Annotated in this window: 52 protein-coding genes, 1 tRNA gene and 1 pseudogene (2 of these 54 only partly in view); 32 read left to right on the top strand and 22 right to left on the bottom strand. The window is 66.3% G+C overall.

The annotated features are described in order from the left end of the window. The 4 genes from PV773_RS18780 to PV773_RS18765 all read left to right on the top strand — a co-directional run. Positions 1-735 carry the 3' portion of a Crp/Fnr family transcriptional regulator gene (locus PV773_RS18780; protein WP_347967814.1) on the top strand. The gene continues 51 nt to the left of window position 1, outside the view, so only the last 735 of its 786 coding nucleotides appear in the window; its start codon lies off the left edge, out of view; it ends in the stop codon at positions 733-735. A 390-nt stretch (positions 736-1,125) separates the two neighbouring features. Continuing rightward, a complete protein-coding gene (locus PV773_RS18775) occupies positions 1,126-1,815 on the top strand; it encodes a response regulator transcription factor (protein WP_347967823.1) in 690 nt (229 codons plus the stop codon). 257 nt (positions 1,816-2,072) lie between these two features. Next, a complete protein-coding gene (locus PV773_RS18770) occupies positions 2,073-3,137 on the top strand; it encodes an NAD(P)-dependent oxidoreductase (protein WP_347967813.1) in 1,065 nt (354 codons plus the stop codon). 8 nt (positions 3,138-3,145) lie between these two features. Further along, on the top strand, positions 3,146-4,474 hold the full coding sequence (locus tag PV773_RS18765) for a DUF4910 domain-containing protein (RefSeq protein ID WP_347967812.1): 1,329 nt from the start codon (positions 3,146-3,148) through the stop codon (positions 4,472-4,474). On the opposite strand, the gene rfbC is transcribed toward PV773_RS18765, so the two are convergent. Then, positions 4,471-5,007: a dTDP-4-dehydrorhamnose 3,5-epimerase gene (gene rfbC, locus PV773_RS18760; protein ID WP_347967822.1), complete on the bottom strand. Its 537-nt coding sequence runs from the start codon at positions 5,005-5,007 to the stop codon at positions 4,471-4,473. The genes PV773_RS18765 and rfbC overlap by 4 nt on opposite strands. 345 nt (positions 5,008-5,352) lie before the next feature. Between rfbC and PV773_RS18755 the strand changes: the two genes are divergently transcribed. From PV773_RS18755 to PV773_RS18740, 4 genes are all read left to right on the top strand, one after another. Further along, a complete protein-coding gene (locus PV773_RS18755; protein WP_347967811.1) occupies positions 5,353-6,654 on the top strand; it encodes a class I SAM-dependent methyltransferase in 1,302 nt (433 codons plus the stop codon). Then, positions 6,651-7,466: a sugar phosphate nucleotidyltransferase gene (locus PV773_RS18750; protein ID WP_347967810.1), complete on the top strand. Its 816-nt coding sequence runs from the start codon at positions 6,651-6,653 to the stop codon at positions 7,464-7,466. The genes PV773_RS18755 and PV773_RS18750 overlap by 4 nt, the downstream gene beginning before the upstream one ends. Then, complete coding sequence (locus PV773_RS18745; protein ID WP_347967809.1) at positions 7,463-8,116, top strand: PIG-L deacetylase family protein; 654 nt, start codon at positions 7,463-7,465, stop codon at positions 8,114-8,116. The genes PV773_RS18750 and PV773_RS18745 overlap by 4 nt, the downstream gene beginning before the upstream one ends. 299 nt (positions 8,117-8,415) lie before the next feature. Then, the gene (locus PV773_RS18740; RefSeq protein ID WP_347967808.1) at positions 8,416-8,658 is read left to right on the top strand and encodes a hypothetical protein; all 243 of its coding nucleotides are present in this window, start codon (positions 8,416-8,418) and stop codon (positions 8,656-8,658) included. Between the two features lie 345 nt (positions 8,659-9,003). On the opposite strand, the gene PV773_RS18735 is transcribed toward PV773_RS18740, so the two are convergent. Both PV773_RS18735 and PV773_RS18730 read right to left on the bottom strand, forming a co-directional pair. After that, positions 9,004-10,473 (bottom strand): DUF4214 domain-containing protein, encoded by a 1,470-nt coding sequence (locus PV773_RS18735; RefSeq protein ID WP_347967807.1) that lies wholly within the window; start codon positions 10,471-10,473, stop codon positions 9,004-9,006. Next, complete coding sequence (locus PV773_RS18730) at positions 10,470-12,002, bottom strand: lipopolysaccharide biosynthesis protein (RefSeq protein ID WP_347967806.1); 1,533 nt, start codon at positions 12,000-12,002, stop codon at positions 10,470-10,472. The genes PV773_RS18735 and PV773_RS18730 overlap by 4 nt, the downstream gene beginning before the upstream one ends. 537 nt (positions 12,003-12,539) lie before the next feature. On the opposite strand from PV773_RS18730, the gene PV773_RS18725 reads away from it, so the two are divergent. Together PV773_RS18725 and PV773_RS18720 are read left to right on the top strand one after the other, a co-directional pair. Beyond that, positions 12,540-13,658: a hypothetical protein gene (locus PV773_RS18725; RefSeq protein ID WP_347967805.1), complete on the top strand. Its 1,119-nt coding sequence runs from the start codon at positions 12,540-12,542 to the stop codon at positions 13,656-13,658. A gap of 33 nt (positions 13,659-13,691) precedes the next feature. Continuing rightward, a complete protein-coding gene (locus tag PV773_RS18720) occupies positions 13,692-14,654 on the top strand; it encodes a glycosyltransferase (protein ID WP_347967804.1) in 963 nt (320 codons plus the stop codon). Here PV773_RS18720 and PV773_RS18715 read toward each other — a convergent pair. Then, a complete protein-coding gene (locus PV773_RS18715) occupies positions 14,623-15,627 on the bottom strand; it encodes a glycosyltransferase family A protein (protein ID WP_347967803.1) in 1,005 nt (334 codons plus the stop codon). The genes PV773_RS18720 and PV773_RS18715 overlap by 32 nt on opposite strands. Before the next feature lie 261 nt (positions 15,628-15,888). On the opposite strand from PV773_RS18715, the gene PV773_RS18710 reads away from it, so the two are divergent. Further along, positions 15,889-17,082: a glycosyltransferase gene (locus tag PV773_RS18710; RefSeq protein ID WP_347967802.1), complete on the top strand. Its 1,194-nt coding sequence runs from the start codon at positions 15,889-15,891 to the stop codon at positions 17,080-17,082. A gap of 4 nt (positions 17,083-17,086) precedes the next feature. Here the strand turns inward: PV773_RS18710 and PV773_RS18705 are convergent, their stop codons facing one another. After that, a complete protein-coding gene (locus PV773_RS18705; RefSeq protein ID WP_347967801.1) occupies positions 17,087-18,310 on the bottom strand; it encodes a glycosyltransferase family 1 protein in 1,224 nt (407 codons plus the stop codon). A 244-nt stretch (positions 18,311-18,554) separates the two neighbouring features. Between PV773_RS18705 and PV773_RS18700 the strand changes: the two genes are divergently transcribed. After that, complete coding sequence (locus PV773_RS18700) at positions 18,555-19,676, top strand: glycosyltransferase family 1 protein (protein WP_347967800.1); 1,122 nt, start codon at positions 18,555-18,557, stop codon at positions 19,674-19,676. On the opposite strand, the gene PV773_RS18695 is transcribed toward PV773_RS18700, so the two are convergent. Beyond that, a complete protein-coding gene (locus PV773_RS18695) occupies positions 19,666-20,829 on the bottom strand; it encodes a glycosyltransferase (RefSeq protein ID WP_347967821.1) in 1,164 nt (387 codons plus the stop codon). The genes PV773_RS18700 and PV773_RS18695 overlap by 11 nt on opposite strands. A gap of 329 nt (positions 20,830-21,158) precedes the next feature. On the opposite strand from PV773_RS18695, the gene PV773_RS18690 reads away from it, so the two are divergent. From PV773_RS18690 to PV773_RS18680, 3 genes are all read left to right on the top strand, one after another. Beyond that, positions 21,159-22,031, top strand: a complete 873-nt coding sequence (locus PV773_RS18690) for a glycosyltransferase family A protein (protein WP_347967820.1) — start codon at positions 21,159-21,161, stop codon at positions 22,029-22,031. Between the two features lie 9 nt (positions 22,032-22,040). Beyond that, positions 22,041-23,459, top strand: a complete 1,419-nt coding sequence (locus PV773_RS18685; RefSeq protein ID WP_347967799.1) for a polysaccharide biosynthesis/export family protein — start codon at positions 22,041-22,043, stop codon at positions 23,457-23,459. A 189-nt stretch (positions 23,460-23,648) separates the two neighbouring features. Beyond that, positions 23,649-23,879: a hypothetical protein gene (locus PV773_RS18680; protein ID WP_347967798.1), complete on the top strand. Its 231-nt coding sequence runs from the start codon at positions 23,649-23,651 to the stop codon at positions 23,877-23,879. A gap of 70 nt (positions 23,880-23,949) precedes the next feature. Here PV773_RS18680 and PV773_RS18675 read toward each other — a convergent pair whose 3' ends face one another. From PV773_RS18675 to PV773_RS18665, 3 genes are all read right to left on the bottom strand, one after another. Then, positions 23,950-24,780 (bottom strand): sugar transferase, encoded by an 831-nt coding sequence (locus PV773_RS18675; protein ID WP_347967797.1) that lies wholly within the window; start codon positions 24,778-24,780, stop codon positions 23,950-23,952. A 251-nt stretch (positions 24,781-25,031) separates the two neighbouring features. Beyond that, positions 25,032-26,858: a GNVR domain-containing protein gene (locus PV773_RS18670; RefSeq protein ID WP_347967796.1), complete on the bottom strand. Its 1,827-nt coding sequence runs from the start codon at positions 26,856-26,858 to the stop codon at positions 25,032-25,034. Between the two features lie 204 nt (positions 26,859-27,062). Further along, positions 27,063-28,502, bottom strand: coding sequence for a hypothetical protein (locus PV773_RS18665; protein ID WP_347967795.1), 1,440 nt, complete (start codon positions 28,500-28,502; stop codon positions 27,063-27,065). Between the two features lie 422 nt (positions 28,503-28,924). Between PV773_RS18665 and PV773_RS18660 the strand changes: the two genes are divergently transcribed. Beyond that, the gene (locus tag PV773_RS18660; protein ID WP_347967794.1) at positions 28,925-29,800 is read left to right on the top strand and encodes a hypothetical protein; all 876 of its coding nucleotides are present in this window, start codon (positions 28,925-28,927) and stop codon (positions 29,798-29,800) included. Positions 29,801-29,970: 170 nt separating this feature from the next. Here the strand turns inward: PV773_RS18660 and PV773_RS18655 are convergent, their stop codons facing one another. Both PV773_RS18655 and PV773_RS18650 read right to left on the bottom strand, forming a co-directional pair. Then, on the bottom strand, positions 29,971-30,327 hold the full coding sequence (locus PV773_RS18655) for a cupin domain-containing protein (protein WP_347967793.1): 357 nt from the start codon (positions 30,325-30,327) through the stop codon (positions 29,971-29,973). A gap of 123 nt (positions 30,328-30,450) precedes the next feature. After that, complete coding sequence (locus PV773_RS18650) at positions 30,451-30,999, bottom strand: DUF6428 family protein (protein ID WP_347967792.1); 549 nt, start codon at positions 30,997-30,999, stop codon at positions 30,451-30,453. A gap of 42 nt (positions 31,000-31,041) precedes the next feature. Between PV773_RS18650 and PV773_RS18645 the strand changes: the two genes are divergently transcribed. The 8 genes and pseudogenes from PV773_RS18645 (at position 31,042) to arsK (ending at position 36,055) form a co-directional block, all read left to right on the top strand. Beyond that, positions 31,042-31,389 carry a metalloregulator ArsR/SmtB family transcription factor gene (locus PV773_RS18645; protein ID WP_347967791.1) on the top strand — a complete coding sequence of 116 codons (348 nt, stop codon included), beginning with the start codon at positions 31,042-31,044 and terminating at the stop codon, positions 31,387-31,389. Further along, positions 31,386-31,868 (top strand): arsenic resistance N-acetyltransferase ArsN2, encoded by a 483-nt coding sequence (arsN2, locus tag PV773_RS18640; RefSeq protein WP_347967790.1) that lies wholly within the window; start codon positions 31,386-31,388, stop codon positions 31,866-31,868. The genes PV773_RS18645 and arsN2 overlap by 4 nt, the downstream gene beginning before the upstream one ends. After that, on the top strand, positions 31,865-32,392 hold the full coding sequence (locus tag PV773_RS18635; protein ID WP_347967789.1) for an arsenate reductase ArsC: 528 nt from the start codon (positions 31,865-31,867) through the stop codon (positions 32,390-32,392). Before arsN2 ends, PV773_RS18635 begins: the two co-directional genes overlap by 4 nt. 2 nt (positions 32,393-32,394) lie before the next feature. After that, the gene (gene arsB / locus PV773_RS18630; protein WP_347967788.1) at positions 32,395-33,456 is read left to right on the top strand and encodes an ACR3 family arsenite efflux transporter; all 1,062 of its coding nucleotides are present in this window, start codon (positions 32,395-32,397) and stop codon (positions 33,454-33,456) included. Further along, complete coding sequence (arsC, locus tag PV773_RS18625) at positions 33,456-33,878, top strand: arsenate reductase (glutaredoxin) (protein ID WP_347967787.1); 423 nt, start codon at positions 33,456-33,458, stop codon at positions 33,876-33,878. Before arsB ends, arsC begins: the two co-directional genes overlap by 1 nt. Before the next feature lie 10 nt (positions 33,879-33,888). Further along, positions 33,889-34,305: pseudogene (locus tag PV773_RS18620) on the top strand (hypothetical protein). 165 nt (positions 34,306-34,470) lie between these two features. Next, positions 34,471-34,785 carry a metalloregulator ArsR/SmtB family transcription factor gene (locus tag PV773_RS18615; protein WP_347967786.1) on the top strand — a complete coding sequence of 105 codons (315 nt, stop codon included), beginning with the start codon at positions 34,471-34,473 and terminating at the stop codon, positions 34,783-34,785. Between the two features lie 40 nt (positions 34,786-34,825). After that, a complete protein-coding gene (gene arsK / locus PV773_RS18610; protein WP_347967785.1) occupies positions 34,826-36,055 on the top strand; it encodes an arsenite efflux MFS transporter ArsK in 1,230 nt (409 codons plus the stop codon). Positions 36,056-36,132: 77 nt separating this feature from the next. Here arsK and PV773_RS18605 read toward each other — a convergent pair. After that, positions 36,133-36,208: transfer RNA gene (locus tag PV773_RS18605), tRNA-Ile, on the bottom strand. 132 nt (positions 36,209-36,340) lie between these two features. Here PV773_RS18605 and PV773_RS18600 point away from each other — a divergent pair. Next, positions 36,341-37,054: an SIMPL domain-containing protein gene (locus PV773_RS18600; protein ID WP_347967784.1), complete on the top strand. Its 714-nt coding sequence runs from the start codon at positions 36,341-36,343 to the stop codon at positions 37,052-37,054. Positions 37,055-37,209: 155 nt separating this feature from the next. On the opposite strand, the gene PV773_RS18595 is transcribed toward PV773_RS18600, so the two are convergent. Next, positions 37,210-37,623, bottom strand: a complete 414-nt coding sequence (locus PV773_RS18595) for a hypothetical protein (protein ID WP_347967783.1) — start codon at positions 37,621-37,623, stop codon at positions 37,210-37,212. Positions 37,624-37,840: 217 nt separating this feature from the next. Next, positions 37,841-38,287 (bottom strand): YcgN family cysteine cluster protein, encoded by a 447-nt coding sequence (locus PV773_RS18590; protein WP_347967782.1) that lies wholly within the window; start codon positions 38,285-38,287, stop codon positions 37,841-37,843. Positions 38,288-38,500: 213 nt separating this feature from the next. Between PV773_RS18590 and PV773_RS18585 the strand changes: the two genes are divergently transcribed. Beyond that, positions 38,501-40,537: an OmpA family protein gene (locus tag PV773_RS18585; protein ID WP_347967781.1), complete on the top strand. Its 2,037-nt coding sequence runs from the start codon at positions 38,501-38,503 to the stop codon at positions 40,535-40,537. Positions 40,538-40,877: 340 nt separating this feature from the next. Then, a complete protein-coding gene (locus PV773_RS18580; RefSeq protein ID WP_347967780.1) occupies positions 40,878-41,108 on the top strand; it encodes a hypothetical protein in 231 nt (76 codons plus the stop codon). Positions 41,109-41,136: 28 nt separating this feature from the next. Here PV773_RS18580 and PV773_RS18575 read toward each other — a convergent pair whose 3' ends face one another. Next, complete coding sequence (locus PV773_RS18575; RefSeq protein WP_347967779.1) at positions 41,137-41,562, bottom strand: VOC family protein; 426 nt, start codon at positions 41,560-41,562, stop codon at positions 41,137-41,139. Between the two features lie 68 nt (positions 41,563-41,630). Between PV773_RS18575 and PV773_RS18570 the strand changes: the two genes are divergently transcribed. Next, complete coding sequence (locus tag PV773_RS18570) at positions 41,631-42,233, top strand: helix-turn-helix domain-containing protein (RefSeq protein WP_347967778.1); 603 nt, start codon at positions 41,631-41,633, stop codon at positions 42,231-42,233. A gap of 55 nt (positions 42,234-42,288) precedes the next feature. On the opposite strand, the gene PV773_RS18565 is transcribed toward PV773_RS18570, so the two are convergent. From PV773_RS18565 to PV773_RS18555, 3 genes are all read right to left on the bottom strand, one after another. After that, positions 42,289-42,576: an HlyU family transcriptional regulator gene (locus tag PV773_RS18565; protein ID WP_347967777.1), complete on the bottom strand. Its 288-nt coding sequence runs from the start codon at positions 42,574-42,576 to the stop codon at positions 42,289-42,291. A gap of 259 nt (positions 42,577-42,835) precedes the next feature. After that, positions 42,836-43,129: a GYD domain-containing protein gene (locus PV773_RS18560; protein WP_340038195.1), complete on the bottom strand. Its 294-nt coding sequence runs from the start codon at positions 43,127-43,129 to the stop codon at positions 42,836-42,838. A gap of 129 nt (positions 43,130-43,258) precedes the next feature. Further along, positions 43,259-43,870 carry a LysE family translocator gene (locus PV773_RS18555; protein WP_347967776.1) on the bottom strand — a complete coding sequence of 204 codons (612 nt, stop codon included), beginning with the start codon at positions 43,868-43,870 and terminating at the stop codon, positions 43,259-43,261. A 171-nt stretch (positions 43,871-44,041) separates the two neighbouring features. Here PV773_RS18555 and PV773_RS18550 point away from each other — a divergent pair, with 171 nt between their 5' ends. Then, on the top strand, positions 44,042-44,701 hold the full coding sequence (locus PV773_RS18550) for an isoprenylcysteine carboxylmethyltransferase family protein (RefSeq protein WP_347967775.1): 660 nt from the start codon (positions 44,042-44,044) through the stop codon (positions 44,699-44,701). 100 nt (positions 44,702-44,801) lie between these two features. Further along, entirely contained in the window at positions 44,802-45,275 is a 474-nt protein-coding gene (locus tag PV773_RS18545; RefSeq protein WP_347967774.1) for a DUF305 domain-containing protein, read from the top strand. Positions 45,276-45,346: 71 nt separating this feature from the next. Here the strand turns inward: PV773_RS18545 and PV773_RS18540 are convergent, their stop codons facing one another. Beyond that, on the bottom strand, positions 45,347-46,429 hold the full coding sequence (locus tag PV773_RS18540) for a citrate synthase (protein ID WP_347967773.1): 1,083 nt from the start codon (positions 46,427-46,429) through the stop codon (positions 45,347-45,349). 74 nt (positions 46,430-46,503) lie between these two features. On the opposite strand from PV773_RS18540, the gene PV773_RS18535 reads away from it, so the two are divergent. Next, positions 46,504-47,715 carry a citrate synthase family protein gene (locus PV773_RS18535; RefSeq protein ID WP_347967772.1) on the top strand — a complete coding sequence of 404 codons (1,212 nt, stop codon included), beginning with the start codon at positions 46,504-46,506 and terminating at the stop codon, positions 47,713-47,715. Between the two features lie 42 nt (positions 47,716-47,757). Here the strand turns inward: PV773_RS18535 and PV773_RS18530 are convergent, their stop codons facing one another. The 3 genes from PV773_RS18530 to dnaG all read right to left on the bottom strand — a co-directional run bounded on the left by PV773_RS18530 (position 47,758) and on the right by dnaG (position 53,404). Beyond that, positions 47,758-49,041, bottom strand: a complete 1,284-nt coding sequence (locus tag PV773_RS18530; protein WP_347967771.1) for a glycosyltransferase — start codon at positions 49,039-49,041, stop codon at positions 47,758-47,760. An 80-nt stretch (positions 49,042-49,121) separates the two neighbouring features. Beyond that, the gene (gene rpoD, locus PV773_RS18525) at positions 49,122-51,140 is read right to left on the bottom strand and encodes an RNA polymerase sigma factor RpoD (protein ID WP_347967770.1); all 2,019 of its coding nucleotides are present in this window, start codon (positions 51,138-51,140) and stop codon (positions 49,122-49,124) included. 323 nt (positions 51,141-51,463) lie between these two features. Continuing rightward, entirely contained in the window at positions 51,464-53,404 is a 1,941-nt protein-coding gene (dnaG, locus tag PV773_RS18520) for a DNA primase (protein ID WP_347967769.1), read from the bottom strand. Between the two features lie 310 nt (positions 53,405-53,714). Between dnaG and PV773_RS18515 the strand changes: the two genes are divergently transcribed. Further along, positions 53,715-55,262: the 5' portion of a Na/Pi cotransporter family protein gene (locus PV773_RS18515; RefSeq protein WP_347967768.1), read on the top strand. The gene runs 117 nt beyond the window's last position; the window shows 1,548 of its 1,665 coding nt (coding positions 1-1,548); the start codon lies at positions 53,715-53,717; its stop codon lies beyond the right edge, outside the window.

The following is a 55,262-nucleotide window of genomic DNA, read 5'->3' as shown; positions in this document are numbered from 1 at the left end:
GCCCTTGGGCATGCCGGTGCCGACGTCGATTTCCTCGACTCCACCGCAAGGATCTATGCGACAAACACGGTTGTCGGGCGCCAGGGCGACACCAACAGCCGGATATTCATCGTCCAGTCGGGCTGGACCTCCGTCTGCCGTCACCTGCCGAACGGCAACCGCCAGATTATCGACACTCCCCTCAAGGGGGATGTGCTGGACCTGCCCTCCGCCGATGGAGGCAGCGTCAACTCCCTCATTGCGGTCACCGCGGCGACGATCTTCGAAATCCCCGGACATTCGTTCGCCAAGGCGCTCGACCGCAACGCGACGCTAGGCGCCCTGTTCTCGCGCATGGTTGCGCGCCAGCATCAGATCGCGGCCGAGCGGCTGACCAGCGTCTGCCGCCGCAGCGCCCTCGAACGTACGGCGCATTTCCTGCTGGAACTGGGGGAGCGGCTGGCCGCGGGTGGAGCCTACGGCACCCAGGCGGGCTATGATTGCCCGCTGACGCAGCACGATCTCGCAGACGTGCTCGGGCTCACGCAGATTCACGTCAACAGGACGCTCAGGGAACTGCGCGAGCGGGACATGGTTTCGTTTCGATCCGGCTCTGTAGAGTTCCTCAACCGGCAGAAACTCGTAAAGCTTGCAGGCTTCGACAAAGGCTACCTGCAGTATAGCTGGCCGCAGGCTCCACAAAAGTTGCTCGCCTCCGGGCATGTTCCTAGCAGCGCTCGCAGCGTTATACCTTAGGCTAATCCCACCTTAGGCCGGACGCTGTACGTCGCCGAAAAGAACGATCACCACAAGGCCACCGCCCGATAAGATGATACGATGTATCGTATCGTCTATATTGGTTAACATATGTTAATGAAAAAAGAATAAACTGAGTTATCGTGGCTCGTTGTTCTCTTGATTGGGACCAGGAGACATCATGGAGAGGAAGCAAGGCGGCGCCTCTGCGGGAATGCGGATGTATGTGCGTCGTATCAGGGGGATGAAAGCCGGCACTTAGTAGTTGTTCATGGGGTGTGCTGATCGCTGAAGGGGCGATCTGTGTGCGGAAAGGGCGTATGACCAATGGAGACCAACACAGGACATAGCGGCAATTCATCCACGGCGCTTACGAGGAGCGGCGTAGAACTGGTGGCATCGGGCAGCGGGATCGACCGCCGCCCCCACGAACGTCTTCTCATAATCGACAGTAGAGCATTGGATCGCGAATGCCTGGCGAAGGCCTTGATCTATCACGACCTTGGCATGGAGGTTACGGCTCTTGGGTCAATCGACGAATGGCGTAGGCAGAAGGATCTGCACCCGTCACTGTCGGCGATATTGCTCAACCTCGGCGGCCGCAAGGCCGCGGATCCCAACGTGGCCAACGAGATCTCGCGGCTTGCCGCCGAGTTCAAGGCGGTCCCGGTCGTCATCCTTGCCGACACCGACGAGCTCAAGCAGATCATGAAGGCGCTGGAGTGCGGCGCGCGCGGCTACATTCCGACGACCGTCGGGGTGGACGTCTGCGTCGAGGCGATCAACCTGGCGATTGCCGGCGGCATTTTCGTTCCCGCCAGCAGCCTGCTTGCCATGCGCCATCTCATCGACTCGAGCAGCCATGAGATTCGCCCGCTGGCCGGCATGTTCACGTCGCGCCAGGTCGAGGTCGTCCAGGCGCTGCGCCGTGGCAAGGCGAACAAGATCATCGCCTATGAACTGAAGCTGCGCGAGAGCACGGTGAAGGTCCATATCCGCAACATCATGAAGAAGCTCAAGGCCACCAACCGGACCGAGGTCGCCTACAAGCTCAACGATCTCTTCCCCGGCGACGTCTGACGCGTCGCCCGGACAAGACCGCAATCCAAGGCCGCCCGCGGCGCTGCGGACGGCCTTTTGCGCGCGGCAAACCGGGCAGCGCTCGATCATGCTCGCGATGGCCACCGCTACCCCCATTGGACGATGAGCGGCCGTCTTATTGCGGACGCTTCCCCGGCGGCCGAAAATGTACACTTCCCCCGGGGGGTCGCGGCCCGCGCCGCTGGCACCCGAACATGGCAGCCGCCCCGGCGCGGCGCCGGCACATGGGGGACGCAATGAAAGTTCTCGTCACGGGGCACCTGGGCTACATCGGCTCGGTCATGACGCCGATGCTGCTCGGGGCCGGCCACCAGGTAAGCGGCTACGACAGCGACCTCTACCGGCGCTGCACCTTCGACGCCGGCGGCAACCCTCCCTCGGTGCCCTGGGTCCGCAAGGACATCCGCGACGCCGAGCCCCAGGATCTCGAAGGCTTCGACGCGGTGATCCATCTCGCCGCCCTTTCCAACGACCCGCTGGGCAATCTCGACCCCGACCTGACCTACGAGATCAACCACCGGGCCAGCGTCCGGCTGGCGCGCGCCGCCAAGGCCGCCGGCGTCCGGCGCTTCCTCTACGCCTCGTCCTGCAGCAACTACGGCCAGGCCGGCGCCGACATCATCGACGAGACCGGCGAACTGAAGCCGGTCACGCCCTATGGCTGGTCGAAGGTGATGTCGGAGCGCGACATCGCCCCGCTCGCCGACGCCGGTTTCGAGCCGGTCTACTTCCGTCCGGCCACCGCCTACGGGCTGTCGCCGCGGCTGCGCTTCGACATCGTGCTCAACAACCTCGTCGCCTGGGCGGTCACCCAGGGCGTCATCCTGCTCAAGTCGGACGGCAGCCCGTGGCGGCCGATCGTCCACATCGAGGACATTTCGCGCGCCTTCATCGCCGGTCTGGAGGCGCCGCGCGAGGCTGTCCACAACCAGGCCTTCAACGTCGGCCAGACCGCTCACAACTACCGCATCCGCGACATCGCCGAGATCGTCGCCCAAGTGGTGCCCGGCTGCCGGCTGGACTTCGCCGCCGACGCCGGCCCCGACAGCCGCTCCTATCGCGTCAGCTTCGACAAGATCGCGAGCAGGCTGCCCGCCTTCCAGCCGAAATGGGACGCCCGTGCCGGCGCCAAACAGCTCCATGTCGCCTATACCGGCTCGGGGCTGACGCTTGACGAATTCGAGGGGCCGCGCTTCCAGCGCATCGGCCACATCAGGCACCTGATGGCGAGCGGCATCATCGACGCCAGGATGCGGCACCTGCCCGATGCCGAGCCGGCGCTGAGGTCCATGGCCGGCTGACACGGGCCATGGAGCACCACGGATCCATCGCGCCAGAATCGTCCGAGGACATCGGCGCCCGGATCTACGCGCTCGCCGCCAGGCTCTATCCGATCTGCCGCAGCATCACCGGAAACGGGGTGCGCGAAACGCTGGGCATCGTGTCCGAGACAGTTCCGCTCGAACGCCACGAGGTCGCCACCGGCACCGCCGCCTTCGACTGGACCATCCCGAAGGAGTGGAACGTCCGCAGCGCCTCGATCAGGGACAGCGCCGGCCGCACTGTGCTCGACTTCGCCGACAACAACCTGCACGTGCTGAACTATTCCGTCCCGTTCAGCGGCGTGGTGACGCTGGACGAGCTGAAGCGTCACGTCCACACCTTGCCGGACCAGCCGGGCCTCATCCCCTACCGGACGTCCTACTACGTCGAGAACTGGGGCTTCTGCATGGCCCACGACAGCCTGGCCGCACTGTCCGAGGGCGACTACCGGGTGGAGATCGACGCCGAGCTGAAGCCGGGCCATTTGAGCTATGGCGAATATCTCCACTGCGGAACCACGGATCGCGAGTTCCTGCTTTCCGCCCACATCTGCCATCCCTCGCTCGCCAACGACAACTGCTCGGGCCTGGCGCTGCTGGCCACGATCGCAGCCGGCCTGCGCTCGCGCCGGACGCGCTACAGCTACCGCTTCCTGTTCGCCCCCGGCACGATCGGCGCACTGGCCTGGCTGTCGCGCAACGAGGACAAGGTTGGGCGCATCGACCACGGGCTGGTCGTCTCCTGCGTCGGCGACGGCGGCGGGCCGACCTACAAGCGCAGCCGCCGCGGCAACGCCTTCATCGACCGGGCGATGGCCCACGTGCTTGGCCGGGGTCATGACGCCGCCAAGCTCGTCGACTTCTCCCCCTATGGCTACGACGAGCGGCAGTTCTGTTCGCCGGGCTTCGACCTGCCGGTCGGGCTGTTCCAGCGCAGCGCCTTCGGCACCTTCCCGCAATACCACACCTCCGCCGACGACCTCGATTTCATCCGGCCGGAGCACCTGGCTGCATCGCACCGCATCGTCATGGAGGCGATCGCAATCGTCGAGGGCGACTGGACGCCGCTCAGCCTTTGCCCCAAGGGCGAGCCGCAGCTCGGCCGCCGCGGCCTCTACGCCGCGCTCGGCGGCGACAAGGCGACCGGCCTGAGCGCGCTGGGGCTCTTGTGGGTGCTGAACCTCGCCGACGGCGAAAACTCGCTGCTCGCCATGGCCGAGCGCTCGGGTCTCGCTTTCGGCGAACTCGCCGCGGCGGCCGAGCTGCTGCGCGCCCATGGCCTGGTGACGGACGCCGCCGATCCAGGAAGGCCCTAGCTGTCCCCATCCAGCAGCGGCCAGGCCCGGTCCTTGTCCGACATCGCCGTCGGCTGCAGCGGCCAGTAGATGGCGAGCACCGGATCGTCGTAGCGCACCCCGACCGAGGCCATGGGCGCATAGAACCGCGAGATCATGTAGGACACCACCGCATCGTCGGTGAGCGTCTGGAAGCCGTGGGCGAACCCTTCCGGCACGTAGATCTGGCGCCGGTTCTCGGGCGTCAGTTCCACCCCCACCCACTGGTACAGCGTGGGCGACGCCGGGCGCAGATCGACGACGACGTCGTAGATGGCGCCGCCGATGCAGGAGACCAGCTTCACCTCGCCATGCGGCGGAAGCTGGAAATGCATACCGCGCAGCGTGCCCCGCAGGATCGAATGCGACTGGCTGTGCTGGACGAAGCGGGTCTCGAGACCCCGGTCGGCGAACTCGTTCTCGCAGAAGGTGCGCATGAAGCTGCCGCGCGCATCGGCAACGGGTTCCGGCTCGACGAGCCACGCACCGCTCAATTCGGTCTCGACGAAGCGCACGGTTCCACCCGCTCCCTGAACGTCCCGAACCAAGATTCTTGGCTCGCGCGGGCCGGCGCGGAAGCGTGTTCTAAGCGGTAGCCCGCCTCAGCCGATGGAGGCAGGCCGGAACGGCCCGCATACCCGTTTGGGATGAGCCGCGGCCGCGCCTACCACCGACACCGCCTTTTGGCTCCGCAGGCTAAGGCTCGACCGCCCTATCGGATGACGCCCCAGATCGTATGGGCAGATCGAACCCGCGAGGCGCCGCCTCTATCCTCGCATCCGGCACAATCGAAAGCCCAGGAATTGTCGGCCAGGCGTGACCCCAACCACGCGTCGACCTCGGGGGGACTGGAGCAGAGCATGAACGTACACAAGCTCGAGGCCGGCAGGGAATCCGTCGTCGCCAGCCCCTACCTCGCGCCCGCCTGCCGCCTGTGCGGCGCGCGCCTCAGCCACCTCTTCGTCGATCTCGGCATGTCGCCGCCCTGCGAGAGCTTCCTGCGCGCCGAAGAGGTCGACCAGATGGAGCCGTATTTCCCGCTGAAAGTGCTGGTCTGCGACACCTGCTATCTCGTCCAGCTCAAGGAATATGTGAGCCGCGAGGCGATCTTCAGCGAATACGCCTATTTCTCGTCCTTCTCGACCAGCTGGGTGGCGCATGCGAAGCTCTATTGCGAGGCGATCACCCAGCGGCTCGGCCTCGGCCAGGAAAGCCTCGCGGTCGAGCTCGCCAGCAACGACGGCTACCTGCTCCAGCACTTCCGGCCGCTCGGCGTTCCCGTGCTCGGCATCGAGCCGGCCGCCAATGTCGCCCGCGCGGCGATCGACAAGGGCATCCCCACCCGCGTCGACTTCTTCGGCGAGCGGATGGCGCTGCAGCTGGTCGAGGAAGGCAACGCCGCCGACCTTATCATCGGCAACAACGTGCTCGCCCAGGTGCCCGACCTCAACGACTTCGTCGCCGGCATGAAGCTCCTGCTGAAACCGGAAGGCACGGTCACGCTCGAGTTCCCGCATGTCGAGCGGCTGATCGCCGAGAACCAGTTCGACACTATCTATCACGAACATTTCTCGTACTTCTCGCTGGTGACCATCGACATGATGGCGCAGCGCCACGGCCTGCGCCTCGTCGACGTCGAGGAACTTCCGACGCATGGCGGATCGCTGCGCGTCTATCTCACCCACGAGGAGGCCCGGCGCCCCGTCTCGGTGCGCGTCGGCGAGATCGTCGCCCGCGAGCGCCGCCACGGGCTGACAAACATGTCCACCTACGCCTCCTTCGACCACAAGGCCTGCATGGCCAAGCGCGACCTGCTGGCCTTCCTGATCTCGGCCAAGAACGAAGGCAGGAGGATCTGCGGCTATGGCGCGCCGGGCAAGGGCAACACCCTGCTCAACTATTGCGGCATCGGCACCGACTTCCTCGACTTCACCGTCGACCGCAACCCCTATAAGCATGGCCGCTACACGCCCGGCATGCACATCCCGATCCGGCCCGTCTCCGCCATCGACGACGCCAAGCCCGACTACATCCTCGTGCTGCCGTGGAACCTCAAGGACGAGATCATCCGGCAGATGTCCCACGTCGCGGCGTGGGGCGCGAAGTTCGTCGTGCCCATTCCCTACGTCACCATCATCGATCCGGCGGAGCGTTCAACATGAAGGTCGTGCTTTTCTGCGGCGGGCGCGGAACCCGCATTCGCGAATATTCCGAGAGCATCCCCAAGCCGATGATCCCGCTCGGACCGCAGCCGATCATGCGGCACGTGATGCAGTGGTACAGCGACTACGGCCACGACGACTTCGTCCTCTGCCTCGGCTACAAGGCCAACGTCATCAAGGATTTCTTCCTCAACACGCGGCCCCAGACCTTCGCCGACTGCGTCGTCTCGGGCGGCGGCAAGGACATCCAGCTGCTCAACGAAGGCGTCAAGGACTGGCGCGTCACGCTGCTCGACACCGGCATCTGGCGCAACATCGGCGAGCGCCTGTGGGCGGCGAGAAACCAGGTCAAGGACGAGAAGATGTTCCTGGCCAACTATGCCGACGGGCTCACCGACGTCGATCTCAACGATATGCTCGCCAGGTTCGAGGCCAGCGGAATGTATGGCTGCTTCCTGGCCGTGCGCGCGCCCCTCACCTACCACCTCGCCGACATCGACGAGACCGGCCGGGTCCGTGCGCTGCGCGGCACCGACACGTCGGACATCTGGATCAACGGCGGCTACTTCATCTTCCGGCCGGAGATCTTCGACTACATGAACGACGGCGAGGAGCTGGTGCTCGAGCCCTTCGCGCGGCTGATCGCCGACAACAAGCTGATGGCCTACAAGCACGAGGGCTTCTGGCGCTCGATGGACACCCTGCGCGACTGGCAGTCGCTCGAGGACATGGTCGAGAACGGCGAGATGCCGTGGAATGCAGCCGTGCGGGCCGAACGCGCCAGGCGCAACGTCATCAAGGCCGCTTCATGAGGAGCCTGGGCCTGGCGCGGGAGGGCGAGCATCTTTCGCTGCTGTGCCTCGGCGCGCATTCCGACGACATCGAGATCGGCGCCGGCGGCACCATCCTCAGCCTGATCGCCCAGGGCATCCGCCTCAGCGTCGACTGGTGCGTGCTGAGTGCTGCCGGCCCGCGCGCCGCCGAGGCAACGGCCTCCGCGCAGGCCTTCCTCGCCGGCGCCGAGCAGGCGCGCATCGCGGTCGCCGACTTCGAGGACAGCTATTTTCCGGAGCAGCTCCGGGCCATCAAGCAATGGCTGATCGAGCTGCGCGGCCGGGCGGTGCCCGATCTCGTGCTGACCCATGCCCAGGCCGACGCCCACCAGGACCACCGGGTCGTCAACCAGCTGACCTGGAACCTGTTCCGTGACCACCTGGTGCTGGAATACGAGATTCCCAAATGGGACGGCGATCTGGGCCGGCCAAACGTGTTCGTACCGTTGACAAGCGAGACGATGGAAAGGAAGCTGGCCTTGCTGCGCGAGCATTTCGGCACGCAGCGCTCGAAGGACTGGTTCGACAGGGGGACTTTTCAGGGACTGGCGCGGTTGCGGGGCATGGAGTGCCGTGCGCCCGAACAGCATGCCGAAGCGTTCTTTGCCCGAAAGCTGCGCCTTCTCTGAAGACGAAGCAGCGTTCAGCATCACGGAAATTTGCGAATTCTCGGCCGGCCGTTTCAACGGGATAAACCCGGGATTTCCACAGGAACTCGTGCCTGGAACGTGGCTCACCACTTGAAGTAGTGGCCACTTTCGGCTAACAAATGCAGAGCAAGTTGTGGGATGTATATACCTGTCTGCAATGCGGGACGGGCGTGAAGTGATTGAAGTAGCTGTTTTGCGGATTGAGGGCTGCTCTGATGGACACTTCGATGCTGCCATGCGGCAGCGACTTGCGTGATTTTTCCTTATTGGACATTCGCTTGGGCACAGTCGACGGCGGGGAACAGGGCCTGCTGGTGATGCGGTCGAACCAGTTGGTGGCCGTGCTGACGCAGGTCGACGAGGAACTCTATTCGGTCAAGGGGGGATGGTTCCTCGAGACGGGCTACGGCCGCCTCACCGGCTGTCACCAGTTGTTCGAAACGCTCGACGACGCGACATGCTGGATCGCCGGGCATTTCAAAACGGAGACGCACGAGACGCCGCGCTATTCGATGGCGTGAGGGCAACGGCCGCCTGGAGCAGCCACGGCATCCCTCGCTGCATCCAGCCTGGCGTCACGGACATCCGGCCCGGCTGCTGGCGTCAGCGGCGGCTCGCGAGACCGCTGACGCCCCTTTTGCAAGCCTGATGGTTGCAGTCCTGTGCCTGGCGGGCACCGCTGCTTCAGCGGAGCATGCCCCCGCGGGGCTCAGAGGCCGATTGCCGGGACCGGACGCGGGGGGCGCTGGCGGTCGGCTGAACCTGAAGCGTCCAGCTTCAAGCAGCAGTGCCCGAACGCAAAGGATTCCCCAGCTTCAAAGAGCTGGCCGTCCTCCTTGCGTTCGTTCGAACGCACGACGCTCCGCTCAACCCGGTGGTACCGCGCCGGTCACGCTCGTGTCTCTGCCGAGCTGGACGGCGAATTTGAAGGTGAACTCGCTCGACGTCATCATGCCGATGGCCACGTCCTCGCGCGCCATGGTTCCCGTCCGCAACTGCCGGGCGTAGCTCTCGACCCCGTAGGCGTCGCCGTCGCGCATCATCAGCAGGCGATAGAGAAAACCCACATAGGCGCGGTCGGACATGCTGAACGGCGTGTAGCGCGCGCTGAACTCGTCCGAGCGCAGCAAGGCGATCGCCATGTCGAAATAGCTCGCCTCGCCGCTCTCCAGCGCGATCGCCCAGCGCGCCATGTCGTCGCCGCCGTCGCTGCGGCCCAGCACCAGGCAATAGCCGAAGCTCGCCTGCCGGTGCGCGATCGGCTCGACGGTCCGGATCGCCTTCAGATCGCAGTCGCGCGAGGGCAGCGCCGGCGGCCGCGGCCCCCTGATCAGGTCCCTGACCATGGCATAGGCCGGCTTGGGCTCGCCGGGCCACCAGCCCTTTTCAGCGCTGCCGGTCACCCGCACCAGCCCCATGACGGCCTCGAAGCTCGGGGTCCAGTAGGGCTCGTCCATCAGTTCGTAGATGTGGGCCGCCTCGATCCGGTACTTTCGCTGCATCTGGCGCAGCCGCGACATCGCCCATTTCAGCCCCTCGGCCTGCTGCTGTTCGCTGCGCTGGCTGCCATAGGGATTGTTGAATTCGGTGACCCATATCGGCCGGTCGTAGCGCGCGAGCTTCTCGAAGGCCCATTCGGGATCCTCGCCATACATGTGCCAGACGGTGATGTCCCAGGCGATGCCGTCCTTCCGCATGCGCTCGAACGCCCCGGTATGGCCCCAGCCGGCGGTCCCCATCGCCTTGCGGATGGTCGGGTCGGCCTCAGTCATGCCGTCCGAGAGCCCTTTCAGCACGGCGCTCACCTTCCCCCACCGCGGACCGTAATACTCCAGCGCCTCGACGCCGCCCGCCGGGCCCCAGGAGCACGGATACTGGGTACCGTCGTCGCGCTGCTCGCAAGGCTGGATGATGGCATAGTTCTCCATCTCGTTGCCGAGTTCCCACACCCGTATCTCGGACTTGAAGCGGGTGCCGAGGGTCAGCGCCAGCCTGCGCGCCCCGGCATAGAGTTCGTCCGGGGCGGATTTGTCGAGATCGAGCCCGGCCGGGGTGAGGACGGGCAGGATGTCGATCGAGCGCTGCCTGGCGGCGGCGACCAGCTCGGCAAGGCGGTCGGCGGTGTCGGCGCCCGTGACGTTGACGCGATAGGAGCGGAGGCCGAGGTCGCGGAGGTAGTCGAGCTGGCGCTCGATTCCGATCCCCGGATAGGCCGTGAACGGATGGCCGTTCACGCCCCACAGCAGATCCGCGCGCGCCGGCAATCCCCATATCGACAGGGAGCAGAGTACCGCTGCTGCGAGGCCACGCCCTGGAATTCGCCAATGGTCGTTCATGTCACAGCCTCATAGTTCAGCCTGATGTCCGAGTAGAGTTCGACGAACCTTCGCCGCTGCCCGAGCACGACGAGCAGGATGAAGAGATGGAGGGGCCCCATGAGTCCGCAGGCGAGCAGCAGGCGGATGACCGGCCCCGCCTCCGTTGCGAATGCCTGCAATGCAGCAAAGGCCATCGCCGCGCTTGCCAGCCCGGCGACCAGCGATGGCCCGACAGCCCGGAATATGTCCCCCAGCCTTATCGGCGTGCCGTGGAAGCACCACATCAGATGCGGGATCAGCCACAGCGCCAGCACCGTCGAATAGGCTGCGGAAACGCCGTTTGGCCCATAGGGCAGGCCGATGAGATAGGCGCCGATGCACAGCATCGCGATGACGATCGCGATGGCCAGCGACCGCCGCTGTAGCCCGAGCGCAAAGAGCAGCCAGCCGGGCGGATTCATCATCCCGAGAAGGAGCACGCTCGGCGCCAGCAGGCGGAAAGCCTCGCTTGCGCCGGCCCACTCCGCCCCGAGTATCGTCCCGACGATCTCGGGTGCGAAGAACAGGAACAGGAACGAGGTGGGCACGGTCGCGCAGTTCATGAGGTAGAAGAAGTCGAAGAAGTACCTTCTGAGCCCCTTCGGCTGATCCTGCAGCTTGGAAAGCGCGGCGAATGCGACCGGTCCGATCGACTGGCTCAGCTGGGAGGGCGGCAATGTCGAGAGCTGGTTCGCCCGGCCGTAGAGCCCCAGCGCATCCGCGCCCCAGTAGCGGCCCAGCAGCATCTTCTCCACGTTGTAGGCCAGGTAGACGACGATCGTGTTGACGACGACCGTCCCTCCCATGTGGATCAGCGGCCGGACGCCGCTCGCATCGCGGGATGGCCGCGGCACCCACCCCGAAACGATCCATGCCCCGATGCTGTTGACCGCCGGCCATGCCACTGCCGAGGCCACGAGCGCCCAGTAGCCGTAGCCCATGAATGCCAGGGCAATGCCAAGGGCGGAGCTGACAAGGCCCGAGACGACATCCAGCGCGGCCACCGCGCCAAAGCGCATCTGGCGCTGCAGCAGCGCGACCGGAACCGAACCAATCGACGTCAGCACGAAAGAGGGTATCAGCGCCAGGACAAGCGCGGAGATGCGCGGGTCGTGGTAGAACTGCGCCGCAAAGAGCGAAAGCACGTAGCTGCCGAGGGAGACGAACAGCGACAGAAGCACCGTGAACACGAAGAGGAAGTAGAGCTGGCTCTCGGTCAGTTCCTTGTTCTGTATGGCGCCGCTGGCGATGCCCCCGCCTGCGATGGCCTGGAACAGGCCGACGAGCACGACGGCCATCGTGAACAGGCCGAAATCGGCCGGGTGGATCAGGCGCGACAGGATCGCGATGAACAGCAGCCTGATCGCCACATTGGCCAGTTGGCTGGCCAGCTTGGCGATGCCGCCCCGGATGCTCGAGTGCCGCAGCTTCGCGACGCTGTGATATTCGCCGGCCACCGACGGATCGCCGTCGCGGCTGACAGCCGATTCCCTGACGTTCAAGTTCATGTTTCTACACGCCCCCCGTTTGGCCGGCCTGCCATCGGCCTTGGCAGCACCGGCTTCATCCCCCGTTCCCGTCGAGACACCAGTTCGCGACCTTGCCCAGACCCGTCCCGAGCGGGGGTCGGGCTTGCCAGTTGTTGACGCCGTTCGTCCGCCGGACGTCGGCAGCGGCCTCGTCATGTCCCACGGGGCGGGAAGCGCCGGCGATCGGCGCTCGGCGAAAGTGGGAACCCGCCCTTGCGGCCATGCTTCCGTGTTCCTTTCGGCCAGACACCGGACCTTGCCGACGTCGCACGGCGGGCGCGCCCGCGCCTCGCCGGTCGCTCGATGTTCCCATTTCCGCATGCTCCCGCTCCAGTACTGACTACGGTCGATGCAGTGTCGCGGGTCGTAATTCCTATGGCGTAGTCTCGACCAAAATGACGTCGTCGCGCTCATGTCCCGTTCAAGCCGGGGCACATAACATCCGGCGCTGTGCAATCACCGCGGGGGTCGCCGGGATGCGGGCCTTTCGCGCTCCTGGTAACGCGGAGATCATGAATGACCGCTGCCCCGCATGTGCTGTCCAGAGAAGCAGAAGGCCCCACCACAACCCCGAACAGTGCTGTCCGCAGCGGATTTGCCGGCAGCTCGATCTTCGGTGCCGGCGACCTGGTCGAGGTCAGGAGCAAGGAGGAGATCCTGGCGACGCTCGATGCGAACGGCGAGCTGGAAAGCATGCCGTTCATGCCGGAGATGCTGCAATATTGCGGGCAGCGCTTCCGCGTCTACAAAAGGGCCCACAAGTCCTGCGACACAGTGTCGGGCGCCTACAAGGGACTGAAGCTCGAAAACGCGGTTCACCTCAGCCTGCGCTGCGATGGCAGCGCCCACGGCGGCTGCCAGGCAGGATGCCTGCTGTTCTGGAAGGACGACTGGCTGAAGCCCGTCGAGGTCGCTGCGTCGCCGGCCACGACCAGGCCGTCGCCCCGTCGCGCGGGCTGCACCGAACAGCAGCTTCTGGACGCCGTCAGCGACGGCCGGCCGCCGGAGCAGCGCCGGTACAGTTGCCAGGCGACGCGGCTGCTCGCCTACACGACGACGCTGAAATGGTGGAGCTTCGGCCAGTATCTGGAAGACTTCACGTCCGGTAACGCTTCGCCTTCCGAAATGTGGCACTCGTTCGCTTATGCGACTTATGTGACGCTGACGATGGCCAATCGCAGGACGCTGGGAAAACCGGGACGGTGGCTCTACGACCGGTTCCAGAAGCTGCGCGGCGGCCTCCCCTACCCCGCCCGGAAGGGCAAGTTCGCGGTCAACCAGGCCACCCCTTGCGAACCTCTCGACCTTCAGCCGGGCGAACTCGTCAGGGTGAAGTCATACGAGGAAATCCTGGCGACGCTGAACATCACCGGCGGCAACGGCAGGCTCCAGTTCGACGCGGACATGGTGCCATCCTGCGGAAAGACCTATCGCGTCCTGACCAGGATCGAGAAGTTCGTCGACGAGAAGAATGGACAGCTGCACGGCTTGAAGAGGCCCGCCATCATACTCGAAGACGCCGTGTGCCATGGCTGTTACAGCCATGACCGGATGATGTGCCCGCGCAGCATCTATTCCTGGTGGCGCGAGATCTGGCTGGAGCGTGTTCCTGAAAACAGTGACGCCAGGCAATAGTCCGCCGAACGGACCCGAAACGTCGGACCGCCAATGCCCCGATCGATGCTGACCATAGCGATCTGCACGCACAATCGCAGCGGCGACCTCGCTGAATGCCTGCAGTCGCTGCTGGGCGGCCGCGCGCGGGCAATGCCCCCCGTGCTCGTGGTTGACAGCGCGTCCTCGGAAAGCGAAAGGCTGAAGATCGCGGCCGCGGCCGCGCAGTGGCCGCATGCAGGCCTGATCCGTGTCGACAGGCCGGGGCTCGCGACTGCCCGGAACGCCGCGCTGGCCGCCACCCGTACCGACTGGATCGCCTATCTCGACGACGATGTCGTGGCGGCGGATGATTGGATCGGCGAGGCCCTGCATGCGGTCCGTTCGGCACCGCCCGATTGCGCCATCATCGGCGGACGCGTGGACCCCATCTATGCCGACGGGCAATCCTGCCAAATCGGCCCCCGCTGGCGCCAGCTCCTGTCCCTCACGCAGGTCGAAAGCGGCGAGGACCTCCGCGGGGAGGCAGGCATCGTGGGGGCAAACGTCATCTTCCGGCGCGAGGCGCTGCTTGCCGTCGGCGCATTCTCGCCGCAGCTCGGCCGGGTGGGCAAGGTGCTGCTGAGCGGCGAGGAGAAACTCGTGGTCGAATGCCTGCGCAAGCAGGGCGCGGCCATCCTCCACAATGGGCGCATGCGTGTCGGCCACAAGATCCCGCGGGAGCGCCTGGAGCGCAGCTGGGCCGCGCGCCGCGCCTATTGGGACGGGATCAGCGACCAGAAGATCAGGCGCATGCAGGGCGAGCAGGTCGGGCCCGCCGCACTGCTCAAGCTGCTCGCCTCGCTGCCGGTGCTTGGCCTGGCATATTTCGTCCCGTCGCCGCGGCAGGAATTCTTCCTCCGCTTCTGGTACGACGTCGGCTACCTGCGCGAACTGTTTGCCAGCGTGACGCTGCCGACCGACGCGCCGGCGATTGCCGCCGAACTCACGGACAGATCGGCTTCTCGGGCGCTCTAGGCAAAGACTTGCGCGGGGCGCCTACCCGATGCCTCTGGCCCGAGACGACGAAATAGAGCCATTCGCTCAATGCCGCGGCGAAGTCGAGCGGCCCCGCCGCATCGTCGATTTCGGCAAGGCGCTTCATCTGCAGCGCCAGCAGGCGCGGGTTCCCGCTCCTGATCAGCGGCAGCAGCGACCGCCGCAGGAGATACCTCCGATAGAGCCCGCGGCAGTCCCGATATTCGCCTCGACTCATGACCAGGGGCCCGTATCTGTCGAGCAGCAGCAGCCACTCGAACAGGTGCTCACCGTTGACGGTGGCGACGGTCGCCGAATGGCTGTCCTCGTGGTGCCTGAACGTGGCGAGCACCTCATGCACGAAGCCGAAGGAACCGCGCATCGACACCCTGATGGCGCAATCGGCGTCGCACGAGCTCATCGTCGGATCGTAAGGCGGGTGCCCCGCATCGAAGGCAGCCTTCCGAAACAACAGGTGCGTGCCCGATAGCACCATCGTCTCGCGCCGCAGATAGGCCCTGACCACCGCCGGCCCGGGAAACACGTCGGTGTCGGGATCGAGCTCCGACCCGAGATTGCCGACGTCGGCGCACAGGCAGCCGACGACGCCGATATCGTCGCTGCGCTCCCCCACCTCGACCATGCGCGAGATCGCCGTGGGGGCGATCAGATCGTCGGCGCAGAGCAAGCGGACATATTTCGCCGTGGCCGGGGCCGTGGCGGCAACGGCATTGAGATTGTCGCACAGCGGGATGGTGGCGGGATTGCGCCGCGCCACGACGGGCACGCGGCCGCCTCCATAGCTCGCGATGATCTCCTGAGTGCGGTCGGTGCTGGCGTTGTCCAGGACGACATGCACCAGATTGGGGTAGTCGCTCGCCTGCACGCACCGCATGGTTTCGTCGAGGAAACGCTCGCCGTTGAACACGGGAGTGAGGATAGCCACCTGGGGATGGCTCTCGGTCGCACGCATCAGCCAGCTCCTGTGATCAACAGGCACGTACTCGCCCAACACCGCCGAAAGCCATCATTCCGGGAAATCCGAGCCCTGTCAGGCCCGCCAATCTGCCGACCTCGGCAGACAAAAGGCGTAGCGGCCCGGGACGCGCCGATGTTCGCACGGCAAGACCGCGCGTCGCCGATGCCCGCGGGCTTACCTCCAACGTGTAGTGGGCCGCGCCGCCGTCGAAATGCTAGCCTCATGTGCAGAGCCTTCCCGCGAGCGGTTGACCAGATGACGTCGGACCTGATTGGACGCGGTTTGCAGTCCCGCCGGCCGGCCCGGGCGGACCGAACCGTCTCCACGCCGCGTGTCCTGATCGACAACTCGCTGTCGATCGTCAACCGCACCGGCGCCTACCATATCGCCAAGGATCTCTGCCGCGAATTCGTGCCGGATGTGGCCGACGTCCGCTACTGGCGGCTCGGCCGCCATGGCCCGGAGGGGCTGTTCCGCAAGCTTTCGGCGCGGCTGATGATGGCCGAGATCGGCTTCGCCGGAAACAGCGAGCGCTTGCTGATCCGCGACGACGTCGGCCGCGGCGGCTTCAGGCTGTTCCTCGACCCGCTCTACGTCCTGAGGTCGGCGCTGGCGCCCGACGACATCGTGCTGTGCCACGACACCGGGCCGCTCACCCACCCGGCGCTCTACCATCCGGGCACCGTTCAGAGCTACCGCCACGCCTATGGCAAGATCGCGCGCATCGGCCCCGGCGTCGTCTTCGTCAGCAACTGGTCACGCGACAGCTTCGTCTCCCTCTACGGGTCGGACTTCCGCTTCCTCACGACCATTCCGCTCTATGTCCGCAGCGAACTGTTCGAGGGTCCCGCCAAGCCGGTCGACGGGCTCGAGCCGCCGTTCATCCTGACCGTCGGCGCCTTCGAGACCCGCAAGAACCAGACGACCGCGCTGCGGGCGTACCGCGACGGCGGTTTCCATCGCCGGGGCATCCGCTATGTCCTTTGCGGATCCAGAGGGGCGGGTCACGAGGAGATCGTCGAGCTGGCGCGCACCGTGCCCGGCGTCCGGATCCTCGACTACGTGCCCGACGCCGAGCTGCGCTGGCTCTATGGGAATGCGGAAGCCTTCCTGCTGCCGAGCCTGCTGGAAGGCTTCGGAATGCCCGCGCTGGAAGCAGCCTATATGGGGCTGCTGCCGATCGTCTCGGCCGGCAGTGCCCTGGTCGAGGCCGTCGACGGTGTCTGCATCGAGATTCCGCCCGTCGATCCGGCTGCCATCGCCAACGCCATCGATGCGGCACTGGCGCGAGACCCGGCGGAGAAGGCCGCGACGGCCAATCGTCTCAGGACGATGGCTGCGGCGTTCACCAAGGCCCGGTTCCTGTCGCGCTGGCGGGATTTGCTGATGTCGAACGGCATGGGCGACGCGGCGGGGAAGACCGGCAACCGCACGCCGGCGTCCGCCTGATCGATCACGCCTCGGATGAAACCGTCATGTCCACCTCGGCCATGAGCCTGAGGTAGGTCTCGGCGATGCCGCGCCAGGTGTAGTTGCCGGCGCGGATGCGGCCGGCCTCGATCAGGCTGTGCCTGAGATCCGGCCTGAACTGCAGGCTGCGGATCGCCTCCGCCCAGGCGTCCGGATCGTCCGGATCGGCATAGAGCGCCGCATCGCCGCACACTTCCGGCAGGCAGGGCGAGGTCGAGGCGACGACCGGGCATCCGGCCACCATCGCCTCCACCGCAGGCAGGCCGAAGCCCTCGATGCGCGAGGGAAACAGGAAGCACAGCGCGCCCGCGAGCGCCCATTTGAAGTCGTCGTCGCCGATCCGCCCGAGTAGCCTGAGGTTGCCCGGCAGCGGCGATGCGTGGCGCAAGAGTTCGGCCTCGCCGACATCCCCGGCCATCCACACGTCGAGACCCATGGCGTCGAGCAGCGGCGCGAGCCTCAGCAGCAGTTCGACGTTCTTGTATTTCTGGTCGCGCCCCAGGCACGTCACATAGGGCCTGTCCGTCTCGGCCCACAGCCGCGCGCGGCCGGCGTCCCAGCGTTCGGCATGGTCGGCGCCGTTGTAGGTGACGGTGACCTTCTCCGCCGCGGCGACGTGCCAGGCGGCCAGGTGCTGGCGCGACAGCTGCGAGACCGTGGTGATGCGCGCCGCGCGCCGGCCGAGGATCGGCAGCATGATGCGATGCGCCCAGCGGAACAGCCGGCCGTAGCTTTCCGGCATCAGCAGGGTGTGCAGGTCGTGGATGCAGACGATGTGCCGCCTCGGGACGACGGGCGCGAGATTGCAGAAGCTCAGCAGGCCGCCGGGCACGTGCCGCGGCAGCTGCAGCTGGACCCAGAACTGCGGCAGGCGCGGCCGGCCGTATTCCGGAACCACCCGGACGCCGATGGCGCTGAGCGGCAGCTGCACCGGGCGCGGCGCGACGAGGTCGAGATGCAGCCCGCGCGCCAGCGGATGGCCTTCGGCCACCAGCGCATCGAGGGCGAGCGTGACTTCGCGGGCATAGCGCGCCACGCCGTTGGGGTTGAGGTTGACGAAGTCGCCGTTGATGGTCCAGCGGCGGCTACGGCCGCGGGAAAGAGCAACGGCTTCGCCCGGTGTCTTCGCGGATGGCACCGGCGTGAGCCCCATCCGGCGCTCGTCGTGCAACCATCGTCCCGTGCCCGGCAGCTTGGCTGCGCCCATCGGTCGGTGTCCTCCGATCCTCAGCGCGCCGCTTCGCTGCCTGTCTGGTCCCGAACCCTAGCATGGCCGGAGGATGCGGACTTTCACACCTTGGAGGTATCGGCCTACTCCCACGCGCCTCCTTGGGAGGTGCGGCGGCTCCGATCTGCTGAGCCCGTGCCAGGCGGCAGTTCCAATGGCCGAAATGACGTCCCTCGCCCCTCAAGGCAGAGTAAGAGCCGCAGTCCCATCCCGCGGGAAGCTCATGGCGCGCCATTGGGCCATCAACGGCCGTTTCCTCGCCCAGCCGTTGACGGGCGTACAGCGCTACGCACGCGAAATCGTCAGCGCAATCGACCGGCTGCTGGTGTCCCACCCTGCCGTCGCCGACCATCTCGACATCGAGCTGCTCGTTCCGCCCGATGCCATCGTCGACATCGAGCTTACTGCCGTCCGCGCCCGCGTCGTCGGCTATCTGCGCGGCCACGCCTGGGAACAGCTGATGCTGCCGATGCACGTCAAGGGCGGGCTGCTCAGCCTCTGCAACACCGGCCCCGTCGTGGCCGCCCAGCACATCGTCTGCATCCACGACACCAACACTCGCAACTTTCCGCAGAGCTATGCGCCAAGCTTCCGCGCGCTCTACCGGGTCCTGCTGCCCGTCCTGGGCCGCAAGGCCGAGTGCGTTTCCACCGTATCGCACCATTCGGCGCGCGAACTCGTCCGGCACGGCATTTGCGCGCCGGGCAAGATCTTCGTGGCGCCGAACGGCCACGAGCACGCCGCGGGTTGGCGGGCCCGGCATTCGCTGAAGACGCAGATGGCCGCCGGCGAAGGCACGATCGTGCTCGTCGGCAGCAGCGCGCCGCACAAGAACGCCGGCCTCATCGTCGGCATGGCCGACAGGCTGCACACGGTCGGCCTGCGCGTCGCCATAGCCGGCATGTCGGACGCGCGCGTGTTCAACCTGCCCGACGCCGAGCAAGCGCCCAACCTCTCCTGGCTGGGACGGCTTACCGACGCAGAGCTGGCCGCCCTGCTGCGCGATTCGATGTGCCTGGCCTTCCCCTCCTTCGCCGAGGGCTTCGGCCTGCCGCCGCTCGAGGCGATGGCCCTGGGCTGCCCGGTGATCGTGTCGGACCGGGCAAGCCTGCCCGAAATCTGCGGCGACGCCGCCCTCTACGCCTCGCCCGACGACGCCGACGCCTGGTTCGACCGCTTCATGGAACTGTACCGGTCGTCCGAGCGCCGACGGGACATGATCGCCCGCGGCAGGCAGCGGACGTCGCTGTTCCGCTGGGACACGTCGGCCGAACTCTATCTGCTGGCGATGCTGGAGGCCGGCGGTCTGCAGCAGGAAGCCGCGATGGACGTCATCATGCAGTGACGGCCTGCAGGGAGCGTACCGCGCCCACGGCGTCCAGGAATTCGCAGTCGAAGCGCTTTTCGGAAAAGCGCTCGCTGTTCTCGCGGCACGCCTCCGGCGCCACGAGGTCGCGGTTCGCCTCGAAATGCTCGACGGCCTGCCTCAGCGCCGCAACCGTCTGCCGTTCGAACAGGATCCCCGTCGGCCGCTCCGTCGCGCCCAGCCTGCGGACGATGTCGACGGCACCGCCCCGGCCGAAGGCGACCAGCGGGGTGCCGCAGGCCTGCGCCTCGGCGAGCGCGATGCCGAAATCCTCGCATCCTGCAAAGACCATGGCCCGCGCCTCGGCCACGGTCCTCACATAGTCGTGCCGCGGCAGATATCCGGCGAAGCTGACATTGGGGCCGGCCATGGCCCTGAGCGCAGCGGACTGCTGCCCTTCGCCGACGATGACCAGCCGCCGCGACGGCATTTCGTTGAACGCCTGGATGACGAGGTCCGTGCGCTTGTAGGGCGCCAGGAAGGAGGCCGAGACGTAGTAGTCGTGCTTGTCGGCCACGAAATCGAGTTCGTCGAGCGCCACCGGCGGGAACACCACGCGCGCGTCGCGCCCGTAGATGTGCCTGATGCGCGACCGCACATAGTTGGAATTGGCCAGCATCAGGTCCGGGCCGTGGGCGGTGCGGGTGTCCCATTCCCTCAGCCGGTGCAGCATGTAGCGGAACAGCATGCCCTTCGGCCCGAAGCCGAGCTTGCCCTGTGCGAGATAGGAGAACTGCTCGTCCCAGGCGTAGCGCACGGGGCTGTGCACGTAGCACAGATGCGGCTGGTCCGGCCGGGTGATCACGCCGCGCGCGAACGCGGCCGAGGACGAGATCACCATGTCGTAGGCAGTCACGTCGAACTGCTCGATGAGGAACGGGCAGAGGAAGAACAGCGAACGGTAGAATTTCCTGATCTGCGGCAGCCGGTTGGCCACCGAGGCGTGGAATTCGACATCGCGAAAATACTGCTCCTTCACATCGGCCGGCAGGAAATCGAACAGGGTGAAGACGTCGGCATTGGGGAAATGCCGGCAGATCTGCGCCAGCACTCGCTCGCCTCCCCTGAAATCGGGACACCAGTCGTGCACGATGGCCACGCGGCGTTCCACGGCCGGGCGCGCCCCAGGCATGTCGAGGCGCGCGGTCGGCGCGAATTGCTCGGCCGTGACCAGTTCGGTCGGACTTGCGTGGCGCATGAGGTCGAACTCTCGAAGCCGCGGATTGCCCGACAGTCTCCGATTGCGCCGGCGGCCCGGCAAGTTGGCCAATCGGGTTGCCGGGCCGTCTATGCCCAAGGGGTACGGAACGTACCTCGCCCGGTCCCGCTGCATACCTCCAACGGCGCATGCGCCGGCCCCGGCGCTCCTTTTTTGCAGGCTGCCCGCCGGCATCGCGCCCTCTAGGCTCGACACGGATGAATCTGCCCGGAGCCGGGCAACACCACGGCATGGGATTGCGCATGAGGATGGTGGTGGCGATACCGACGCTCGGACGCAGCGAGCAGCTGGCCCTACTGCTCGCGCATCTGGAGCGCCAGACCCGGCCGCCCGACGAGGTCGTGGTCTCGGCGCCCGACGCGACGCATGTCGATATCCCCCCGGTGGCGCGCTTTCGGGTCGTCCCCGTCTTCGGCAGGAAGGGCCTTACCGCCCAGCGCAACACCGCGCTCGAACATGCCGGCGGGCGCTTCGACGTGATCACCTTCCTCGACGACGATTTCGTGCCCGCCGACGACTATCTGGAGCGCGTCGAGGCGGGGTTCGCGGAGCATCCCGACTTTGCCGTCATCATGGGCCACGCCGTCATGGACGGCGCCCGCAACGCCGGCGTCGACTGGCAGGAGGCCAGGGCCGCGCTGGCGGAAGCCAAGTCGTCCGCCCCGGCCGTGCCGGAGATCGCCGACCATGTCGGCGCCTATGGCTGCAACATGTCGATCCGAGCGGCATGCATCGGAGGCCTGCGCTTCGACGAGCGGCTGGTGCTCTATGGCTGGCAGGAGGACATCGACTTCACCAGCCAGCTGCGCGCGCGCGGCCGCGTGGTCGGCATCTCCTCGATCGTCGGCGTGCATCTCGGCCTCAAGGCCGGGCGGGTCAGCGGCGTCCGCTTCGGCTACTCGCAGGTCGTCAACCCGGTCTACCTGATCCGCAAGGGCACGGTGCCGGCGAGCTTCGCGCTACCGCTGATGGCGCGCAACGTCGCCGCCAACATCGTCCGCAGCCTGCGGCCGGAGCCCTATGTCGATCGGCGCGGCAGGCTCCGCGGCAATCTCCTGGCAATGGCCCATGTCGTCACCGGACGCATCGAGCCCGAATACATCCTGAGAATCTAGGGGTAGGACATGCAGCTTTCACCGCTATGCAGTGCAACGAGGTCGGGTTCGGGCACGTGCGGCAGGATCGCGCTCGCCGCCGCCCTCGCCCTTTCCGCCGCTTCCTTCTGCCTCGGCCAGGCCCGGGCGGCCGAATATCTGCTCGGCCCGCAGGACAAGGTCCGCCTCAAGATCTACGAATGGCGGGCGTCCAAGGACGTGATCTTCGAATGGTCGGCGCTCAACGACCAGTTCACCGTCGGCGCCGACGGCAAGCTGGCGTTGCCTTTCGCCGGCGAGATCGACGCCGCCGGCAAGGCGCCGGGCGCGCTCGGCGTGGCGATCGGCAACATGCTCGAACAGCGCATGGGCCTCGGCCGCTCGCCGGACGTGTCGGTCGAGGTGGTGCAGTTCAGGCCCTTCTACATCACCGGCCAGGTGACCACGCCCGGCGAATTCCCCTACCGTCCGGGACTGACGGTGCTGCAGGCGGTCAGCATTGCCGGCGGCGTGCGCACCCGCGAGGACGACAACACCACACGGCTCGAGCGCGAGGTCATCACCGGCCGCGGCGACATCAGCCTGCTGGCGCTCGCCAACGTCAACCTGCTGGCCCGCAAGGCCCGGCTCCAGGCCGAGCTGGCAGACAACGAGGACATCGCGTTTCCCAACCAGCTCATGCGCCGCAAGGACGACAGCTCCGTCGCGCTCGCGATGGAACAGGAAGTGCTGGTCTTCCGTGCCCGCAAGGACGGCCTGGCGACGCAGATCAAGGCGCTCAACGACCTGAAGGACTTCCTGGACAAGGAGCTGTCGTCGCTGGAGGGCCAGCTCGCACTCTATGACGAGCAGATCGCGCTGGTGCAGAAGGAGCTCGCGGGCGTGTCCTCGCTGGTCGACAAGGGCCTGTCGGCCGCGCCCCGCGAAATCGCGCTGGAACGAAGCCTGGCCCAGGTACGCAGCGACCGGCTGTCGGCGGAAACGGCGGTGTTCCGCGCCAGGCAGGAGATCAGTCGCGCGGACATCACCATCCTGGCGCTCAACAACCAGCACATGACCGAGGTGTCGCAATCGCTGCGCGAGACGCAGTCGCAGATCAACGACATCGCGCGCAAGGCCGACACCGCCGTCCAGCTGCTGCACGACTCCGAGGTCACCGCGCCGCGGCTTCTCGCCATGCGTACGCGCAACGAGGAGATCGAGCCGATCTACACGATCGTGCGGCCAGCGGCGGACGGCAAGTCGGTCGAGGTGGCGGCCACGGAGGCCATGCCGGTCGAGCCCGGCGACACGGTCAAGGTGAAGATCCCGCTGCCGGCGCTCGACGACGGCGGCCTGCCCCTGCCGGTGGAGGGCGAAACATCGGCGACGCCCCTGCCCGAAGCCGAGGCGACGGCGCAGCCGCTCGCCGGCGTGGACCGGGCCGCCAACGCGGGCGAGACGCAGTAGCCCGCCCAGCGTGGGTGACCATCCTGATAGGGCCCGCACGGCGGCGCGTGTAGTGGCCAGCCGGCACCGCGCGGCCAGCTGCTGTGGCCCGCGACGTTGGAAAAGCGGAAAAATCACTGTTAGCCGCCGCGGCTAGATGTTTCACTGTGGGACAGCGCCATGCAATGATTCGCCAGGGAGGAAGCGAACGTGCTCTGGAGCATTGTATCTGTCAGCGTATTCGGCGTCCTGCTGGGGTTGAGCTTTCGCGTGCCGGCCCTGCTCGCGGCGACGGCCGCAACCGCGCTGGCAACGGGCTTCCTGCTCGACGGCCCGCTGCTCCCCAAGGTATTGTTTCCGGTCCTGGCCCTGCAATGCGCCTATCTCGTCGGGCTCAGCCTGGCGAACCTGTGGCGGCGCATCGGCGCCGGCAGCCACTGACCGGCGCCAGAGCAACTCCAGATGCCGGAAGCGGTTTTCCGTCCGGAATAGCGTCGACAACAAGCGACAACTAGGATGCCTCGCCGAACCTGATGACGGCGAAGACAGTGCGCACCAGAATGGCGAGATCGGCCGAGAGCGACCAGTTGTGGACGTAGTGGCTGTCGAGCGCGACGCGCTTGGCATAGTCCGTGCAGCTCCGTCCCGTCACCTGCCAGAGCCCCGTGAGCCCCGGCTTGGCCGAGAGGTAGTCGCCGGCGGCCTCGCCATAGCGGCTGAGCTCGTCCGCCATCACCGGCCGCGGCCCCACGCAGCTCATCTCGCCGCGCAGGATGTTGAACAGCTGCGGCAGCTCGTCGATGCTCGACTTCCTGAGCAGCTGACCGAGGAAGGTGATCCTCGGGTCGCATTTCAGCTTCCTGTTTTCCTGCCACTGCCTGGCGGCTTCCGGATCGCTGACGAGATAGGCGCGCAGCACATCGTCGGCATCCGTCACCATCGTCCGGAACTTGTAGCAGTGGAATGGCTGCCCGCGGAAACCGACCCGCACGTGCGAATAGAGTGCGGGCCCTCCCGTGGTCAGCCGGATCGCAAGCGCCACGAAGAGCATGATCGGTGCCGCCAGGACCAGCGCGCAGCCGGCGACCACCAGGTCGAGGATGCGCTTCGAACCGCCGCCCAGCGGTGCCGGCGGAAGGGCGAGCGTCGCCGCCAGCGGGTGGTGCTGGCCGTTCGGCGCGGGCTCGGCCGGCTTGTCGAAGGAAGGGGAAGCCGACGGGGAAGCCCAGGCATTGCCGCGCCGCGCCGCAAGCTCACGTCGGGAATGGGCACGCACCCAATCCTTCAGGCCGTGCACGAAGTTGCGGCGCGGTGTTCGCTTACCTAGAGCATTGATCGCCATGGCTGCCCCGGATGGTCGCATTCATGGCCATAGCTTCCCAGCCACGGGCATCTGCGTGCAAGAACGGCAAAGGTCGTACGGCGTAAAGCGCCAACACTCCCCCCTAAGCCTAAGGCATTAGCCGCAGGCCGGCCCGGCATGATCGATGGATGCGACCCCTACCCCGCATCTGCCAATCAGCCATCGGATCGCCCCGGTCGATCTTCCGATTTTGGCGATGAAGCCTGCGGCCGCGAACCCCACGACGAGCGTCAGCGCGCGTTGTCGAAGCCACGGCCGTAGGTCGCGGTCGACCCGGAGCGCGCATTGGTCAGCAGCACGCCGATGATCGAGGCCTTGCTCGCGTGCAGCGACCTGACCAGCTCGCCGAACAGGTCGACGGGCGTCCTGCCCCACTCGGCGACCACGATCACGCCGTCGAACAGAGCCGCCGTGGCCAGTCTGTCGGTACCGCTGGTCAGCGGCGGAAGGTCGACGACGACGAAGTCGTAGGCCTGCAGCTCCGGCATCAGGATCCGCATGTTTCGCGGCCCCAGCAGGCCGCGGGCGTCGACGACATGGCTCGGCAGCATGTCGAACGTCGCGTTCTTGGTCAGCATGATGTGCTGCTCTATCGGCCCGCTGCCAACCGCGCCGGGGGCTGCCGTCGCGTGCTGGGGCAGCAGGTATCGGCTCAGCACCGAATGGAAGATGTCGGCGTCGATCACCAGCGTACGCGTGCCGCACATCGAGTAGAGCATCGCGAGGTTGCTGGCGAAGGTGCTCTTGCCGTCGGACGGCAGGGCCGAAACGATGCCGATGCAGTGCAGGGAGCGGGCGGAATCGGCGAGCCCGATGGCGGTTTTGACGTGCCGCAGGCTGTTGGCGTAGGCCGAGGACGGCGTCAGCGCCACCGCGTCGAGCGTTCCCGAGGCGCCCCTGCCGGAGAGGACCGGCAGCTCGCCGAGGCACTCGAGGCCGAATTCCTCCCGCAACTGCTTGGCCGACCGCACGGTCCGGTCGAGCATATGCCGCAGGAAGGCCGCCCCCACGCCGAAGATCAGCCCGGCAAGCGCGCCGAAGGCCAACGTCAGCTTGCGCCGCGGCGCGCTCGGCACCAGAGGCCGTGTCGCCTCGGTGATCACCCGCGCATCGGCGACCGGATAGGACTGCTGGCTGACCGAATTGGTGTAGGCCTGGAGGAAGCTCTCATACATCTTGCGGTAGGTGTCGGCCGTCACCTCCAGCTCTTCGAGGGTGGGCGCGCTGGCGCCGGCACTGCCGTCGCTCCCGTCCGGGCGCGGCACGACGTCGTAGTCGTGCTTGGCGCGGAATTCCTGCGCGATCTGCGTCGCCTCGTTCATCTGGGCGCGGAGCTGGTTCAGGCGATCCTCCAGCCAGCTGCCGCCTTCGCGCGCCGCGGCGGCCTTGGTCTCGAGCTGTTCGCGGACGAAGACGTCGGCGGTCGCGTTGGCGACCTTCGCCGCGATGTCCGGATCCGGCGACTGGAAAGCGATGGCGATCGCATAGGAGACGCCAACCCGGCGGACGTCGAGGTTGTCGCTGAACGCCCACATGGTCAGCCGTTCGCGCTCGAAATCGGTGAGCTGGGCCGAAGTCCCTGCCTGGTCGCTGCTGCCCCCGAAGAGCCATTCGCCGTCGAGCCCGATCCGGTTGGCCGCCAGTCGACCCAGCTTGGCGAAGCGTCCCAGGATCGTCGGCGGCGGCGCCCTGAAGGCGGCATCGTCCTGAAGGCCAAGTTCCTTGATGACGATGCTGGCGATCTTCTCCGAACGCATCACCGCGATGTGGCTCTCGACCTGCGCGGTGTCCAGGGTCAGGTTCACCTCGGTCTGCTGCTGCTGCAGCAGTTGCGGGATCTTCGGCTCGATCAGTATCTGCGTCATGGCGGTGTAGACGGGATCCGTCGTCGCCAGATAGAACCAGGCGCAGAACACAGCCATTGCGACCGAGCCGGCGATGATGCGCGCATATTGTTTCAGGAACGCCCAGATGTCGGCGAAACTGATGAATTCGCGCTCGCCGGCATCATGAGGATCGGTGGCCTGCGGCCATCCGGACGTCAGGCGATTGTCCATTGCCGACCCCTGTGGCGGACGCGCTCCCGGCCCGGAGCGCCCGGATGGACCGGTGCCCGGTTCAAATCCAACCCGGCCATGGCGGGTGTCTTGAGATGCGGCATGAGCGTCGCGCCCGGAATTGACCCCATCGAAGCTTAGCCCTGCCGGTGGCGGCGTAAACGCCGCCAATCGGAGTATACGCGTACGCCTTCGGCACCTCGTCTAGGCGATCGGCACGGGCCGGCCGAGTGCCATCGCAGCAGCCGACGACCGCACCGCGGCTCGCCGGTTGCGCCTGGCATGCATGCGCGCCGCCATCACGACGGCCAGGCCGATGAAGAAGATCATCCCCGGATCGGCGCTTCCGTTGACCAGCGAGCCCACCACGATGCTGGCCAGCGTGCTGGCGCGCACGCTCGCCACCACCGCCTCGGTCTCGCCGTCGATCCATCCCCGCAGCGTCCCCATGCCGCGCACCATGACTGCCACCAGCGTCGCCATGGTCAGCGCGCCGATGAGGCCGAGTTGCGACAGCACCGCGATGGCCCAGCTCGACGCCCGCGAGCTGCCGAAGCCGACGCCCAGGCCGCTCGTGTCGGTGAAGGCCTGCAAGCTCTTGACGTTCCAGTAGGCCCGCTCCTGGCCCGACGCGGACTGGGCCTTGTTGGTGACCGTCGCCTCGATCAGGCGGAAGAAGGGATCGAAGAAGCCGCGGCTGTGGAGTTCGATCGCGAGCGCTGCGGTGGCCATCGCCACCAGGGCGGCGAGGATGAGCAGTTCGTCGGTGGTGAGGCGGCCCGACAGGATCGAACGCGACAGCGCGTAGGCGACCGGGACGAGCAGGATGGCGAGGCCGGCATAGGCCGTCGACGACGTCGACAGCATGAGGAGCACGAGCAGCAGCACCGAAAGCCACCGGGCGAGCCGCGCGCCCGTCTTGCGCCAGTAGGTATAGGTGAAGGCGAGGCACGCCAGCGACGCGGTGCCGAATGCCGAGGCTTCCGAATAGGCGCCGGCGATGCGGAAGAAGCCGGCCTCGCTGGCATTGGTGAGCATGGCATAGTTGGCCGTCCGGATCGGCTGCAGCACGTCGCCAGCACCGGTGACCTTCGCGAAGATGTCCACGAGCCCCATGCCGGCATGCAGGCCGCACCAGAGCATGAAGCCGCGCTGCACCTGGACCATCCGCTTCTCGTTCAGCAAGAGCACGCACAGCGCGATGGTGGTGAACCCGCCGAGCAGGAAATAGCCGGTCTGGGAGATGTTGGCCGAAACCGGCTCGAGCACGGTTTCGATCACCCCCTGGCGCAGCTTCGACTGGACGAAGACGCTCGTCAGGCCGGCGAACAGGCGCGGGAACAGCCAGGCGCCCACGGCGGCGTAGACAAGGAGGCTGCCCAGGACCCAGAGCGGCCGCATGCTGCCGAACACCGTGCCGAGATCGCGCCATATCCGCCGGCGCCCCGCCACCGCCGTCAGCAGCATCGCGGCGAACAGCGTGTAGATCAGCGGCGACGAGCCGCCGAGCGCCGGCACCGACGCGACCGCGGTCGCGCCGAAGGCCAGCGAGGCGATGAGGCTGACGATCAGCGTCCCGCGCGCGAGGTAGCCGGCCAGCAGCACGCCCGCGCAAACGATGAGGCCGCCCAGCGACGGTTGCATGGATCAGGGTCCCCGTTTGCGGTCGCAGGCGGCCACGGCACGCGCCCGCCCGCGGCCAGGCTGCCGGCGGCATGGGCATGGGACAATTGCGTGACCGGGCATCGCCGTTGCCGAGCGTCGTTGCGTCCCGCCGATCATGCGGCGGATGACGGGGTGTCCCGCAAGCAGCCAAAAGGAGGTAACCGGTGTATGGCCCCGGCCCGCTCGGATCGACCAGCGGCTTGCCCTGCCCATACCTTCCAAGCGTCATAACGTCTCGTTGACGCCCGATTCCCGAGCACCCACATTCCGCGGGAAAGTCTTCCCTTCGATCCCCGGAAGAATAGCTGAAGATCTATTTTGGCCGTCGGCGCTGCCGGCGGGTCAGGCAGGTAATTGTGTTTCAGGCCGGTTTCGAAGAAAGAGGCATAGCTCTTTCATATTTGTTCGCCATCGGGTTCATCGTCGCGATGGTGCTTGCCGCCGCCGTCGTCGGCGACGCCGAAATCATCCTCCCGGAGATCGCGGCCATGGCGGTCGCCCTGTGGGCCTATCGCGAGAAGGGATGGGTGCGGCAGCCCGAGAAAATCTTCATCGCGCCGTCCGCCACAGCGGTGATCGGCTTCTCGGTCAACCTGCTCGACATCCCCTACGTCGCCAAGCTCGTCCTGGTGCTGTTCCTGATGGCCGCGCTCTTGCGCCTGATGAAGTCCAACTTCGCGCCGTCGCTCGCCACCGGCGTGCTGCCGATCGTCACCAACGCGACGCATGCCTCGTTCCTGATCGCCATTTTCGCCACCACGCTGGTGCTGATGCTGGGCGTGCTCGTCTTCAGGCTGAACAAGGGCGTGCCGCGCAATGCTCCGGTCAACTACCGGTATATGCTGGTGTTCCTGGCGCTGCACCTGATCTGGATCGGCGTCGCCGTCGCTGCCGGCTATCCGCAGATGGCCGTCATCCCGCCGATCACCGTCGTGGTCTACGAATCGCTGCAGATGCCGATGTACATGGCCAAAATGGCAATGAAGCAGATCGCCGTCCTGACCCTGTCGGCCACAATCGGCACCCTGCTCTACCTCAATATCGACAGCTGGGTCCTCGTCGCGGCCTTCGACATGGCCATCGTCTACCTGATCCTCAGGGTCTTCTCCGCCCGGATTCCCGCAGCCTATGCCTTCCCGCTGCTGCCCTTCGTCTTCCCGGCGGAATCGGTGCCGCAACTGCCCTATGCGGCGGCCGTCGTGTCCGCCTTCCTGTTCGGCCTGGTCCTGCTGTTCAAGACCCATGAACGCAGGCGGCTGGTCGTGCAGGCCGCCTAGCGCCCGGTTCCGAAATGTCCCGCCCGCTGATCCGATCGAGGAAACGGATGAACGAGATCTGCGGCTACACAAGGGCCTGGAATGATCTCCGCCCCGGCTAGCCGCCGGGGCCTTTTGTTTCGGACCGATCGCTGCGGGCGAAACGGAGGTCCATCTCGGCTGGCGGACTCCTACGACCCGAGAGTGACGACGAAGTGCTTCGTCACCGGCTCGATGATCTTCCAGGTGCCCTTGAAGTCCGCCTCCACGACAAAGGCGTCGCCCGGCCCAACCTCGACGGGCTCGCCGCCGTCAGGCGTGATGACGATGCGGCCAGAGATCATGTGGACGAATTCGTAATCGGTGTAGCTCGCGTGATAGGTGCCCGGAGTCGCCTGCCATGTCCCCGACAGAACCTTGCCGTCCCGAGTCTTGTGCTGGACGGCGGTCTTCATCGTCGGGCTTCCTTCGATCACCACCCAGCCTGACAGATCGCTGGGGTCAGCGTCTTCCACCTGGCCGAACTTCAGGATGGTTTTGTGCACCATGGTAACGTCCTCCCTTTTCAGACGCCTCTGAATACCCGACGCATCACCTATGGGCAACTTAGTTTCCTATCGATAATTTTCGCCTGTCTATCGGGGTTTGAACGAGCACATCCGGACTGACGGCTAGCCGCAACAAGGCTGCGTTGACGACGCAACGCCGTCGCCGCAACACGAAACACCTACCTCTGACTGCTTAACCAGCCAGCGGTCCCGCGGCTTGCAGCTCGCGGCTCGCGCCGACAGCTCCACCCGGACTTTACCGTCGAGAATGGTCGGCGCGGAAGCCTTGTGCAGTTGCATCGGAGCAATGCCGTCGCTGACTTCGAACGTCAGCTTTGCCGGTGGGTCAAGGGCGAGGTGTTCCGTGACCTTGCGGATGATGGCACCGAACTTCCCTGCCGACATGTGATCGCGCTCATCCTCGTTCACGTCCCACAGCTGGATGAATATCTCCGTCCATGACTCCGGGTTGGCTGCGCAATCGAGCGCGGCAAAGGAACCAGCCTTCACTTCAGTGACATGATACCCGGGTTTCACCGAGCGGCCGTCGTAGTCGAACACCAATGGCTTGTCCTTGTGTTCGCCGAGCGATGCCAGGAGTTCGCCGATCGAGATGCCGTCGTTTCCGAAATCGGCCGTCGTCACGAATTCACGGTTGTCAGGGGTCAGCATCTGCGTTATTCCTCGTTTTAACATTTCTAGGATTGTTGAAATATGGATGAACGTCAAGCGCTGATCGCATTTGGGGCGATGTCGCAGGAAACGAGGCTGAAAATCGTTCGCCTGCTCGTGAAGGCAGGTCCGGACGGCATGGCGGCGGGCACCATCGCCGAAGCCGCCGGGGTCTCGGCATCGAATGTCTCGTTCCACCTCAAGGAACTCGAGCGCGGCGGGCTGGTGGCGGCGAGACGCGACTCCAGGTCGATCGTCTATTCCGCGGAATTCCAGGCTCTGAGCGGCCTTATCCGGTTTCTCATGGAAGACTGCTGCGCGGGAAACCCGGCCATCTGCCAGCCAGCACTTGCCCCCTCATGCTGCGAACCTGCGGACTCCGTGCAATGACGCTCGCCATCGAACGGGTCGCGCCAACCGAGCCCGAGCTCGCTGCCGCGCTTCAGGCAGAGCAGCTGCCGACGGACGATCTCACGGAAAGCGGCGGCCAGTTCTTCCGGTTCACCGAGGACGGAAAAATCGCTGGTTTCGGCGGCTTCGAGGCACACGGACGCTCTGTCCTCCTCCGCTCGATCGTCGTCCTCCCTCAAGTCCGCGGCCAAGGCATCGGCAGGCGGATCGCGACGTTGCTCCTGAGGCGCGCGTCGGATCTTGGCGCACACGAAGCCTACCTGCTGACCGCTTCGGCGGCCGAATTCTTCGAGAGCGTCGGCTTCCAGAGAATTGAACGCCAAGCCGCGCCCGTCGAAATCCTTGCAACGAAGCAGGCTTCGTCGCTCTGCCCGTCGGCAGCGGCCATGCTCATGACCCGCCTTCCCGAGCCGCCTGCCAACCGAACGGATTCGAACTACACGGAGACCGCCCCATGACCGACCGCGTCTACAACGTCTTGTTCCTGTGCACTGGGAACTCAGCCCGTTCTATCCTTGCCGAAGGCATCCTCCAGAAGGAAGGTGCGGCCCGCTTCAACGCCTACTCCGCAGGCAGCATGCCGAAAGGCGCTGTGAACCCGTTCGCCCTCAGGGTCCTGGCTGCCCTCGACTATCCGTCCGAGGGCTTCCGCTCGAAATCGTGGGACGAGTTCGCCGCTCCTGGCAGCCCGGAAATGGATTTCATCTTCACCGTCTGCGACGATGCGGCTGGCGAGGCGTGCCCCGTGTGGATCGGCCATCCGATGACCGCACATTGGGGCATCGAGGACCCGTCGAACGTGGAAGGCAGCGACATCGAGAAGGAGCGCGCCTTCAGCACCGCAGCCAGGTTCCTGAAGAACCGGATCATGGCATTCGTGAACCTTCCGCACGCTTCCATCGACAAGATGGCACTCGAGCATCACCTGAAAGCCATCGGGCAGATCGAAGGGGCCAGCTCCAAGAAGACGGACGCAGCCTGATCATGTCGACATTCGAACGCTACCTGACCCTCTGGGTCGCGCTGTGCATCGTGGCGGGCATCACCCTTGGCCACCTGATGCCGGGGGTCTTCCACGCGATCGGCGGGGCCGAGATCGCGAAGGTGAACATTCCAGTCGCGGTGCTGATCTGGCTCATGATCATTCCGATGCTGCTCAAGATCGACTTCGCCGCCATGGGCCAGGTTGGCCGCCATTGGCGTGGCATCGGCGTGACGCTGTTCATCAACTGGGCGGTAAAGCCGTTCTCGATGGCGCTGCTTGGCTGGCTCTTCATCGGCTGGCTGTTCCGTCCGTATCTGCCCGCCGACCAGATCGACTCCTACATCGCTGGATTGATCATCCTTGCCGCGGCCCCCTGCACCGCGATGGTGTTCGTCTGGTCGAACCTGACCAAGGGCGAACCGCATTTCACGCTGTCGCAGGTGGCGCTCAACGATGCCATCATGGTCGTCGCGTTTGCGCCGATCGTCGGTCTGCTGCTCGGCCTGTCGGCGATCACGGTTCCGTGGGGCACGCTCGTCCTGTCGGTGGTCCTCTACATCATCATTCCGGTGATCATCGCGCAGGCGGTCAGGCGGCGGCTCCTTGCCTCCGGCGGCCAGAAGGCGCTCGACGGCCTGCTCCACACCCTGCAGCCGCTGTCGCTCGTGGCCCTGCTGGCAACGCTGGTCCTGCTCTTCGGCTTCCAGGGCGAACAGATCATCGCGCAACCCGCGATCATCGGCCTGCTGGCCGTCCCGATCCTGATCCAGGTATATCTGAACTCGGGCCTCGCCTATCTGCTCAACCGCATTTCCGGCGAACAGCACTGCGTCGCGGGTCCCTCCGCCCTGATCGGTGCATCCAACTTCTTCGAACTCGCCGTCGCGGCCGGCATCAGCCTCTTCGGCTTCACCTCGGGTGCCGCGCTCGCGACCGTCGTGGGCGTGCTGGTCGAAGTGCCCGTCATGTTGTCGGTCGTCTGGATCGTCAACCGCAGCAAGGGCTGGTACGAGCGGGGATCCGCCGTTTCCGCCGCAAAGCAAAGCGAAAGGACCGCGTGATGGACATCACCATCTACCACAATCCCGACTGCGGCACGTCCCGCAACACGCTCGCGCTCATTCGCAATGCGGGGGTCGAACCCACGGTCATCGAATACCTGAAAACCCCGCCGACGCGGACAGTCCTGAAGGATATGATCTCCAAGGCTGGCCTCACGGTGCGCGATGCCATCAGGCAGAAAGGAACGCCGTATGCTGACCTGGGCCTCGGCGACCCGACGCTTACGGACGACGACCTTCTCGAGGCCATGCTCGAGCATCCCATCCTGATCAACCGTCCGTTCGTCGTCACGCCTTGGGGCGTACGCCTGAGCCGTCCTTCCGAGGTCGTTCTCGAGGTGCTCCCGCTCCCCCAGAAAGGACCGTTCCACAAGGAAGACGGCGAGTTGCTGATAGATACCGAAGGAAACCGTCTTGCTTGACCTGCCGAACATGGCACGGGAAGCGCTCGAGCTTGCCGCGATCCTGCCCAGCTGTCGAGGCCCTTCTCCACTCACAGGCCGCGGATACTGATGCTGTATGGTTCGCTGCGGGAACGGTCCTACAGTCGTTTCCTCACTCAGGAAGCCGCCCGGCTGCTCGAGCATTTCGGCGCGGAGACCCGGCCGCTGGATGCGCATGATCACCATCCCGAACCAGAGCTCCGTCGCCAAAGCGTATCAGGAATTTGACCCGGAAGGCCGCATGAAGCCGTCGCCCCATTACGACCGCATCGTCGACGTGATGGAGGAACTGGTCAAGTTCACCGTGCTCACCCGCGATGTCTCGACCTACCTCACCAGCCGCGACAGCGAGCGGAAGGAGGATGCCGAAAAACTCGAAGCCAGGGTGAAGCACAAGGCAATCTGATCATTCAAGTTTGTCGTCGGAGAGGCCCCAAAACCCTCTCCGGCGACATTCGATTCCGGGCCCTGGCCAAGCGCTGCGACGCAAGACTGTCTTCTCTCCGTCATATTTCGACAGATGTCGAAATAGAAATTGACGCTCGAAGTCTGGGCGAGCTAACGTCCTTCCATGAACGTCGAAACAGCGGCCACGCAACTGGAAGCGCTCGGCAATGCGACCCGGCTTCGGATCTATCGGGCGCTGGTTCGCGCGGGAGAGGAAGGGCTGGCCGTGGGGCACTTGCAGGACAGGATCGGGATCGCAGCCTCGACGCTGTCCCACCATCTGCACCGGTTGATCTCGACGGGGCTGGTAACGCAGCAGCGACAGGCGACGACGCTGATCTGTCGCGCCAACTATTCTGCAATGAACGGACTTCTCGGGTTTCTGGCGGACGAATGCTGCGCTGACGCGGGCGTCCGGCCCAGGAACGACGCCGCTTAGATTTTTGCCTTGAATTTCGATAGTCCCGGAAAGACGGAAGATGGCATCGCCACGTTCAATCGAGCATCGCCGCGGCGCGGTCATCTGGGGGCTGGGCCTGACTCAGATCATTGGCTACGGCACCCTGTACTACAGCTTCAGCATCCTCGCGCCCGAGATGGCCAAAGACCTCGCCTGGACACAGGAATGGGTGTTTGGCGTTTTCTCCGCTTCCTTGTTGATTGGCGGGCTCGCGGCCCCGGCCATCGGCCGGCGCATCGATCGCCATGGTGCGGGTTCCATGATGGCCCTCGGTTCCGTTGTCGCCGCGGGGGCTCTGGCCCTCTGCGCGATCGCACCGAGCCGCATACCCTTTGTTGCGGGCATGGTCGCCATGGAAATCGCGTCGGCCTTCGTCCTCTACAGTGCGGCATTCGCTGCCTTGGTACAGATCACGCCACGGACAGCGCAAAAGAGCATCACCCACCTGACCCTGATCGCTGGCTTTGCGTCGACCCTCTTCTGGCCGATCACCACGCAACTCCACCAGTATCTTTCATGGCGGGAAGTCTACCTGGCGTTCGCGGCGCTCCATCTCTTCGTCTGCCTTCCCATCCATTTCTGGCTGGCGCAGGCGATGAAGGCCGAACGGAACGGGACCAGCAAGGATGATGCGAAAAGCCGGTCCAAGGTGGACGGCAGCGTGGCCTCCTGGGATCGTCGGAGAGCGTTTGCCCTGATGGGGCTAGGTTTTGCCCTCGAAGGTTTCGTCCTCTCGGCACTGCTCGTTCATATGGTCCCGCTCCTCACCGCCGTCGGGCTGGGTGCAAGCGCGGTGCTGGTGGGAACGCTGTTCGGTCCCTCCCAGGTGCTCAGCCGCTTCATCAACATGCTCGCCGGTCGCGGTCTCTCCCAACTGGTCCTGGCGGTCATCTCTGCCACGCTCTTGGTGGCAGGGCTGTCTGCTCTGCTGACAACCGCCCCGTGGATCTACGGCGCGGTGGCGTTCGCCATCCTTTTCGGGCTGGGGTCAGGTCTGACGAGCATCGTGCAAGGGTCCCTCCCTCTGGCCCTGTTCGGGTCCGAAGGATACGGAACGCTCTTGGGAAAGATTTCCGCGATCCGGCTGATCGTCTCGGCGCTCGCACCGTTCCTGTTTTCGGTGCTGATGGCCCGCGTCGGGACCTGGTCGGCCCTGTCCGTGGCCATTGTGCTCGGAATTGGAGCTGGCATCGCCTTTGCGACCACCGGGCGAAGCCGCCGTTCACCGGAACTGGTACCGGAAACGTAAGGTAAAGAAGCTCCGGTCAGCTGCGAGGTTCGGTTGCCGGCCTTCGCTGGACATCCTGTTCTGCATGTTTGGAAGAATGGTGGGCCCGGAGGGACTCGAACCCCCAACCAAGCGGTTATGAGCCGCCGGCTCTAACCATTGAGCTACAGGCCCCACGCGCGCTGGATAGTGGCTTTTTCGGGCGGAGACAAGCCATCTTCGCCACGCGCTTGCGCTCCGCCGCAATCCACCCATAATCCGCCCCTATTCGGCATGGCCGGAAGGGCCATCCAGATGGAGAATATTATGAATCGCAAATACATAGCGCTCGCTCTCGCGAGTGCTCTCGCGCTTCCCGCGGCCGCCGCCCGCGCCGAGACCCCGCCGCCGCCGCGCATCATCGTCACCGGCGAAGGCGAAGCCACCGTCGCGCCCGACCTGGCGCTGCTCTCGCTGTCGGTGATGCGCGAGGCCAAGACCGCGCGCGAGGCGCTCGACGCCAACAACGACGCCATGGCCGCCGTCATCGCCGCCATGAAGTCGGCCGGCGTCGAGGACCGCGACCTGCAGACCGCCGGCATCCAGATCGCGCCGCGCTACAACTACACCAACAAGCCCGACGGCACGCAGACGGCGGAACTCGTCGCCTACCAGGTTACCAACACGCTTTCGGTGCGCATCCGCGACGTGGCCAAGACCGGGGAGATCCTCGACAAGTCCGTCTCGCTAGGCGTCAACCAGGGCGGCGGCATCACCTTCGCCAACGACAACCCCTCCAAGGTGATCGCCGAGGCGCGCAAGCGCGCGGTGGCCGATGCCATCGACAAGGCCAAGGTGCTCGCGGCGGCGGCGGGCGTCAGCCTCGGCCGCGTCCTCGAGATCGCCGACCAGTCCTACGCTCCCCCGCCGATGCCGATGCAGGCCAAGAGCTTCGACAGCGCCGCCGGTGCCGCCCCCGTGGCGGCGGGCGAGAACAGCTACAAGGTCCAGGTCAACGTCACCTTCGAAATGAAGAACTGACGGACGCGGGCCGGGCATCGCCCGGCTGCGCCGCCAATCGCTGCGCCCAATCGGTGGCACGACGAAAAACCCCGGAGGCCAGGCCTCCGGGGTTTTTTTGGAGCCGCACCCGTCCGTCGGACGGGGACTCCCGCTACTCCAGGCCGGGAACGGCCTTACCAGCGCACGACCGGGCAGTTCGGGGCGCGGGCGAAGGTCACGTAGATGCGCTCGCCATACTTGCGGCCGCGCACGGTGATGGTGCGGCGGTTGACGTCGTCGATGCGGGCGCGGCGGATGCCCATGCGCTCGGCCTTGTCGAGAGCGCGGTCGGGCGTGCAGCGGCGATCCCAGCGGCGGTCGTTGCGGCTGTAGTCCCAGCGGCCCTCACCGCGATTGTCCCAGCGGCCGTTGCGATAGTCGTCGCGATAGCCATCGCGGTAGCCGTCCTGGACATAGACGCCGACGCGCGGCTCGCCCTGGCCGAGGTTGAGATAGAGCCCGTCCGCCTGGGCGCTGGCCGGGATGGCGGCCAACGTGCCGAGGCCGACGAGGGCGGAAATGGTGGCAGTCTTGATCTTGTTGAACATGGTCGTCTCCTTAGGGGGCCGTCAAACCTTCTTCGCCTGAGCGATGGGCACACCATGCCCCACCCAAGCTGAACCGATCTCGAACCTGGCGTTCATCTTCGGTTCATCCGGTAACTATCTGGTTTTCCTACTTTTTCCTTTGCAAGAGAGGTTTCCGCCCGGCCCGCCCGGTGGTTGCCTGGAGAATGATCCGGCGCCTGGTTCGCCCAGAAAACGGTTATGGTTCGCCCTCGAGCACGTGCTCGAAATAGTCTTCCGGCTCGGCCAGTTCGTCCTCCGAGGCCGTCAGCCTGCCGCGTACCGACATGCCGGCCGCGTGCACGGTCTCCCGGCTGCCCGAGACGAGGTGGTGCCACCAGTAGAGGTCGCGGCCCTCCGCCACGAGGCGGTAGGCACAGGTGCTCGGCAGCCAGCTGATGGTGCGCACGTTCTCCGGCGTCAGGCCGACGCAGTCGGACACCTTGTCGAGCCGGTTGGCATAGTCCCGGCAGCGGCAGGTGGCGCCGTCGAACAGGCGGCAGCCGACGCTGGTCCAGTAGATCTCGCCGGTGTCCTCGTCCTCGAGTTTCGACAGGCAGCACTTGCCGCAGCCGTCGCAGAGCGATTCCCATTGAGCCGGGCTCATCTCCTCCAGCGGCGTCGTCTTCCAGAAGGGCTCTTCCATGGCCCGGCATTTGGCGCGGCTTGCGGGCCACGTCAAGCGCCGACGGAGGGCGGCAGCCGTCGCCAAGCGCGGAAAACCACGATATTGCCATCTTGCTGTCGGGCTAATGCCGGGAAGCGATGCGAGTGCGGCCCGGACGGAACCATAAGCGGTTCCATATGTTTGGGCGTGGACGGGACCCGATACGAACCCGATATGAGGAGACTTCCAACGATGAAACGCCAGTCACGGATTCTCGCAGGCACGGCCATCGGCCTGTTCATGGCGTCAGCGCCGCTGGGCGCGATGCCCATGGTCGAGACCGCGGCATCCGGCAGGGCTTTGCCGCTGATTCGGGTGCAGGTCGAATGCCAGGAAGGCGAGTCGGCTGAAGCTTGCGCCGCCCGCGGCGCCCAGGAAGCCGCCCCCGAGCAGCCGCGCCGCAAGAAGCGCCAGGCCGAGGAGCAGCAGCAGCAGGAGCAGGCAGCGCCGGAGGCCGAACCGCAGCCGCAGCAGGCCGAGGAGCCGCAGCCGCGCCGCAAGCAGAAGCGCCAGGTCGAAGAACAGCAGCAGCAGGAGCAGGCGGCACCGGAGGCCGAACCGCAGCCGCAGCAGGCCGAGGAGCCGCAGCCGCGTCGCAAGCAGAAGCGCCAGGTCGAAGAACAGCAGCAGCAGGAGCAGGCGGCACCGGAGGCCGAGCCCCAGCCGCAGCAGGCCGAGGAGCCGCAGCCCAGCCGCAAGCAAAAGCGCAAGGTCGAGGAACTGCAGCAGCAGGAGCAGCCGGCGATCCAGGCCGAGCCGCAGCCGCAGCCGACAGAGGAGCCGGCAAAGCAGGCGGAAGAGCCCGCAAAGCAGGGCGAGGAGCCTGTGAAGAAGCGCAAGCTGCGCGCCCAGGAACAGACACCGGCGGAGCAGCCGGCCGAACAGGCTGAAAAGCCGGCCGAGGCGACGCCCCTGCCCACCACCCCCGAGGCCCCCGCGGGCGAAGCTCCGGCGCAGGCCGAGAAGCCCGCCGGGCCGGGTACCGAACAGCCGGTCCAGGCCGAGAAGCCCGCAGAGGGCGAGCAGAAGCCTGTCCAGCAGGGCGAGGCTCCGGTGAACCCGAACGAGGCGCCGCTGCTCGACAGCCAGAAGGAAGCGCCGCCGCCCGCCCAGGCCGGTGGCGAACAGCCGGCGCAGGAAGGAAAGCCGCTGCGCAAGCTCAAGCCCGGCCAGCAGCCGGCGCAGCAGGAGCAGCCCGCCGAGCAGACGGCGCAGCCTGCGCCCGTCGACCTCGGCCCGCCGCCGACCGACGACAGGCAGGCCCAGGAGGCCGCCCAGCCGGTCGAGATCAAGCCGGTGACGGCCGAACAGGGCACGCGCCTCGAGCGCGCGCCCGAAATCGACCTGCGCCGCCGCCCGCGGCCCGAAGGCACCGAGGTCGTGCGCGAGATCGGCGACCGGCTGATCATCGAGATCAACAACCAGATCATCGTCGAGAGCAACGACCGGCCGCGCCTGACCCGCAACGCGCAGGACGTCTACTATGAGGAACTGCCAGGCGGCCGCACCCGCGAGGTGATCATCCGCGACAACGGCAACCAGATCATCACCATCCGCAACCGCTATGGCGACATCGTGCGGCGTTCCCGCATCACGCCCGACGGCCGCGAATACGTGCTGACCTATGTCGACGACCGCTACTACGAGGAGATGGACGAGTGGCGCGATCCGGGTCTCGACCTGCCGCCGCTGGAGCTGCACATCCCGCGTGACGAGTACATCCTCGAGGCCGAATATGTCGACGATCCCGACGCTTACTACGACTTCCTCGAGCAGCCGCCGGTGGAGCGCGTCAAGCGCCTCTACTCGGTCGACGAGGTGAAGCGCTCGGCCCGCGTCCGCGACATCGCCCGCCGCATCGACCTCGACACGCTGACCTTCGAGTTCGGCTCGGCCTCGATCCCCGAGAGCGAGGTCACCAAGCTCGAGGGCGTCGCCAACGCCATGGAGCGCATGCTCAAGAAGAACCCGGCCGAGACCTTCCTCATCGAGGGCCACACCGACGCCGTCGGTTCGGACGTCGCCAACCTGGCGCTTTCCGACCGCCGCGCCGAGGCCGTGGCGGACGCGCTCACCAACGTCTTCGGCATTCCGCCGGAGAACCTGTCGACGCAGGGTTACGGCGAACGCTACCTCAAGGTGAAGACCGAGGCGCCGGAGCGCGACAACCGTCGCGTCGCCATCCGCCGCATCACGCCGCTGGTGGCGCCCATAGCCAGCGCCAACTGAGGCACCGACGTCCGGCCCGCCACCCGGCGGGCCGGACGGGGTCTCCATGCCCCCGCATCGGGCGCGATCGGGCCAATTGCCCGGCTTTTGCCATTGAATCGCTGGATTTCGATGCCAAATACATAGCTGACGTGGTTCCCTGCCCCGTCAGTCTCCATCCAAGGAGACACGGGCCCGGCCGAAATCCCCCCTCCAGCGGCCGGGCCTTGTTTTATCCGGACGCCCGTTGCATTGCTGCGGCCTCAGCCTGAATTGCAGGATTTCGGCCGCGGCCGGCCGCTCCGAAAGAGACCGCACCTCCATCTTCATCTCATCTGCCACCAGCGAGGCTGCCCTGCGCTTGTTCGGATATCTCCTGTTTGCCGCAGGGCTCGTGATCTGCGCGGCGACCTTCGTCGGATGGGTCTGGCTCAACGCGTTCGCCTGCGGCATGATTCCGACCGGCTGCCGCGGTTTCCGCCTGCGCTGGGAAGACAGCGAGGCCTTGGCCTACTTCATTCCGCCCTTCATCCTCGGAGTCATCGTTGCAGTTGCCGGCTTGGCGACTGTGATCCGACACCGGAAAGTCTAGGCAGCCGCAGCGCCAGGCCGCCGTCGCGCTACACCGGCACCACCTCCGGTGCGTAATGCGCCAGGAACGCCTGGCTCGGCGGGATCGGCTTGATCACGTCGATCAGCACGCCGTTGGGGTCGCGGGTGATGAAGTGGCGCTGGCCGAACTCCTCGTCGCGCAGCGAACGCAGGATCGGCAGGCCCGCCGCCACGAGGCGATCGTGGACCGCATCGACGTCCTTGACCTCGAAATTGATCAGGAGCCCGCCGGCGCGCCCCCGCCCCTCCTCGGGGATGGTCTCGTGGTCGCCGTCGACGATGCCGAGATTGACGCGCTTGTCCTCGGTCGAGCGCAGGTGCACGTACCAGTCGCTCTCAAACAGCGGCTCGAAGCGGAAATGCTCGACATAGAAGGCGGCGGTGCCGGCCACGTCGCCGGTCATCAGCACGGGATAATAGCTCGTCGTCCGCATGGCTTTCCTTCTCCTCGCAATAAACATACAATCTGCATGTGGATTCAATTAACATACAGGCTGCACGTATGCAAGAGAAGCTGGAGCGGCGCTCGAACCGCGACCGCACGGAGGCGATGCGGGCGCTGCTGATCGAGACGGCGCGCAAGCTCTTCGCCGAGAAGACCTATGCCGAGACCGGCACTCCCGAGATCGTGGCGGCCGCCGGCGTGACGCGCGGCGCGCTCTATCACCATTTTGCCGACAAGGAGGCGCTGTTCCGCGCCGTGGTGGAGCAAGAGGCGGCGACCGTCGCCGCGGAAATCGAGCGCGCGGCGCCCGACGAGATCGGCCCCCGCGAGGCGCTGCTTGCCGGCAGCCGGGCCTATCTCGAGGCGATGCGGGCGCCCGGACGCACGCGGCTGCTGCTGCTCGACGGACCGGCGGTGCTCGGCCGGGCCGGCATGGACGAGATCGACGGCCGCCACGGCAACCGCACCCTGCGCGAGGGGCTGGCGATGGCCATGCGCGCCGGCGCGATGCGCAGGCTGCCGCTGGCGGCGCTCACCGGCCTGCTCGCCGCGGCCTTCGACCGGGCAGCGCTCGCCATCGACGCCGGCGCCGCGGTCGCCGAGCAGCTCGAAGCGATCGACGCCCTGGTCGGCGGGCTGATGGTGTCTTGCAAATCCTGAAAGCAAAAAGGCCCGGCAGGATGGCCGGGCCGTCTCCTGAGCATGCCCGCGGCGTTCAGCCGAACATGCGCTCGCCCTGCTCGTCCACCAGCTGCCGTCCCTTGGTCAGCGACACCTCGACGGCGTCGTCGAGCGCGGCGAAGCGGTCGGCGCGGATGAACTTGTGTTCCTTGACGACGCCGCCGACCTCCTTGGAAACCACACCGCAGGTCTGGAACTGGCCGCCTTCCTTGTAGGGCGTGGCCTTGATGGAGAATCCCTTGTACTCGATTTCCTTGGCCGCGGCAGGCGCCTGGGCTTCGGCTCCGCCGCCTCCGCCGAACAGCCTCTTCAAGAACGACATGTCATGTTTCCCGTTGTATTTCCGGACCTTATTCGCTTCCCCTCGCGCCGTCGAGCGGTTTGGTCCGCCAAGGCACGTGCCCATCTTGGAGGTCGGCCAATGCCCCTCTCCGCCACGCTCGCTCGGCACCCCTCACCAGAGGCGGGGGAAGGCGCCGGGCCTGCCGTCCTCTCCCCCGTCGATCGGGGGAGAGGTGGTTTGCGAAGCAAACCGGGGGGCGACATGCATCGTTTGTGAATTTGTTGTCCGCTCCGCCCCTCTAGCCCAGCGAGGCGATGATTTCCCGGTAGGCCAGTTCGGGGAAGGCCTTCAGCGTGCGGGTCCGGATGTTGCCCGCCTGGCCGAGTATGAGCGCGAAGCGCGCCACCACCGCGTCGTCCGGCGCCTCGGCCACCGCCACCATGTCGCACTCGCCCATGGTCAGGTAGAAGGCCTTGAACGACCCGCCCATGTCGCCGAGCAGCTTCTTGGCCGCGTCGAGCCGCTTCGGCGACGCCTTGACGTCGCGCATCCCCTGGTCGGTCCAGTTGATCAGCATGATGTAAGTGGTCACAGCACACCTCCCTCCGGCGCCACGGAGCACGGCACAATGCCGGGGCGGGCATCCGGGGTCGTCGCCCTCAATGCATCCGACGGTGGGAGTATCCTCCCCTGCCGGGCCATCGGCAAGGATGGTGCCGGTTCAGCGCTCGGTCAGCGCCAGCTTGGCCCCGAGCGCCACGAAAGCCGCGGCGAAGCTTCGCCGCATCCAGGCCATCACCCGCGGGCTGCCCGTCACCTTGTCGCGCACGGCCGCCGCGCAGAGGCCGTAGATGGCGAAGATCACGAAGGTCGCGAGCATGAACACGCCGGAGAGTTCGAGCATGCGCCCGAGCACGTTGGCCTCGCCGGGCGCGATGAACTGCGGCAGGAAGGCGACGAAGAAGATCGACAGCTTGGGGTTGAGCAGGTTGATCAGCACGCCGTCGACCAGCACCTGGCGGGCACTGCGGCTGTCCGGGCGGGCGTCGATCTTGAGCGCGCCGTTCTCGCGCAGGCTCTGCCAGGCCATGTAGATGAGGTAGGCGACGCCGGCATATTTGACAATCTCGAAGGCAAGCGCGCTGGCGTGCAGCAGTGCCGCCAGGCCGGTCAACGCGGCGACCAGATGCGGAACGATGCCCAGCGTGCAGGCGAAGGCCGCGAGCACGCTCGCCTTGCCCCCGCGCGAAAGCCCGGCCGCGAGCGTATAGACGACGCCCGTCCCGGGCGAGGCGACGATGATCAGCGTGGTCAGCAGGAACTCGATCGACATGGCGGCTTGCTCCCCCTCTTTCCGGTCGGACCATAGGTGAATGCACGACGCTGCGGAAGCCACCCGATTTCCGACGACGCAGCGCAGCCCGCCGGATGCCCGCGAACCGGTCGAACAACGCGCCGCCGCGCCCTAGCTATGAACAGGGAGCGCGCAACAACGGAGGTAGCGATGGTTCCCTCGCCCAGGCTGGCTCTGGTCGCCATTACCGGAACGATCGTCATGTTGGCCCTCGCCATCCTCGGCGGAGGCGGATTCGCGGCCTTCTTCTCCAATGCGGCGCGCAGCGCGGCTGCCGTGCTGACCGTCATCCTCACCGTGATTGCCCTGTTCAGCGGCGGCAACCTGAGCCCGGGCGAAGAGGAGGACCGCTCCAACCGCTGGGTGCTCGCCGCCTTCGGCGTGCTCGGCCTGCTCGGCGCCTTTGTGCCTGCCTACACCGATCGTATCGATTTCTGGACGATCGACGGCGAAGCCGTGCGCTGGACCGGCATCGTACTCCTGCTCGGCGGCAGCCTGCTGCGGCTCTGGCCGGTCTTCGTGCTCGGCGAACGATTCAGCGGGCTGGTCGCCATCCAGCCCGGGCACGAACTGGTCACCACCGGGATCTACGGCGTGGTCCGCAACCCGAGCTATCTCGGGCTTCTGATCGGCGCGCTCGGCTGGGCGCTCGTCTTCCGCTCCGGTGTGGGCGTGCTGATCGTCGCGCTCAACCTGCCGCCGCTGCTCGCGCGGATCGCCTCCGAGGAGCGCCTGCTGCGCCGGCATTTCGGCAAGCAGTACGACGACTATTGCAGGCGCACCTGGCGCCTCTTTCCGGGCCTCTACTAAAAGGCGCGAGCCAGGTCGGCCTGCCAATAAAATCGGCTATCCCGGAACCTTTTTCGCAACGAGGCAGTTTGGCTGCAAGATCAACCTGCAGGAAAATGCCATGAAAAGCCAAGATCATTCCACGCAGAACTACCTTCGTCTTCTGGCGATGGCCGCCCTCTCCTACGTCGCCATGTTCATCCTCATGTACGCCATGGTGAACACGTTCGGAGACGTCTTCGTCAACTTCAACCAGTTCTACATGGCCGCGCTGATGGTCTTCCCGATGGTGCTGATCGAACTCGTGCTGATGCGTGCCATGTATGCCAGCCGCGCGTTGAACCTCGCGATCGCAGCCTTCTCCGTCGTCGGCTTCGCCGCGGCGTGGTTCATGATCCGCGACCAGACGGCGATCGCCGACGTGCAGTTCCTGAAGTCGATGATCCCGCACCACTCGGGCGCCCTGCTGATGTGCGAGAACGCCAAACTCAGCGACCCCGAAATCACAGCCCTGTGCAACGACAACATCCTGCCAAGCCAGCAGGCCGAGATCGAGCAGATGAAGCGGATCCTTGAGCGGCTTGAAGGCGCCTGAGCGCCCGAGCAAAGGGCCCCGGATGGTGCCGGGGCCTTTGCGAGAGCCGCGAAGTCGGCCGCGGCCGTAGGTCAACCCGGCATCGGCCCGACATAGATCGAGGCCGGGCGCAGCAGCCGGCCGGTACGCTGCTGTTCCAGTGCATGCGCGACCCAGCCGGCCGTGCGGCCCACCGCGAAGACCGGCGTGAAGGCGTCGCGGGGAATCTTCAGGGCGCCGAGCAGGATCGCCGTATAGAACTCGACATTGGTATCGAGCCGCCGGCCCGGCTTGGCGCGGGCGAGCGCTTCGCGGGCATAGGCCTCCACTTCTGCGGCAAGCCCCAGATCCATTCCCTCGGAGCCAAGCGTACCCACCGCGCCCTTCAGCACGTCGGCGCGCGGGTCGCGCACCTTGTAGATCCGGTGGCCGAAGCCCATCAGCCGGTCGCCGCGCGCAAGGGCCGCATCGATCCAGGGTGCGATCTGGTCGGCGCTGCCGATCGCCTCCAGCATGTCGAGCACCGGCGCCGGCGCGCCGCCGTGCAGCGGGCCGGAGAGCGCGCAATAGGCGGCAGTGACGGCCATGAAGAGATCCGCCTGCGTCGATGCGACGACGCGCCCGGCGAAGGTGGAGGCGTACATGCCGTGGTCGCTGACCGTGACCAGATAGGCGTCGAGCGCGGCGGCTTCCGCCGCACTGCCCGGCGCGCCGCGCAGCATGCTCAGCAGGTCGGCGGCCTGGCCGAGCTTCGCATCGGGTGCGACGGGTGCGAGCCCCTCGGCCCGGCGCGCAAGCGCGGCCGCATGCACCGGCATCGCGCCCAGCAGCATGACCTCGTCGGCAACCCCCTCCTCGCGGTCGAGGGCCGCGACCGCGGCGCGAAAACCGGCGCCGAGCGGCAGGCCGTCCGTCACCGGCAGGATCTTCTCCAGCCGCGCAAAGGCGCGGACACGGGCTTCACCGAGCATCTCCCGCAGTTGGTCGGCGGCGACTTCCGTCCCGGCCGCCGCAAGCAGGCGCGCGGCCACGCCCTCGAAATCCGTCTCGTCGGCCAGCGCCGCCACCCGGCTGCCGGCGATGATCAGTTCGCCGCGCTCGCCGTCCACATGGGAAAGCGCGGTCGCGGCTGCGGTCACCCCGTCCAGTCCGGCGGTGGTTTGATGAAGTGTCATGGTCTGCTCCCTGTTGCGTCGCAACAAGGATGAGCCCCTTTTCATATTGATCAATCTTGAATAGCTTGATCAATATGAAAAATCCTGCGGAACCGCTCTATCTCTCGGCCCGCGAGGCCGCCGGCGAACTGGCCGTGTCGCCGGCCACGCTCTACGCCTATGTCAGCCGCGGCCTGATCCGCTCGGAACCGTCCGACGACGCGCGCGCCAAGCGCTACCGAGCCGACGACGTGCGCGCCTTGCTGGCGCGGCGGGCGCCGGCCAGCGCGGCGCGCGGCGGCGAAGCCGAGCCGCCGGTGCTCGACTCCGCCATCTCGACCATCACCAGCGAAGGGTCGATCTACCGCGGCGTCCACGCCGTCGCCCTGTCCGAGCACGCCACCCTGGAACAGGTGGCGACACTTCTGTGGGACATCAGCGGCGCCGATCCCTTCGCGGCCGACAACATGCCGGTGATGAGCGAGACCATGCGTACCGTCGCGGCGGCGACGGCCGGCGAAGCGCCGATCCCCCGCGCGATCGCGATGCTGGCGCTGGCGGCCGGCAGCGACCCCCGAGCCTTCAACCGTTCGCGCCAGGGTCGCGCCGAGGTCGGCGCTCGGGCCATGCGCCTGCTGGCCGCGGGCATTCTGGGCACCAGCCCCTCGCCCGCCCCGGTCCACCGCCAGGTCGCGGCGGCCTGGGCAAGCGGCCATCCGCATGCCGAGTCCGTCTTTCGCCGCGCCCTGGTCCTGCTTGCCGACCACGAGCTCAACCCCTCGACCTGGACCGTGCGCTGCGCCGCCTCCACCGGGATCAACCTCTACGATGCGCTGATCGCGGGCCTGGTGGCGCTCAAGGGCCCCAGGCACGGCGGCGCCGGACCGCTGGCCGCCCATATGGTGGCGAATTTCGCGGTGACCGACGTCGCCGCCAACATCCGCGAGCGTGTCGCCATCGGCGACCGCATCCCCGGCTTCGGCCACACCGTCTACCACGACGGCGACCCGCGCGCCGACAGCCTGCTGGCGACGCTGGCCGAAGCCGGCGCCGACAGGCGGCTTGCGGTGGAGGCGCCGGCCCTCATCACCGAAGCCACCGGCCTCCACCCCAACATCGACTATGCACTGGCCGTGATGGTGCGGACGTTCGGCCTGCCGATCGGCCACGAGACGGCGTTCTTTGCCATCTCCCGATCCGCCGGCTGGGTCGCGCATGCCATCGAGCAACTTACCTCGGAGACGCTGATCCGCCCGCGCGCCCGCTATGTCGGCCCGGCGCCCAGCCGCGCCGGCGGCATTTCCTAGACTAGCGCCAAGACAAATCGGCGCGCCGAGTCTGCCGGCCGGTCATCCCGCCGCCATCGCCTGGTCGTCCGAGTTCTTGAGGCTCGCCAGCATGTCCTCTGCCACGTGCCGCCAGCTGCGCAGGCCGGGCCTGGCCTCGGCGATCCGCTTTTGCAGCTCCCGACGATAGTTCTGGTCGCCACCGAGCCGTTCGAGCAGCCCGGCCAGTTCCGCGGGCGAGTCCGGGTCGAAATAGACCGCCAGGTCGCGGCCGACCTCCGGCAGGCTGGATGAGGGCGCAGCGAGCACCGGCGTGCCCAGCCACAAGGATTCCCCCAGCGGCAGTCCCCAGCCCTCGAGCCGGCTCGGCATCATCGTCGCCAGGGCGTTCCGGTAGAGTTCGATGAGATCCGCCTGGGACGGGTTGTCGATCAACAGCACGTGCGGGGCCAGTGCCGAGTTCAGCCCCTTCTTGAGGTCGACCACGGTTCGCCGCCGGGTGGCTCCGGCGATGACCAGCAATGGCGGCTTCTTGCCCTGCTCCATCAGCATTCTTTGCGCCGCAAGCACGACGTCGAGGTTCTTGCGCCCGAGCGTGATGCCGACGCCGAGCACATAAGGGCGGCCGGGCAGCGTGATGGTGGGGGCCTCGCCGTCCGGTCGGCATTCATGCGCCAGCGGCACGACCGACAGGCGCGGCAGCGACGGCAGCAGGCCCTCTTCGACCTTGGCGACGAGGTCGGCGGCGGTGAATTTCGAATTTGCCATCACATGGCTGGCGTGCCTGATGACCTTGTTGTTGTCGGCATGGAATTTCGTCTGGAACGAATTCGGGTTGGGATGGAAGTCGTGCAGCGGAATGCAATCGTGCAGCAGCACGTGAAAGCGCGTGTCGGACCCGCTCGACAGCAGGCAGTCAATGATGTCGACCAGGAGTTTCGGCCGTCCGGCCGAGATCAGGATCCCGCCGCGCAGCTCGATCGGCTTGAAGCGCGACGCCAGCCTCCGCAGCTTGTAGCGGTTGACGACCCTGACGCAATTGCTGACGACGGCAGCAAGAACCCTGTTGGCCAGGCTCCTGCCTTCCTTCGGGCCGTGCAGCCGGAACGGAAGCGACCGCTGCGGGAGTTCGAGATCGACCAGGCCGTTGTGCGAAGCCTTGCCGAAATTGGGCTCGATCTCGAAGAAGCCGCGTTGGGTTTCGTCATAGATGACGAAGACTATGCCCCGGTTCAGGCGATGAAGCTCGTAGGCGATCTCCGCCACTACCCTGGCGATTCCGTAGAATTTGAGCCTGCCGCGGGTCAGCAGATACAGCTCGCTGAGGTCGTAGTAGATCGGGGGCATCGAGGAGGTCTGACCAGGCTTGCTTGAAAATTCAAAAAAAATGGCCGTCCCGGAGACGGCCACTTCTTTTGCAATCGACCTCAGCTGTCGAGGAAGCTGCGCAGCTTGCGGCTGCGGCTCGGATGCTTGAGCTTGCGCAGCGCCTTGGCCTCGATCTGGCGGATGCGCTCGCGGGTGACCGAGAACTGCTGGCCCACTTCTTCGAGCGTGTGGTCGGTGTTCATGCCGATGCCGAAGCGCATGCGCAGAACGCGCTCCTCGCGCGGGGTCAGCGAGGCGAGCACGCGCGTGGTGGTCTCGCGCAGGTTCGCCTGGATCGCCGCGTCGATCGGCAGGATCGCCATCTTGTCTTCGATGAAATCGCCGAGGTGCGAATCCTCCTCGTCGCCCACTGGGGTTTCGAGGCTGATCGGCTCCTTGGCGATCTTCAGCACCTTGCGCACCTTCTCGAGCGGCATGGCGAGCTTTTCGGCCAGTTCTTCCGGCGTCGGCTCGCGGCCGATCTCGTGCAGCATCTGGCGCGAGGTCCGGACGATCTTGTTGATCGTTTCGATCATGTGCACCGGAATGCGGATGGTGCGCGCCTGGTCGGCGATCGAACGGGTGATCGCCTGCCTGATCCACCATGTGGCATAGGTCGAGAACTTGTAGCCGCGGCGGTACTCGAACTTGTCGACCGCCTTCATCAGGCCGATGTTGCCTTCCTGGATGAGGTCGAGGAACTGCAGGCCGCGGTTGGTGTACTTCTTGGCGATGGAGATGACGAGGCGCAGGTTGGCCTCGACCATTTCCTTCTTGGCGATCGCTGCCTCGCGCTCGCCCTTCTGCACCTGGTTGACGATCTTGCGGAATTCCAGGATCGAGATCGCCGTTTCGGTGGCGAGGTTCTGGATCTCGGCACGCAGGTCGCGGATCGCGTCCTTCTCGTTCTTGGTGAACTCCTTCCAGCCGCGGCTGGACAGGTTCGAGATCGAGCGGATCCAGTTCGGGTCGAGTTCCGAACCCTGGTATTCGCGCAGGAACTCCTCGCGGCGCACGCCATAGCTTTCGGCGAGGCGCAGAAGCTTGCCCTCGTTCTGCACCAGGCGCTTGTTGATGTCGTAGAGCTGCTCGACCAGCGCCTCGATGCGGGCCTGGTTGAGCGACAGCGACTTCACCGCCTTGATGAGTTGGTCCTTCAGCTCCTTGAGGCGGCGGTCCTGGCTCGGCGACAGCGTGCCGGCAGCGGCGAGACGGTTCTCGACCTGCTGGTCCTGGAGTTTCCTGAGCTTCTTGTAGGTGTCGGCGATGACGTCGAGCGTCTCCATCACCTGCGGCCGGAGCTCTGCTTCCATGGCCGCCAGCGACAGGCTGGCCTCGTCCTCGTCCTCTTCCTCTTCCTCGCCGCGATTGTCGCCGCCGACATTGGTGATGTCGTCTTCCTCGTCGCCGCCGCGGCGGCGCGGCTTCTCGTCGACCTTCGGCTTGGCGTCTTCCTCGACGCGCTCGACCACGGGCGCCTGCTTGCCTTCAGGGCCGGCATAGGTCGCCTCGAGATCGATGATCTCGCGCAGCAGGATCTTGGCTTCGTTGAGCTCGTCGCGCCAGATGATGATGGCCTGGAAGGTCAGCGGGCTCTCGCACAGGCCGGCGATCATGGTCTCGCGGCCGGCCTCGATGCGCTTGGCGATGGCGATTTCGCCCTCGCGCGACAGAAGCTCGACCGAACCCATCTCGCGCAGATACATGCGCACCGGGTCGTCGGTACGATCGGTGGGCTCTTTCTTGGTCGTGGTGGTGGCGACCGCCGTGCCGGTCTGTTCGGCGAGTTCGTTGGCGTCTTCTTCCGAATCGCCTTCGGCCTCGGCCTCTTCGCCCTGCTCGTCGTCCTCGACCACGTTGATGCCCATGTCCGAGAGCATCGCCATGGTGTCTTCGATCTGTTCGGAGGTCACTTCCTCCGACGGTAGTACCGCGTTGAGCTCGTCCATGGTGACATAGCCGCGCTTCTTCGCGAGCTTGATCATCTTCTTGACAGCGTCATCGGAAAGGTCGAGCAGAGGGCCGTCGGTTGCGCCCTCGCGTTCGGTTTCGACCTCTTCCTTTTCTTTTGTCGCCATTCTTCGCTTTCTCCAGGCGGCCCGTCAGCCGCTTAAACCCTCGGACAGTGCAAATCAGATGCGCTCATCCAACCTGCGCCTGAACTGCCAGTAGCTGCACCTGTGTTAAGTCCAGATTAACCCTGATATCTGTGGCGGAGTCTCTTCCTGTCCAGTGACAAGCGCCCAATCCGCATTTTCAGGCCATCGACACGATCGGCAGCCTGGCTGCCGGTTAACTTTTCGAATCGACCTGATTCCGTCATTCCGGCGGAAGGTCAAGCGCCTCTCGCATGATTCGCCTCAAAAAGGCGAATCATTTGCGGTCTGGACAGGTTCCCGCCTCAGTTCCGCCCGGTTCGGCCGGACGACACGCCGAAGCCTTCGATAAGCGCCTCGGTTGCCTGCACGTCGCGAAACTGCGCCTGGATCTCCACCAGATGCCGATAGTTCTCGTCAGTGGGATCAGTGGCCAGGGCGGCTTCGGCCTGTTTCAGCTCCTTATGTAAGGTGCGGGCGCTGCGGTGCAAGTGCAACGCCTGCGCGAAGGCGTCGCGCGCGTCCTCGATCGCGGCATCCTCGAGCGCCGTCCACTGGCGCGCCTTGCGCACCAGCGCCACCGCCCGCTCCCAGATCTCGGTGCAGCCGGCACGTCCGATGGCGCCCACGACCTCGTCGCGGTTGTCGGCCTCGTGATGGGCCATCGCGTCGATGAGCACCGAATGGAGCTGCCTGAGCTCGGCATTGCTGAGGTCGAGCCGTTCGACGTGGTCGAAGTTCTCGTCGATCAGCATCGGGTGGTTGGCAAGCGCCACCACCAGGCAGGTCTCGCGCAGCGGCATGGTCGCCCCGGCCCGCTTGACCATGGCCGAGCGCGCCAGGCTTTCGGATACGGCGAGCCTGCCGGCCGCCTGGCCGCCACCGCCCTTGCCCCACTGGCCGCCACCGCCCTTGCCGAACGAACCCTTGCCGCGCTCGCCCTGCCCCTGCTGGCGGCCGCGCTGGCTGCCGAAGAAGCTCTGGACGCGGTCGCGCATTTCCTGGCTGTAGTGGAAGCGGACGCTCTCGTCCTTGATGCGGCTTGTAAGCTCGCGCAGCGTCTTTTCGAGCTCGGCGCGGCGCTCCGGCGTGTCGAACACGCCGCCCTGCGTCTCGCGCATCCAGATGAGGTCGGCGAGCGGCCGCGCCGCCGCGAGCACGGCGCGGAACGCCTCCGGCCCCTCGGCCTTGACCAGGTCGTCAGGGTCCTTGCCCTCGGGCAGCAGCGCGAAGCGCGCCGTGTGGCCCGGCGCCACCAGGGGCAGCACCATGTCGGCGGCGCGATAGGCAGCCTTGAGGCCGGCCTTGTCGCCGTCGAAGCAGAGCACCGGCTCGCCCGACATGCGCCACAAGAGTTCCAGCTGGTTTTCGGTCAGCGCCGTGCCGAGCGGCGCCACCGCGTTGTCGAAGCCGGCCTGCGCGAGCGCGATCACGTCCATGTAGCCTTCGACCGCTATCACCGCCCCGCCCTTCTGCAGCGCCTTGCGGGCGCGGGCGAAGTTGTAGAGCACGTTGCCCTTGTGGAAGAGTTCGGTCTCCGGCGAGTTCAGATACTTGGCCGAGACCTCCGCCGACATGGCGCGGCCGCCAAAGGCGATGATGCGCCCGCGCGAATCCGGGATCGGGAACATGATGCGGTCGCGGAAGCGGTCGTAGGACACCGGTACGTCCTCGAACACCGTCAGCCCGCAGGCCTCCATCTGCACTTTTTCGATGCCTTTCGCGGCAAGGAACTCCTTCAGCGCGTTGCGGCTGTCGGGTGCATAGCCGAGCCGGAACGATTGCTGCGTCACAGGCGTCAGCCCGCGGTCGCGCAGATACGCGCGGGCCTTGGCGCCGTCGGCGCTCTGCAGCCGGTCCTCGAAGAACTTCGTCGCCAGTTCCATCACGTCGGTCAGGCTGGCGCGCTCCCGGTCGCGCCGCTCCTCCTGCGCGTCGCGCGCCGGCATCGGCACCCCTGCCATCTCGGCGATGCGCTCCACCGCCTCGGGGAAGCTCAGCCCGTCGAGTTCGGAGAGGAAGCGGAAATGGTCGCCGGTGACCCCGCAGCCGAAGCAATGGTAGCGGCCCTTGCGGTCCTCGCAGTGGAAGGACGGCGATTTTTCGCCGTGGAACGGGCAGCACGCCCAGTAGTCGCCGCGCGAGGCATTGGTCTTCTTGCGGTCCCAGGTCACGCGCTGGCCGATCACGGCCGAAATCGGCACGCGGTCGCGTATCTCGCTCAAGAATCCGTCGGAAAAGCGCATCGGGCCCTGCTTGGTTCACCCTCATATAAGCAAGGCCATGCGCGCCAGCGACCCCTATTCGCGCCCATGCCCGGTTTTCACAGGCAAGGGGGATCACCGTCCTGATTGCGTCAGCCGCGGGCCGCGACGGAACCGCAAGCTATGTCACGCGTCTTTACATCTGGAATACAGCTCTTGCAGCAATTGCACACGCGTGCAATATGGACGTGAAATATTATCCGGCTAATCTAATCACCATGGATATGACAGTGATTCGCCACAGTGCCCGAACCCTTTTGCGCGGCAGCTCGCCTGCAGCGAGGTGTGCCCCATGAGCGGCTCGCTGGTCCTGCTGCATCTCGCCGGCGCCGTCGCGCTGCTTCTGTTCGCCACCCGCATGGTGCGTACCGGCGTCGAGCGCGCCTATGGCGACGTGCTCCGCCACCGGCTGCGCTCGATCCTGCGCAACCCGTTGCTCGCCATTGCCGCCGGCGCGGCCCTCGCCATCTCGCTGCAGAGTGCCACCGCTGTCGCCCTCATCGTCGGCTCCTTCGCCGGTTCCGGCATCGTCGGCGGCACCGCCGGCCTGCTTGCGGTCCTCGGCGCCGATGTCGGCTCGTCGCTGGTGGTCAAGCTGCTCAGCTTCAATCTCAGCCTGCTCGTGCCGCTCTGCCTGGTCGTCGGCACGGCGCTGTTCATGTCCACCGAGCGTCGCAATCTCTTGCAGCTCGGGCGCATCCTGATCGGCGTAGGCCTGTTGATTCTCTCCTTGCGCCTGATCGGCGAAGCCTCTGAACCGCTTAGGCAAAGCGCGCTCCTGCCGGTCATCATCAACTACCTGTCGGGCGATCCCTTCACCGCCTTCCTGCTCGCTGCGGTGATGACATGGCTGTTCCATTCCAGCGTCGCGGCGATCCTGCTGGTGACCGCCCTTGCCGCCCGCGGGCTGGTGCCGGTGCCGCTCGGGCTGGTGCTGGTGCTGGGCGCCAATCTCGGCGGCGGCATCATCGCCGCCATGCTGTCGCGCGCCGCCACCCCCAAGGCGCGCACCGTGCCGCTCGGCAACCTCATCATGCGCGGCACGGGGGCGATCATCGCGCTGGTCGCGCTCACGCTTTTCGCTCCGCCGCTCGATCTTCTCGGCAGCACGCCCGCGGCACAGCTGATCAACGGCCACATCGCCTTCAACCTGACGCTCGCCATGCTCGGCATCCCGCTCGCCGGTTTCGTCCACGGCCTTGCCGAGAAAATCGTCGCGATGGGCACCAAGCCCGACGCCGCCGAAGAGATGGCGATCGCCGAACTCAGCGCGCTCAACGAAAGCGCCCTCGACATCCCCTCGCAGGCGCTGGGCAATGCCACGCGCGAGGTGGTGCGCGTCTGCGAGACCGTCGAGATCATGCTCCAGCGCATCATCGAGCTCTACCAGGACGCCGACGAGGACAGGATCAGGGCGCTGGCCTCGCTCGACGACCGCGTCGACCGCAAGCACGCGGCGATCAAGCTCTACCTCGCCAAGGCCACCATCCGGCCGATGACGGAGGCCGAGGCGCTGCGCTGCCAGGAACTCATCGGCGCCTGCGTCAAGCTCGAGCAGGTCGGCGACATCATCGTCCGCAACATGCTTGTCCATGTCCGCAAGAAGCTCGAGCGCGGCCTCGACTTCACCGACGAGGGCTGGCGCGAGCTCTGCGCCTTCCATGCCGCCGTGCTCGCCAATGCGCGGCTTGCCTTCAACGTGCTGGTGTCGCGCGATCCCGACACCGCCCGTCAGATCGTCCAGGAAAAGGACCGCCTGCGCGATCTCGAAAAGAAGTCGAGCCAGAGCCACTTCGTCAGGCTGCGCGAGGGAACGGCCAAGAGCGTCGAGACCAGCTCC

This window comes from Mesorhizobium sp. CC13, from assembly GCF_039907765.1.
Taxonomy (GTDB): domain Bacteria; phylum Pseudomonadota; class Alphaproteobacteria; order Rhizobiales; family Rhizobiaceae; genus Aminobacter.
Note: the sequence above shows the minus strand (reverse complement) of the source record. Positions and strands in the feature narration are given on the sequence as shown.

What these genes read in the sequence shown, in the direction of transcription:
- arsB (WP_347967788.1), top strand. Translation starts at nt 32,395, where the DNA reads ATGTCGACATTCGAACGCTACCTGACCCTCTGGGTCGCGCTGTGCATC.
- PV773_RS18540 (WP_347967773.1), bottom strand. Translation starts at nt 46,429, where the DNA reads ATGACACTTCATCAAACCACCGCCGGACTGGACGGGGTGACCGCAGCC.
- PV773_RS18725 (WP_347967805.1), top strand. Translation starts at nt 12,540, where the DNA reads ATGACCGCTGCCCCGCATGTGCTGTCCAGAGAAGCAGAAGGCCCCACC.
- PV773_RS18755 (WP_347967811.1), top strand. Translation starts at nt 5,353, where the DNA reads ATGAACGTACACAAGCTCGAGGCCGGCAGGGAATCCGTCGTCGCCAGC.
- PV773_RS18655 (WP_347967793.1), bottom strand. Translation starts at nt 30,327, where the DNA reads ATGGTGCACAAAACCATCCTGAAGTTCGGCCAGGTGGAAGACGCTGAC.
- PV773_RS18670 (WP_347967796.1), bottom strand. Translation starts at nt 26,858, where the DNA reads ATGGACAATCGCCTGACGTCCGGATGGCCGCAGGCCACCGATCCTCAT.
- PV773_RS18590 (WP_347967782.1), bottom strand. Translation starts at nt 38,287, where the DNA reads ATGGAAGAGCCCTTCTGGAAGACGACGCCGCTGGAGGAGATGAGCCCG.
- PV773_RS18700 (WP_347967800.1), top strand. Translation starts at nt 18,555, where the DNA reads ATGGCGCGCCATTGGGCCATCAACGGCCGTTTCCTCGCCCAGCCGTTG.
- PV773_RS18555 (WP_347967776.1), bottom strand. Translation starts at nt 43,870, where the DNA reads ATGTCGATCGAGTTCCTGCTGACCACGCTGATCATCGTCGCCTCGCCC.
- dnaG (WP_347967769.1), bottom strand. Translation starts at nt 53,404, where the DNA reads ATGCGCTTTTCCGACGGATTCTTGAGCGAGATACGCGACCGCGTGCCG.
- PV773_RS18645 (WP_347967791.1), top strand. Translation starts at nt 31,042, where the DNA reads ATGGATGAACGTCAAGCGCTGATCGCATTTGGGGCGATGTCGCAGGAA.
- PV773_RS18550 (WP_347967775.1), top strand. Translation starts at nt 44,042, where the DNA reads ATGGTTCCCTCGCCCAGGCTGGCTCTGGTCGCCATTACCGGAACGATC.
- arsC (WP_347967787.1), top strand. Translation starts at nt 33,456, where the DNA reads ATGGACATCACCATCTACCACAATCCCGACTGCGGCACGTCCCGCAAC.
- PV773_RS18530 (WP_347967771.1), bottom strand. Translation starts at nt 49,041, where the DNA reads ATGCCCCCGATCTACTACGACCTCAGCGAGCTGTATCTGCTGACCCGC.
- PV773_RS18690 (WP_347967820.1), top strand. Translation starts at nt 21,159, where the DNA reads ATGAGGATGGTGGTGGCGATACCGACGCTCGGACGCAGCGAGCAGCTG.
- PV773_RS18685 (WP_347967799.1), top strand. Translation starts at nt 22,041, where the DNA reads ATGCAGCTTTCACCGCTATGCAGTGCAACGAGGTCGGGTTCGGGCACG.
- PV773_RS18705 (WP_347967801.1), bottom strand. Translation starts at nt 18,310, where the DNA reads ATGGGCGCAGCCAAGCTGCCGGGCACGGGACGATGGTTGCACGACGAG.
- PV773_RS18650 (WP_347967792.1), bottom strand. Translation starts at nt 30,999, where the DNA reads ATGCTGACCCCTGACAACCGTGAATTCGTGACGACGGCCGATTTCGGA.
- rpoD (WP_347967770.1), bottom strand. Translation starts at nt 51,140, where the DNA reads ATGGCGACAAAAGAAAAGGAAGAGGTCGAAACCGAACGCGAGGGCGCA.
- arsN2 (WP_347967790.1), top strand. Translation starts at nt 31,386, where the DNA reads ATGACGCTCGCCATCGAACGGGTCGCGCCAACCGAGCCCGAGCTCGCT.
- PV773_RS18565 (WP_347967777.1), bottom strand. Translation starts at nt 42,576, where the DNA reads ATGTCGTTCTTGAAGAGGCTGTTCGGCGGAGGCGGCGGAGCCGAAGCC.
- PV773_RS18715 (WP_347967803.1), bottom strand. Translation starts at nt 15,627, where the DNA reads ATGCGTGCGACCGAGAGCCATCCCCAGGTGGCTATCCTCACTCCCGTG.
- PV773_RS18750 (WP_347967810.1), top strand. Translation starts at nt 6,651, where the DNA reads ATGAAGGTCGTGCTTTTCTGCGGCGGGCGCGGAACCCGCATTCGCGAA.
- PV773_RS18695 (WP_347967821.1), bottom strand. Translation starts at nt 20,829, where the DNA reads ATGCCTGGGGCGCGCCCGGCCGTGGAACGCCGCGTGGCCATCGTGCAC.
- PV773_RS18745 (WP_347967809.1), top strand. Translation starts at nt 7,463, where the DNA reads ATGAGGAGCCTGGGCCTGGCGCGGGAGGGCGAGCATCTTTCGCTGCTG.
- PV773_RS18730 (WP_347967806.1), bottom strand. Translation starts at nt 12,002, where the DNA reads ATGAACTTGAACGTCAGGGAATCGGCTGTCAGCCGCGACGGCGATCCG.
- PV773_RS18765 (WP_347967812.1), top strand. Translation starts at nt 3,146, where the DNA reads ATGGAGCACCACGGATCCATCGCGCCAGAATCGTCCGAGGACATCGGC.
- PV773_RS18710 (WP_347967802.1), top strand. Translation starts at nt 15,889, where the DNA reads ATGACGTCGGACCTGATTGGACGCGGTTTGCAGTCCCGCCGGCCGGCC.
- PV773_RS18585 (WP_347967781.1), top strand. Translation starts at nt 38,501, where the DNA reads ATGAAACGCCAGTCACGGATTCTCGCAGGCACGGCCATCGGCCTGTTC.
- PV773_RS18570 (WP_347967778.1), top strand. Translation starts at nt 41,631, where the DNA reads ATGCAAGAGAAGCTGGAGCGGCGCTCGAACCGCGACCGCACGGAGGCG.
- PV773_RS18575 (WP_347967779.1), bottom strand. Translation starts at nt 41,562, where the DNA reads ATGCGGACGACGAGCTATTATCCCGTGCTGATGACCGGCGACGTGGCC.
- arsK (WP_347967785.1), top strand. Translation starts at nt 34,826, where the DNA reads ATGGCATCGCCACGTTCAATCGAGCATCGCCGCGGCGCGGTCATCTGG.
- PV773_RS18635 (WP_347967789.1), top strand. Translation starts at nt 31,865, where the DNA reads ATGACCGACCGCGTCTACAACGTCTTGTTCCTGTGCACTGGGAACTCA.
- PV773_RS18535 (WP_347967772.1), top strand. Translation starts at nt 46,504, where the DNA reads ATGAAAAATCCTGCGGAACCGCTCTATCTCTCGGCCCGCGAGGCCGCC.
- PV773_RS18720 (WP_347967804.1), top strand. Translation starts at nt 13,692, where the DNA reads ATGCCCCGATCGATGCTGACCATAGCGATCTGCACGCACAATCGCAGC.
- PV773_RS18600 (WP_347967784.1), top strand. Translation starts at nt 36,341, where the DNA reads ATGAATCGCAAATACATAGCGCTCGCTCTCGCGAGTGCTCTCGCGCTT.
- PV773_RS18735 (WP_347967807.1), bottom strand. Translation starts at nt 10,473, where the DNA reads ATGAACGACCATTGGCGAATTCCAGGGCGTGGCCTCGCAGCAGCGGTA.
- PV773_RS18770 (WP_347967813.1), top strand. Translation starts at nt 2,073, where the DNA reads ATGAAAGTTCTCGTCACGGGGCACCTGGGCTACATCGGCTCGGTCATG.
- PV773_RS18665 (WP_347967795.1), bottom strand. Translation starts at nt 28,502, where the DNA reads ATGCAACCGTCGCTGGGCGGCCTCATCGTTTGCGCGGGCGTGCTGCTG.
- PV773_RS18615 (WP_347967786.1), top strand. Translation starts at nt 34,471, where the DNA reads ATGAACGTCGAAACAGCGGCCACGCAACTGGAAGCGCTCGGCAATGCG.
- PV773_RS18675 (WP_347967797.1), bottom strand. Translation starts at nt 24,780, where the DNA reads ATGGCGATCAATGCTCTAGGTAAGCGAACACCGCGCCGCAACTTCGTG.
- PV773_RS18595 (WP_347967783.1), bottom strand. Translation starts at nt 37,623, where the DNA reads ATGTTCAACAAGATCAAGACTGCCACCATTTCCGCCCTCGTCGGCCTC.
- PV773_RS18545 (WP_347967774.1), top strand. Translation starts at nt 44,802, where the DNA reads ATGAAAAGCCAAGATCATTCCACGCAGAACTACCTTCGTCTTCTGGCG.